At 43.5% G+C, this 57,671-nt stretch carries 54 protein-coding genes (2 of these 54 running past the window's edge); 21 read left to right on the plus strand and 33 right to left on the minus strand.

The features are described 5' to 3' along the window. The 10 genes from JJ941_RS03120 to JJ941_RS03165 form a co-directional block, all read left to right on the plus strand. A protein-coding gene (locus tag JJ941_RS03120) for a TDP-N-acetylfucosamine:lipid II N-acetylfucosaminyltransferase (protein WP_290962229.1) crosses the window boundary here: on the plus strand, positions 1-1,249 show its 3' portion. Its footprint begins 443 nt before the window's first position; 1,249 of the gene's 1,692 nt are visible here — the last part of the coding sequence; its start codon lies beyond the left edge, outside the window; it ends in the stop codon at positions 1,247-1,249. 1 nt (position 1,250) lies between these two features. Next, entirely contained in the window at positions 1,251-2,066 is an 816-nt protein-coding gene (locus JJ941_RS03125) for a hypothetical protein (RefSeq protein WP_290962230.1), read from the plus strand. Then, on the plus strand, positions 2,059-3,336 hold the full coding sequence (gene rffA, locus JJ941_RS03130) for a dTDP-4-amino-4,6-dideoxygalactose transaminase (protein WP_290962231.1): 1,278 nt from the start codon (positions 2,059-2,061) through the stop codon (positions 3,334-3,336). The genes JJ941_RS03125 and rffA overlap by 8 nt, the downstream gene beginning before the upstream one ends. A 2-nt stretch (positions 3,337-3,338) precedes the next feature. Then, positions 3,339-4,016 (plus strand): class I SAM-dependent methyltransferase, encoded by a 678-nt coding sequence (locus JJ941_RS03135; RefSeq protein WP_290962232.1) that lies wholly within the window; start codon positions 3,339-3,341, stop codon positions 4,014-4,016. 315 nt (positions 4,017-4,331) lie between these two features. Next, entirely contained in the window at positions 4,332-5,294 is a 963-nt protein-coding gene (locus JJ941_RS03140; protein ID WP_290962233.1) for a flagellin, read from the plus strand. A 134-nt stretch (positions 5,295-5,428) separates the two neighbouring features. After that, on the plus strand, positions 5,429-5,881 hold the full coding sequence (locus tag JJ941_RS03145; protein ID WP_255131937.1) for an Rrf2 family transcriptional regulator: 453 nt from the start codon (positions 5,429-5,431) through the stop codon (positions 5,879-5,881). A gap of 38 nt (positions 5,882-5,919) precedes the next feature. Beyond that, positions 5,920-6,624: an iron-sulfur cluster repair di-iron protein gene (gene ric, locus JJ941_RS03150; RefSeq protein WP_290962234.1), complete on the plus strand. Its 705-nt coding sequence runs from the start codon at positions 5,920-5,922 to the stop codon at positions 6,622-6,624. Between the two features lie 117 nt (positions 6,625-6,741). Then, the gene (locus JJ941_RS03155; RefSeq protein ID WP_290962235.1) at positions 6,742-8,562 is read left to right on the plus strand and encodes a hypothetical protein; all 1,821 of its coding nucleotides are present in this window, start codon (positions 6,742-6,744) and stop codon (positions 8,560-8,562) included. Between the two features lie 15 nt (positions 8,563-8,577). Continuing rightward, the gene (locus JJ941_RS03160; RefSeq protein WP_290962236.1) at positions 8,578-9,015 is read left to right on the plus strand and encodes a hypothetical protein; all 438 of its coding nucleotides are present in this window, start codon (positions 8,578-8,580) and stop codon (positions 9,013-9,015) included. A 1-nt stretch (position 9,016) separates the two neighbouring features. After that, complete coding sequence (locus JJ941_RS03165; protein WP_290962237.1) at positions 9,017-9,433, plus strand: cbb3-type cytochrome c oxidase subunit I; 417 nt, start codon at positions 9,017-9,019, stop codon at positions 9,431-9,433. On the opposite strand, the gene JJ941_RS03170 is transcribed toward JJ941_RS03165, so the two are convergent. The 6 genes from JJ941_RS03170 to JJ941_RS03195 form a co-directional block, all read right to left on the minus strand. Continuing rightward, positions 9,430-9,816, minus strand: coding sequence for a DUF302 domain-containing protein (locus JJ941_RS03170; RefSeq protein ID WP_290962238.1), 387 nt, complete (start codon positions 9,814-9,816; stop codon positions 9,430-9,432). The genes JJ941_RS03165 and JJ941_RS03170 overlap by 4 nt on opposite strands. Before the next feature lie 27 nt (positions 9,817-9,843). Further along, positions 9,844-10,293, minus strand: coding sequence for an OsmC family protein (locus JJ941_RS03175; protein WP_290962239.1), 450 nt, complete (start codon positions 10,291-10,293; stop codon positions 9,844-9,846). Further along, complete coding sequence (gene trxA / locus JJ941_RS03180; RefSeq protein WP_290962240.1) at positions 10,290-10,616, minus strand: thioredoxin; 327 nt, start codon at positions 10,614-10,616, stop codon at positions 10,290-10,292. Before trxA ends, JJ941_RS03175 begins: the two co-directional genes overlap by 4 nt. A 6-nt stretch (positions 10,617-10,622) precedes the next feature. Then, a complete protein-coding gene (locus tag JJ941_RS03185) occupies positions 10,623-10,874 on the minus strand; it encodes a hypothetical protein (protein WP_290962241.1) in 252 nt (83 codons plus the stop codon). 136 nt (positions 10,875-11,010) lie between these two features. Then, positions 11,011-11,490: a hypothetical protein gene (locus tag JJ941_RS03190; RefSeq protein WP_290962242.1), complete on the minus strand. Its 480-nt coding sequence runs from the start codon at positions 11,488-11,490 to the stop codon at positions 11,011-11,013. A gap of 48 nt (positions 11,491-11,538) precedes the next feature. Next, a complete protein-coding gene (locus JJ941_RS03195) occupies positions 11,539-11,724 on the minus strand; it encodes a DUF3565 domain-containing protein (protein ID WP_290962243.1) in 186 nt (61 codons plus the stop codon). 195 nt (positions 11,725-11,919) lie between these two features. On the opposite strand from JJ941_RS03195, the gene JJ941_RS03200 reads away from it, so the two are divergent. The 4 genes from JJ941_RS03200 to JJ941_RS03215 all read left to right on the plus strand — a co-directional run bounded on the left by JJ941_RS03200 (position 11,920) and on the right by JJ941_RS03215 (position 15,020). Beyond that, positions 11,920-13,047, plus strand: coding sequence for a multicopper oxidase domain-containing protein (locus JJ941_RS03200; protein ID WP_290962244.1), 1,128 nt, complete (start codon positions 11,920-11,922; stop codon positions 13,045-13,047). A 187-nt stretch (positions 13,048-13,234) separates the two neighbouring features. After that, positions 13,235-13,963, plus strand: coding sequence for a formylglycine-generating enzyme family protein (locus JJ941_RS03205; protein ID WP_290962245.1), 729 nt, complete (start codon positions 13,235-13,237; stop codon positions 13,961-13,963). Further along, positions 13,960-14,568: an SCO family protein gene (locus JJ941_RS03210; protein ID WP_290962246.1), complete on the plus strand. Its 609-nt coding sequence runs from the start codon at positions 13,960-13,962 to the stop codon at positions 14,566-14,568. Before JJ941_RS03205 ends, JJ941_RS03210 begins: the two co-directional genes overlap by 4 nt. Next, positions 14,565-15,020, plus strand: a complete 456-nt coding sequence (locus JJ941_RS03215) for a plastocyanin/azurin family copper-binding protein (protein WP_290962247.1) — start codon at positions 14,565-14,567, stop codon at positions 15,018-15,020. Before JJ941_RS03210 ends, JJ941_RS03215 begins: the two co-directional genes overlap by 4 nt. Positions 15,021-15,039: 19 nt before the next feature. Here the strand turns inward: JJ941_RS03215 and JJ941_RS03220 are convergent, their stop codons facing one another. The 5 genes from JJ941_RS03220 to JJ941_RS03240 all read right to left on the minus strand — a co-directional run bounded on the left by JJ941_RS03220 (position 15,040) and on the right by JJ941_RS03240 (position 19,654). Beyond that, positions 15,040-16,410, minus strand: a complete 1,371-nt coding sequence (locus tag JJ941_RS03220) for a hypothetical protein (RefSeq protein WP_290962248.1) — start codon at positions 16,408-16,410, stop codon at positions 15,040-15,042. 72 nt (positions 16,411-16,482) lie between these two features. Then, positions 16,483-17,841 carry a tRNA (N6-isopentenyl adenosine(37)-C2)-methylthiotransferase MiaB gene (gene miaB, locus JJ941_RS03225; protein ID WP_255131882.1) on the minus strand — a complete coding sequence of 453 codons (1,359 nt, stop codon included), beginning with the start codon at positions 17,839-17,841 and terminating at the stop codon, positions 16,483-16,485. Positions 17,842-17,875: 34 nt separating this feature from the next. Further along, on the minus strand, positions 17,876-18,532 hold the full coding sequence (pyrE, locus tag JJ941_RS03230; protein ID WP_255131880.1) for an orotate phosphoribosyltransferase: 657 nt from the start codon (positions 18,530-18,532) through the stop codon (positions 17,876-17,878). Between the two features lie 46 nt (positions 18,533-18,578). Then, entirely contained in the window at positions 18,579-19,064 is a 486-nt protein-coding gene (locus JJ941_RS03235) for a phosphatidylglycerophosphatase A (protein ID WP_290962249.1), read from the minus strand. Further along, the gene (locus tag JJ941_RS03240; protein WP_290962250.1) at positions 19,061-19,654 is read right to left on the minus strand and encodes a CDP-alcohol phosphatidyltransferase family protein; all 594 of its coding nucleotides are present in this window, start codon (positions 19,652-19,654) and stop codon (positions 19,061-19,063) included. Before JJ941_RS03240 ends, JJ941_RS03235 begins: the two co-directional genes overlap by 4 nt. 208 nt (positions 19,655-19,862) lie before the next feature. Here JJ941_RS03240 and JJ941_RS03245 point away from each other — a divergent pair, with 208 nt between their 5' ends. From JJ941_RS03245 to JJ941_RS03260, 4 genes are all read left to right on the plus strand, one after another. Continuing rightward, positions 19,863-21,149 carry a competence/damage-inducible protein A gene (locus tag JJ941_RS03245; RefSeq protein ID WP_290962251.1) on the plus strand — a complete coding sequence of 429 codons (1,287 nt, stop codon included), beginning with the start codon at positions 19,863-19,865 and terminating at the stop codon, positions 21,147-21,149. Further along, complete coding sequence (locus JJ941_RS03250; protein WP_290962252.1) at positions 21,146-23,119, plus strand: putative porin; 1,974 nt, start codon at positions 21,146-21,148, stop codon at positions 23,117-23,119. The genes JJ941_RS03245 and JJ941_RS03250 overlap by 4 nt, the downstream gene beginning before the upstream one ends. Position 23,120: 1 nt before the next feature. After that, a complete protein-coding gene (locus tag JJ941_RS03255; RefSeq protein WP_290962253.1) occupies positions 23,121-24,005 on the plus strand; it encodes a permease-like cell division protein FtsX in 885 nt (294 codons plus the stop codon). Positions 24,006-24,111: 106 nt separating this feature from the next. After that, complete coding sequence (locus JJ941_RS03260; protein ID WP_290962254.1) at positions 24,112-25,419, plus strand: D-alanyl-D-alanine carboxypeptidase; 1,308 nt, start codon at positions 24,112-24,114, stop codon at positions 25,417-25,419. Positions 25,420-25,432: 13 nt separating this feature from the next. On the opposite strand, the gene JJ941_RS03265 is transcribed toward JJ941_RS03260, so the two are convergent. Beyond that, a complete protein-coding gene (locus JJ941_RS03265) occupies positions 25,433-25,939 on the minus strand; it encodes a transcriptional repressor (RefSeq protein ID WP_255131867.1) in 507 nt (168 codons plus the stop codon). A gap of 119 nt (positions 25,940-26,058) precedes the next feature. Between JJ941_RS03265 and JJ941_RS03270 the strand changes: the two genes are divergently transcribed. Continuing rightward, on the plus strand, positions 26,059-27,936 hold the full coding sequence (locus JJ941_RS03270; protein WP_290962255.1) for an AMP-dependent synthetase/ligase: 1,878 nt from the start codon (positions 26,059-26,061) through the stop codon (positions 27,934-27,936). 80 nt (positions 27,937-28,016) lie between these two features. Here JJ941_RS03270 and JJ941_RS03275 read toward each other — a convergent pair whose 3' ends face one another. The 7 genes from JJ941_RS03275 to JJ941_RS03305 form a co-directional block, all read right to left on the minus strand. Next, complete coding sequence (locus JJ941_RS03275) at positions 28,017-29,912, minus strand: S41 family peptidase (protein WP_290962256.1); 1,896 nt, start codon at positions 29,910-29,912, stop codon at positions 28,017-28,019. A gap of 172 nt (positions 29,913-30,084) precedes the next feature. Then, positions 30,085-31,494, minus strand: a complete 1,410-nt coding sequence (hslU, locus tag JJ941_RS03280) for an ATP-dependent protease ATPase subunit HslU (RefSeq protein WP_290962257.1) — start codon at positions 31,492-31,494, stop codon at positions 30,085-30,087. Position 31,495: 1 nt separating this feature from the next. Continuing rightward, positions 31,496-32,044, minus strand: a complete 549-nt coding sequence (hslV, locus tag JJ941_RS03285; RefSeq protein ID WP_290962258.1) for an ATP-dependent protease subunit HslV — start codon at positions 32,042-32,044, stop codon at positions 31,496-31,498. A 55-nt stretch (positions 32,045-32,099) separates the two neighbouring features. Continuing rightward, a complete protein-coding gene (locus JJ941_RS03290) occupies positions 32,100-33,845 on the minus strand; it encodes an Rne/Rng family ribonuclease (protein WP_255131857.1) in 1,746 nt (581 codons plus the stop codon). Positions 33,846-34,428: 583 nt separating this feature from the next. Then, positions 34,429-35,697 carry a UDP-N-acetylglucosamine 1-carboxyvinyltransferase gene (gene murA / locus JJ941_RS03295; RefSeq protein ID WP_290962259.1) on the minus strand — a complete coding sequence of 423 codons (1,269 nt, stop codon included), beginning with the start codon at positions 35,695-35,697 and terminating at the stop codon, positions 34,429-34,431. After that, complete coding sequence (locus JJ941_RS03300) at positions 35,690-36,196, minus strand: acetyl-CoA carboxylase biotin carboxyl carrier protein subunit (protein WP_290962260.1); 507 nt, start codon at positions 36,194-36,196, stop codon at positions 35,690-35,692. The genes murA and JJ941_RS03300 overlap by 8 nt, the downstream gene beginning before the upstream one ends. Further along, complete coding sequence (locus JJ941_RS03305; protein ID WP_255131851.1) at positions 36,193-36,462, minus strand: hypothetical protein; 270 nt, start codon at positions 36,460-36,462, stop codon at positions 36,193-36,195. Before JJ941_RS03305 ends, JJ941_RS03300 begins: the two co-directional genes overlap by 4 nt. Positions 36,463-36,601: 139 nt before the next feature. Here JJ941_RS03305 and JJ941_RS03310 point away from each other — a divergent pair, with 139 nt between their 5' ends. Further along, positions 36,602-37,192 carry a DUF3109 family protein gene (locus JJ941_RS03310; RefSeq protein ID WP_290962261.1) on the plus strand — a complete coding sequence of 197 codons (591 nt, stop codon included), beginning with the start codon at positions 36,602-36,604 and terminating at the stop codon, positions 37,190-37,192. Continuing rightward, positions 37,182-38,690, plus strand: a complete 1,509-nt coding sequence (gene rpoN, locus JJ941_RS03315; protein WP_290962262.1) for an RNA polymerase factor sigma-54 — start codon at positions 37,182-37,184, stop codon at positions 38,688-38,690. The genes JJ941_RS03310 and rpoN overlap by 11 nt, the downstream gene beginning before the upstream one ends. Positions 38,691-38,988: 298 nt before the next feature. On the opposite strand, the gene JJ941_RS03320 is transcribed toward rpoN, so the two are convergent. From JJ941_RS03320 to JJ941_RS03385, 14 genes are all read right to left on the minus strand, one after another. Beyond that, positions 38,989-42,504: an SPOR domain-containing protein gene (locus JJ941_RS03320; RefSeq protein WP_290962263.1), complete on the minus strand. Its 3,516-nt coding sequence runs from the start codon at positions 42,502-42,504 to the stop codon at positions 38,989-38,991. Beyond that, positions 42,501-43,328 carry a hypothetical protein gene (locus JJ941_RS03325; protein ID WP_290962264.1) on the minus strand — a complete coding sequence of 276 codons (828 nt, stop codon included), beginning with the start codon at positions 43,326-43,328 and terminating at the stop codon, positions 42,501-42,503. The genes JJ941_RS03320 and JJ941_RS03325 overlap by 4 nt, the downstream gene beginning before the upstream one ends. A 152-nt stretch (positions 43,329-43,480) precedes the next feature. Continuing rightward, on the minus strand, positions 43,481-44,026 hold the full coding sequence (locus JJ941_RS03330; RefSeq protein ID WP_290962265.1) for a hypothetical protein: 546 nt from the start codon (positions 44,024-44,026) through the stop codon (positions 43,481-43,483). Between the two features lie 605 nt (positions 44,027-44,631). Then, on the minus strand, positions 44,632-45,153 hold the full coding sequence (locus tag JJ941_RS03335; protein ID WP_290962266.1) for a hypothetical protein: 522 nt from the start codon (positions 45,151-45,153) through the stop codon (positions 44,632-44,634). After that, positions 45,146-45,748 carry a hypothetical protein gene (locus JJ941_RS03340; protein WP_290962267.1) on the minus strand — a complete coding sequence of 201 codons (603 nt, stop codon included), beginning with the start codon at positions 45,746-45,748 and terminating at the stop codon, positions 45,146-45,148. The genes JJ941_RS03335 and JJ941_RS03340 overlap by 8 nt, the downstream gene beginning before the upstream one ends. Positions 45,749-45,813: 65 nt before the next feature. Further along, positions 45,814-46,323: a DUF4402 domain-containing protein gene (locus tag JJ941_RS03345; protein WP_290962268.1), complete on the minus strand. Its 510-nt coding sequence runs from the start codon at positions 46,321-46,323 to the stop codon at positions 45,814-45,816. A 317-nt stretch (positions 46,324-46,640) separates the two neighbouring features. Next, positions 46,641-47,027 (minus strand): hypothetical protein, encoded by a 387-nt coding sequence (locus tag JJ941_RS03350; RefSeq protein WP_290962269.1) that lies wholly within the window; start codon positions 47,025-47,027, stop codon positions 46,641-46,643. Between the two features lie 69 nt (positions 47,028-47,096). Continuing rightward, a complete protein-coding gene (locus JJ941_RS03355) occupies positions 47,097-48,401 on the minus strand; it encodes a hypothetical protein (RefSeq protein ID WP_290962270.1) in 1,305 nt (434 codons plus the stop codon). 24 nt (positions 48,402-48,425) lie between these two features. Beyond that, positions 48,426-49,049 (minus strand): hypothetical protein, encoded by a 624-nt coding sequence (locus JJ941_RS03360; RefSeq protein ID WP_290962271.1) that lies wholly within the window; start codon positions 49,047-49,049, stop codon positions 48,426-48,428. Positions 49,050-49,054: 5 nt separating this feature from the next. Next, positions 49,055-49,510 (minus strand): hypothetical protein, encoded by a 456-nt coding sequence (locus JJ941_RS03365; RefSeq protein WP_290962272.1) that lies wholly within the window; start codon positions 49,508-49,510, stop codon positions 49,055-49,057. 215 nt (positions 49,511-49,725) lie between these two features. Further along, positions 49,726-50,823: a hypothetical protein gene (locus JJ941_RS03370; RefSeq protein ID WP_290962273.1), complete on the minus strand. Its 1,098-nt coding sequence runs from the start codon at positions 50,821-50,823 to the stop codon at positions 49,726-49,728. A 25-nt stretch (positions 50,824-50,848) separates the two neighbouring features. Beyond that, entirely contained in the window at positions 50,849-51,451 is a 603-nt protein-coding gene (locus JJ941_RS03375; RefSeq protein WP_290962274.1) for a hypothetical protein, read from the minus strand. Positions 51,452-51,474: 23 nt separating this feature from the next. Beyond that, positions 51,475-52,017 (minus strand): hypothetical protein, encoded by a 543-nt coding sequence (locus tag JJ941_RS03380; protein ID WP_290962275.1) that lies wholly within the window; start codon positions 52,015-52,017, stop codon positions 51,475-51,477. Between the two features lie 130 nt (positions 52,018-52,147). Beyond that, a protein-coding gene (locus JJ941_RS03385) for a DUF2341 domain-containing protein (protein ID WP_290962276.1) crosses the window boundary here: on the minus strand, positions 52,148-57,671 show its 3' portion. 2,051 nt of this gene lie beyond the right edge of the window; only the last 5,524 of its 7,575 coding nucleotides appear in the window; its start codon lies beyond the right edge, outside the window; its stop codon occupies positions 52,148-52,150.

Raw genomic sequence — 57,671 nt, forward strand, 5'->3', positions numbered from 1 at the left:
TTATTCCGAAAAAGGGGACCTCAAGAAAGCAATGGAGCTGTACGATATTGCCCTACATATGCAGCCCAATTTCGAAGTAGCAAGAGCAGAGAAAGATAAGCTCTATACCTCTTTTGGAAGAAAGAGTAAGCCACGAGGCGGAAAATACATTCACCTATGCTTCAACCATTTGTATGCGAAGTCACTATCGGATATGCTGGCTTCTGTGAACGAGGAATATGATCAGCAGCATCTTCTATTTGTAGAATCACACTGGGCCATTGAAGAGTATAAACCTGATTTAAGCAGTAATGAACACGCTGCCTGGTTTAATCATGAGTACGATTTTCCAGCCATTATTAACCGATGCCTGGATTCAGATGTGGATGCAATATTTGTACACGGACTGTTTTTTAACTGGCAGAAAAAACTGATCAAAGAAATCGGTTCAAAAAAACATATTGGATGGATTATCTGGGGTGGTGATCTCTACAATCCCATCAAAATAAAAGAGCCGATAGTAGATATTGTTGAACATATCGACAGTATCCACTCATTGGTTGAAGGCGATGTTGAAGTGTTTAAAAAACATTACGGAGACTGCCCGACTTTCCGATTTGGTTATCCCTATCCGGGACTCTATGGAGATATTCCGGAGACTATCGAAAGTAACGATCGCCCAAGAATTATTGTAGGGAACTCAGGGGACTATTCAAATAATCATATCGAGATTTTGGAGGCACTAAGGACGAAGAAAGATGTAAGAAATTATGATATCCTGCTCCCGGTGTCCTACAACTTAATTCCGGAATATGAGAATGCGATCCTGAAATGGTTAAATGCAGCAGGGATGACGGATTGTGTAAAACTCATCAAAAATTTTATTGAACCGGATAAATACAGAGTTCTCGTGGACTCTTCAGATATGCTGATTACGGCTCATAATCGCCAACAAGCCATCGGGAATATGCTTTTGTCGTTATACAGCGGTAATGCTACTGTTCTAAAAAAGAAGATTACGGTGGGTGAAAAAGAGCAGATGAACCCAACCTGGAAAATGTTGAAAAAATACGGCTTGGATATATCGGGTTTTGAGGAGTTTAAAAAAGCACCATCTATACGATCTTTTCTGAGAAAGTCTCAACCTCAGAAAACCCGAAATCAACAAATTATCATCAATGAATTTGGTTTAGAAACCCGGGCAAAAGATCTGGTAACATCCTGCAGCACAATCAGAGAAAGGATAACTGAACACGCGCTGGTGAATTAAGATGGAATCAATAGTGCAAGCAACCGCAACTTACACGAATATAGATGCCGTTGAAATCGAAGTTGGAGAAGGTACGGTTATAGAAGAGTCGGCAGTGATTAGGGGATTGAACGGACCGGCCACAACCATCAAAATTGGAGATAATTGCTACATCGGCAAGAACGTGCAGATTATCTGTGATCACTTTGAGCTGGGGGATTACTCCAAAATTCATCACAACACTAATGTGCATGGCTACAAACCCTGTGTTATCGGGCATAACGCCTGGGTCGGGCAGTATTCGATCATCGACAGTATTGGTGGGACGACCATTGGTAATAATTGCGGGATAGGGGCACACTCTCAGCTATGGTCACACATCAAGTATGGAGATACCCTGGAAGGCTGCCGGTTTTTAAGTGAAAGCTCACTGGCTGTAGGTAACGATGTATGGTTTGTGGGCCACTGTATTGTTTCCCCCATCAAAGCCGAAGATAAATCGATGGCGATGGTTGGCTCGGTGGTGACTAAAAACATGGAGTACAACCAAATTTATGCGGGCTCTCCGGCTCGTTCTCTTTCAGAAAAAATTGGCCCTCAGTTTGAAGAGGTAAGTCTCGATGAAAAGATGGAGAAAATGAACATGTACATGAAAGAGGCAGGAATTTCAGAAGAGAAGGTTAAGGTGGTAAGCAACATTACGGAATTCAATTTCGATGACGAGGTCAGCTACTTCGATGTGGCTTCCAGAACCTATACCAAAAAGCGCTCCACGGACGAAGTACAATTCATGAAGTATCTGCTTCCTGAAAAAGGAAAATTTGTGCCCTATGAGTAAATACAAAATTCCTTTTAACAAACCATTCATAACCGGCAACGAACTTGAATACATTCAGGATGCGGTAGATTATGGGAAGATTTCCGGGAATGGAAAGTACACTCAGAAAATTCATCGGTTTTTTGAGCGGCAGTTTGGGTTTAAGAAATGCCTGCTTACTACATCCTGCACTGATGCTCTCGAAATGGCTGCTATCCTATTAGATGTGGAACCCGGTGATGAAATCATCATGCCGTCCTATACTTTTGTTTCCACAGCTAATGCTTTTGTTTTGCGTGGTGCGGTTATTCGTTTTGTGGATTCCAGAAAAGACCACCCCGGAATGGATGAGGATAAGATTGAAGAGCTGATCACCGAAAAAACAAAAGCTATTGTAGTAGTACACTATGCCGGAGTTGCTTGTGATATGGACAAAGTGATGGAAATAGCAGATCGATATAACTTGTTTGTTGTGGAAGATGCTGCCCAGGCCATTAACAGTTATTACGAACATGCGGATGGAGTTAGGAGTCCGCTGGGCTCCATAGGACATTTGGGGACATTCTCATTCCACGAAACCAAAAATATTATGGCCGGCGAAGGGGGGATGCTGATTGTAAATGATGATCGTTTTGCCGAGAGGGCCGAAATCATTTGGGAGAAGGGAACCAACCGAACGGCATTCTTCAGAGGTGAAGTGGATAAATACGGCTGGGTAGATATCGGTTCTTCGTTCTTGCCTTCAGAACTGAATGCTGCTTTTCTATATGCACAGTTGATGAACCTGATTCGGATTCAGCAAAAGAGAATGTGTATTTGGAACCGATATCATAGAGGTTTGGTTGAAGCCTGCCGGCGCTTGGGAATCCGCAGACCTGTCATCCCACAGTATGCTACCAATAATGGCCATATGTATTATGTGGTATGCCAAGGCACACAACAACGCGACGAGCTTATTACATATTTAAAGGAGAGAGACATATTGAGTGTATTTCATTATCAGTCGCTGCACTCTTCAAAATTCTTTATAGACAAACACGATGGAAGAGAACTTCCATATTCTGATTTGTATTCGAAAAACCTCGTTCGCTTTCCTCTTTACTACGAGCTTAATAAAGCTGAACAGAACTACATTATTCAACAAATAAATGAATTGAGTGTTAAGGGAACAGAAGACCAAATGAAGAAGGATAGTATAACAGAAACCGATAATCTGTTTTGCAACATCAGGTCGGGCAAGGTTTCTCTCAATCAATTAAAAACACCGCTAATACAGGACTACAAGATATAATTATGGAGAAATCGAAAAACTTTAAGCAGCAGGAAATTCAACTCATCATTAAGAGGGTTTCTCAATTTCTGCAGAATAACAGAGCAGAAAGGGAAGCTCAAATACCTAAAGTTGCTCTTAAAAACGAAAATGTAGCCAATTGCACGCTGCTTCTGAACCGGGAAATGCTGCTGGAGAAAATGAAAAAGAATTCAGTGGTTGCGGAAATTGGAGTAGATGAGGGGCATTTTAGTCGTCTCATCCGGAATGTAGTTCAACCCAAAAAATTTCATTTGGTAGATATATGGGGTACCGATCGTTTTCATGAAGGTAAATACCAGGATGTGAAAGCCTGTTTCCAGGATGAAATTGACGAAGGAAAAGTGCAAATACACCGAAAACTTTCAACGGAGGCGGCAGTTGACTTTGAAGATGGATATTTCGACTGGATATATATTGATACCGATCACTCATATGAAACTACCCGGGACGAACTTAACAAGTACGCTCCAAAAGTTAAAAAGGGCGGGATTATTGCTGGTCACGACTATGTTACAGGGAATTGGATTACTACCTACCGATACGGTGTGATTGAAGCCGTACACGAATTCTGTGTGAAAAACCATTGGGAACTACTGTATATAACGGTTGAGCCAACAGAAAATCAGAGTTTTGCTATTCGAAAAATTCAGGATTCTTAGAACCCCTCTTTATTAGCAAGTGTAACGCTCGGAATTAAAACCGGCTGTCATAATATGATAGCCGGTTTTTTTATGCTTTTAATTAGAGCTTATATAGAAATATCTGACGCACACAAGAACAGGTATTCATGAAAATTACATTTTAGGTTAATCCAACTTATTTTCAATTATCTGTCATAAAGGGCCTTTGAGGGCTCTTTTTTTGTTTAATGAAATTATTTAAGGAATAATTTAAGAACGCTATTTCACCTACGATAACTTGAGTAACCAAAGCAACTCATAAGAAACTTTAATTAATCAAAAAGGTGAAATATCATGGCAAGTTTTGGAGATTTAAACAGAGTAAATACTAACGTTCAATCGTTAGACTCACAGTTATCACTGAACCGAGTAAACCGTGACCTTGCTGACAGCCGTATGCGTATGTCAACCGGTCTTAAAATCAACAAAGCAGAAGACAACGCTGCCGGGTACTCGATTGCAACCAAATTGAAAAGTAGAACAGCCGGACTGGAGCAAGCCCTTCAGAACGTAGGCGATGCCAAGTCTGTACTCGATATTGCGGAGTCCAGCTTCGACACCATCATGGACAGCCTCGTTGAGATGAAAGGTCTGGCTACCCAGGCTGCCAACGATACATTAGGCGACACCGAGCGTGGCTACATCGGCGACCAGATCAAAGCCCTGGGCGACGACATTAACGAAATCGCTAACCAGACCGTATTCCAGGACTTCGATCTGCTGAACGGTGACGCTGCTGGCGACATGTCCGGATCACTTGACCTTACCTTCCAGGTAGGTGAGCGTGCTTCTGACACCATCAGCACTTCCATCGACGCTGTAAACGTTGGTGAGCTGTTTGCTGCTTCCGGAGATGCTTCTCTGGGTGCTACAACAACCGCCGGTGGTGGTGCTGCTGCAGGTGCTGCGATTTCAGCTACTGCGGCTACAACCAGTGGACAAGGTGCATTGACTTTCGCTGCTACAGCAACTTCTTCTGACTTCCGTAGCTTCCTGAGCTCTGTTGACAGTGCAATTGATGAAATGTCGAACCGAGTGAACGACATTGGTATTACTCAGTCTTCTCTATCTGTACGTGAAGAGACCTTGTCTGAGTCGATCAGCGCAAACGAATCTGCCAAGTCTCGTATCATGGATACCGACTTTGCGAAAGAACAAAGTAAATCTGTTAAGCTTCAGATTCTGCAGCAGACTGCAACATCATCTCTGGCGCAAGCTAACATGGGACCACAGTCTGTACTTGGATTCCTCGGATAATATTCAGAAATCCAGCGAACAACATAGTAAATCCATATCGCTTAAAAGGGCGGTATGGATTTTTTTATTGATAGAAGATGGAAGGCTCAGTTTTTTTACCTATATTTAAGACAATTAACTCTTAAATAGATTCTATGTTGTTATCAAAGTCTTGTGTGTATGGTTTGAGAGCCAGTTTATACCTTGCTTCGAGAGCTGAGCAGGAGTATACATCTATTCGAGAAATTAGCGAAGAGCTGGAGATTTCCTTCCATTTTCTTACGAAGATACTGCAACAGCTTACCGCAGATTCTTTAATGGAATCCTATAAAGGGCCAAATGGAGGAATCCGCCTATCGGAAAAAGGAAAGAAGGCAACTTTGTTAGACGTGGTTATTGCGATAGATGGACCGGGACTTTTCACACAATGCGCACTTGGCTTGCCGGGATGCGGATCATCGGCTCCATGCCCATTACACGATAGCTGGCTGACTGTTCGCGAATCGATTAAGGAAATGCTGGAACGTACCGACTTGAAGCATCTAGCCCGTGAAGGGAGAGCGAATAAGTTTCGCATCACTGCTGATGGGTCATTTGCCTGGCAGTAAAAAAATTAAAACTAATAAAAGATAAAATACTCTTAAATATGGTTAATTCAGAAACACTATCACAGAAAACAGTAGGGCAGATTGTTGCCGAAGATTACAGAGCAGCGCAGGTATTAAGATCTTACGGTCTTGATTTTTGCTGTGGCGGAAAAGTATCGCTTGAGAAAGCCTGTACTAAAAAGGGCTTGGATTTAAATAAAATTGAAACCGATCTGAATGCACTTGATTTAGATGCCGGTGAAAATCATAATTACAATGACTGGTCGCTGGACTTTCTGGTGGATTATATTGTTAACAATCACCATAGTTTTGTGCGGAAAATGCTGCCGGAAATTGATTTTTATGCTGAAAAAGTAGCAAGGGTACATGGCGAGAGAGATCCGGAACTGCTTGATATTCTTCAGAATGTACGGTTGCTGAGGAGTGAGATGCTCGGACACCTTCAAAAAGAAGAAGAGGAGTTGTTTCCCCGGATTAAAGAGCTGGTTCAGGATCAGAAAAAAGGATCGGTAAAAGAGGCTATCGTTGAAGCCCTGGAAGATGAGCATGATAAGGCCGGTGATTTAATGGCTAAGATCGAAGAACTAACCCAAGGCTTTAACCCGCCGGAAAATGCATGCGCTTCATACCGCGTTCTGTTCCAGAACCTTGAAGGCTTCCAGCAGGATTTACACAAGCATGTACACCTGGAGAATAACATTCTCTTTCCAAAAGCTTTGGAACTTGAGCAACGATTAAATTAAGAGTGAAAGGGTGATGGTATAGTCACCCTTTCCTTTACTTCATTTTAACTACACATAAGAGGTGTAATGTAAGTTGGGTCGTTTTGCGCTCCGCTAACAAACAACTAATAAATTGCTATGCAAAATTCTCTTCACTCTTTCTCTATTCCTGTAATGGGAACGGGGCATTCAATCGACTCACCGATTAGAGTAGCTCCATATGGAATCAACTCGGTAATTTCAATTGTTGATGATCTTCTGATTGAGCGCATCAGAAAGCATTATGCTACTCTTTTTGAGCTTCCCTATGAGAATATTCCAAGGAATGCAGAAGATGGACGGGCTCGACGGATAACCGCTTATCTCGATCTGGTACAGGAAATCGTGAATCAGAAATTTGAAGCGATCAAAAGTCAGCCTTTTTTCGAGAACAATGAGAAGTCGAAGTACTTTGAAATGCTTCCTAACGCTTCCGGTATCAAGAAAAAGTATCAGGATTTATTAAAGACGAGTCCGGGGCAGAATCGGGAAGAACTGGCTTCAAACCTAAACAACAAAATGCAGCACGGCTCTATCGACGTTAACATAATGTCAAAAGTAGATGGTTTCAGTTTTCCGAATAGCGGACAGCCCATGACAGCAGAATACAGCGATGGCAGTGCTGCACTACGGGGATATGCAAACAGCCAACTTTCTTCCAGTCTTATTCTCTCAGCCGGCTTCAATCCCCGTTTATATAATTACCTGGCAGAGTTCGAAGATTTCTATCGGGATGTAAAAGGTCAGATCAAAAAGAAAATTATTCTGAAGGTGAGTGATTTTCGGTCCGCATTGATACAGGGAAAATACCTGGCAAAAAAGGGGTTGGAAATATTTGAATATCGTATTGAGTCTGGCTTAAACTGTGGGGGACACGCATTCGCCTCCGATGGGTATTTATTGCCGTCCTTACTCAAAGAATTCCGTGAGAAGAAAGAGATGTTGAGTTCTTCCATTCAGCCGTTGATTGAAAAGTTTTATGAAGAGGAACTTGGCCGCGAGTTTAGCGGTGAATGGGCCGGTAATCACCCCAGAATTACCGTACAGGGTGGAATTGGTACCAGCGGTGAAGCAAGGCGTTTACTGGAAGATTTTGAAATGGATGCCACCGGATGGGGGAGTCCGTTTCTGATGGTTCCTGAAGCTACAACGGTTGACGAGCCAACTATGCAACTTCTGCAAGAGTCCAAAGAAGAGGACCTGTATCTGTCGGGAGTTTCACCTCTGGGTGTTCCTTTCAACAATGTGAAAAATACGGGTTCGGCAAAATGGCATCAAAAGCGAATAGAAAAAGGCAAACCCGGCTCGCAGTGCCCAAAAGGTTTTTTGGAGTCCAATACGGAATTTACGGAGAACCCGATTTGTACAGCCTCAACGCAATACCAATTGCTGAAGATTGACCAGATTAATCAGAGTGAAGTATCTGATGGTTTAAAAGCAAAGCAACGGGAGAAAGTGCTGGATAAAGCTTGTCTTTGTGATCACCTGGGAAATGGAGCTTTAATTACATTGGGAATTTTGAAGCCTAACCGAGCCCCGCAAGCGATTTGTCCCGGCCCGAACATTGCATGGTTTAATCGGCAATACAGCCTTCAGGAGATGGTTGCTCATATCTATGGCAAAATTGACTCGTTGGTGCCGGTAAAACGCCCGCACATGTTTGCTAAAGAATTGGTGATGTATGTGGATTATTTTGAGGAGTTGATCAACCAGAGTGAAAGTCCCGCTGATGATTTTAAAAAAATGACTCGCTTTAAGAAAAACCTGGAAGATGGAATGGCATACTGCCTTGAGATTTCAAAGGGGCAGGCTTATGAGTATGAGAATCTTGAATCGATTAGCAGGACAGTGGAAGAACAGAGTAAGCGGTTAGCTGAACTCTATGAGTCTTTTCAGTCTTCTGCGTTAGTTCTTGCTTAAAAAGAACATTCCCCTATGCCACTAATAACTCGTCTGTTTCTAAAAACCGGGCTGGTTTATTTTTTAGGAGCGTTGCTGGTTGGGATACTTCTTCAGGTTGATGCTCTTGGGATTCCTAACCTGGTTCCCATGTTCTGGCACATGTTAATGGTAGGGTGGATAACCCAAATTATTATGGGCGTTTCGTTGTGGATGTTTCCGGGCAGAATCAAAGAAGAGAGCTTTCAAAATCAAAAATGGGCGTGGCTTGCCTATGGATTTCTGAACCTGGGATTGATCCTGCGGTTCGCCTCTGAACCAATGATAGTTCTTTCAGAAGGATATCATTGGAAGATTCTGCTCGTTATTTCAGCTATTCTTCAATTTGTGGCTGTACTTTGTTACGTAATTGAAATCTGGCCCCGGGTACTTTCAAAAGCGCAGCGGCGTAAAAAGAATAAAAGCTCACGCTGATATGACACTCCCATCTCGCTTGCTGATTAAGAGTTCACTCATTTGCCTGTTAGTTGGAGTATTGCTTGGTGCGCTGATCTTAATCAATAAAGCGTTGAATATTGACCCTGAAATTTGGGGGCTTCTGCCGGTTCACATCGAGCTGATGATATTCGGCTGGATCATCCAGTTTACCCTGGGCGTGGCTTACTGGATTTTGCCCCGATATCTTAAGGGTGAAGCGAGAGGTAATCGCCTTCCTGCTTACCTCATGGTCTTACTCTTTAACCTCGGAATTTGGTTAATGGTTTTTGCTGAATTAACCGAGGCGGGTGATTATATACACCTTGTTGCACGAGGGCTTGAGTTCTCAGCCGTAGTACTATTTATAAGCCTGCATTGGAAAAGAATTGTAAGCTTTAACAAAAATAGGCATTAAAGCTTGTCAATAACACGCTTCAGCATATTCTGTACATCCTTAGCAACATCACCTAATTCTGCGTTTTCAATAGCCTGCATGGAGGCAATAGGGTCAACGGCAGATACTTCTACTTCACCGGAATCATGCTCCTGAACAATTACATTGCATGGAAGCATTAATCCGATATGACCTTCAGCTTGTAGCGCTTTATGTGCATTGGGCGGATTGCAGGCTCCTAAGATTCGGTATTTCCGAAAATCTACGTCCAGTTTCTTTTTGAGTGTTTCCTTAATGTCGATTTCAGTGAGCACACCAAAGCCTTCTTCTTTTAAAACGGCTGTGGTTTTCTCAATTGCATCGTCAAAAGAGAGATCGATTTTCTTGCTGAAATGATAAGACATTGTATCTAAGATTTGTGTTCGGATTTATTAATTCAACACGGCTATTGTCACCTTTGGTTCCAGTATGATTTCGGTTTTTAAAGACCTGGAAATAAGACACGCTTCTTCGGCTTTTTCCAGAATCCGGTAAGCTTTGTCTTTGGCTTTTTCATCGGTAATTACAAGCCTGGGCTTCAAATAAACCTCTTTGATTGCATATTTGCCCTCTACCTTTGCAAGCACACCGGTTGATGGTACATCCAGAGATTCATAGTCGAGTTTAGAATATTCTGCGATCGCAGCAAAAGTAGTCATAAAACAACTGCTTATAGAGGCGACGAAAAGATGCTCCGGTGACCAGATCCCTTCAATCCCTCCGGGGAAATCGGGTGGAGTGGCCACTTCAATTTGGTCATCGAGTTTATCAGAACTCAACGTTCCAATGCGGTCGTGTTCCCATTTAAGATCCACATCATACAGGTGCTTGTCAGCCATCATGATTGCTCCAGTTTTTGTTCAATAATTTGCTTTAGCTGCGGCATTTGTACAACGCCCGCTTGTTGCCAAAGCACTTCTCCTTTTCGGAAAAGAATAAGATTTGGGATGCCTCTAACCTGATATCGAATAGCTACGTCAGGATTCCGTTCAGTATCAATTTTGATAATGTTTAACCGATCTCCCATTTCAGATTTCAGTTGTTTTAAAATAGGGGGCATCATTTTACAGGGAGCACACCAATCGGCATAAAAATCAACCAAAACGGGTGTTTCACCTTTTATGAGTTCGGAGAATGATTTCTTTTTCGTGTCGTTGCTTTCCATAATTATTTATTTAATCTCGGTAAAATCCGGTTCTTCATATTCTTTAAAGGATGTTTGGTGTTCATCTACAGGGACTCCACAAGATGGTGAAACCATACAGCCCTTATTGGTAACAGCTTGAAAGAGAAAGAAAGCGGCTAACATCCCGGTTATAATTTCCCTGTCAATAATGGCCAGGGTGGTAAAGAACACAGCAATACCCAAAGCCACCCACCGCATGGTATGCCAGTTCGTGAATAAAGAAATTTTACTGTTCATAATTATAGATAGTCTTTTAATGTGAAGACTATGTTAACCTGATTTCGGGAGGAGGGAGCAGTTGTTATAACAAGTCATCTGAAATTTAAATCAGACATTATGAGCGACTTCAAATAATTGTTTTCATTAAGAAGAATTACTTGTCGGTACGGTCAATTTTTGCTGTCTTTAGGCAAAGGGTAAGGGTGAGACCATAGGCAAGATGCATAAACAAGCCGGCCAGAATCATGAGGCCGGGAAACCAGGTGTTGGTATAAAAGATCCCGAAGTTTTCACCCGCCGCCAGCGACACAAAGGGTGAAATGATGACCCCTGCTACAACGGAAATAATCAGGCCATAAATCAACCCTTGGGTAATCCACCTTCCCGGAATCCTATGCTGTAGAAAGGCTACCCAAATCAGCGCCAGCAGAATTCCGCCGATGTTGTAAGCCAGGTTTCCGAAAACTATATGGTAAGGGTCGCCGGGGAGGGAGTGATTGAAGCTTTCGGTTAATATGTACCCGATGTCTAAAGCGGGAAAGCCCATCCCCCCCAAAAGAAAGGCTACCATGGCCATAACAAAGGTGGCAATAAAACCGGAAATAACGGTGCGAAAAAAGACTGAAGAAGACATGACATTCTGATTAATTGAATAAAGCCAACGGGGGATTATACTAAAGTTTTACTTTTCACACTTCTTACAATTTAACAGGCTCCCCAATCTTGATTTCCGTCCTTCTTTGGAAACCACCCATGGGCGGAGTTGCCAGGGTGGGTTGTGCCGCACATGCTGGGTATGCCCGCATTTCAATTCCGCAACCCAGTCGCCTTGCTCATCTTTGTGAAATCCTGTGATGGGTTGTTTCATACTTCAGGTCTTCGGGTTGTTATTTCGTGATTGAACATGGGAAATACTGATTTAGGGATCTACATAGAGTTTATAGAATATATTAAAGACATCTTCATCTTAAATTCACAATACTCGCTTATCATCTGCTAAAGAACATTCAAAACAAATAAAAGACAAAATACTCTTAAAACTTTAACTCAAAATTACACAACTATGAGACTCTCAAAATTAACTCTTTCCATGTTGTTTGGCTTATTATTTACAAGTTTGGCGTTTGCTCAAACAGCCGAATATACCCTGGATGGTATGACATTCGGTATGCCGGAAGCGGAAGTATTCACTGAAGATTATGACGGACCTCCCGTTGTAGGAGAATACGTTACCCTGCTGCCTAATCTTAAACCCTTAGACTACGAGGGCAATAAGCATCACGAGGTACGAATAGATATACTGGTTCAGGAAATCGAAGTGGCCGAAGGTGTTCGATACCGTGCGTGGACATTTGGCGGAACGGTTCCGGGCCCCGTACTTCATGTTAAGGAAGGAGACCGGATTACATTCACCATGAAAAACCGGTCTGATGAAGAAGTGACAATTACAGAACCTTCAAAAGGCGGTTCACCATTCATGCAACAAGTGGCTGAAAATACTTATCAAAAAAATAAGTCGGCCATTATGCCTATGCCACACTCTATGGATTTCCACGCCGGAACCGTAGCTAAAGATGACAAGTGGAGAACCATAGGGCCGGGTGAATCCATTAAATTTGACTGGATTGCAAACTACGCAGGTTCTTACATCTATCACTGCGGAACTCCAAGTGTTCTTATGCACACCGCAATGGGGCAACATGGTGTAGTTGTAGTTTCGCCTAAAGACGGTTACCCAACCGATTATGAAGTTGACCGTGAATATGTAGTGGTTCAATCCGAGTACTACCTGGAAAAAGGTTCCGGCGAATTGTATCAGTACGACTTTGAAGGCGCTTCAAATCGTCAGCCTTCCCACGTTGTATTTAACGGCCACCAAACCATTATGCACGACCAGCCACTGAAAGCCAATGCCGGCGAACGAGTACGTTTCCACTTCTCCAATAACGGACCAAGCGGAACCTCCAGCTTCCACGTAATTGGCGGCATCTTTGACCGGGTATGGCTTGAAGGTCACCCATTCAATGAAATGCGCGGAATGCAGACTGTACTTGTAGGAGCTTCCGGCTCAGCAACTTTAGACATGATTGTACCTGAAGAAGGCAAGTACATCCTGATTGACCACGAGTTTGCCGATGCAGAATTAGGCGCAACCGGTACACTGAAAGCAGGCCCAAGACAGGAAAAGTAAACCGGTGAAGCTGAAAAGCTCACTGATTTAAAAATTTGAATAGTAGATACTGTAAGGGCGAATTGAATTCGCCCTTACAATTTTTCAAAAAATAGATACGATGAGATCCCAAAGGAACATATACGGCTTAAAAAGTTGGGCCCTGACCGGTATAGTTGGTTTATTGGTTAGTTTGTTGAATCCGGTGATGGCACAACAAGAGCGGGTATTGATTCCGGCGGGATCTTTTCATTCTATCCTGCCCGAAGTTAAAGGTGAGCCCATTTCAGTGGACTCTTTTTATATAGATAAAACAGCAGTTACCAACGAAGATTTTCTCCAATTTCTTCAGGAAAATGATAGCTGGCAAAAAGACGAAATACCGTCCATTTTTGCAGCTCAGAATTACCTGAACCATTGGGAGGAGGCAAGCACTCCCGGTCTTGAAGCAATTGGAGAAAATCGTCCGGTTACACACGTTTCATGGTTTGCGGCTAATGCCTATTGCTCCGATAAAGGAGGAAGATTACCTAGCCTGAATGAGTGGGAATATTCGGCCCAGCTAATGGATTTTGATTCCATGCAAGAAATGAACCGGTTCAGTACCGAATTAATTGGTTGGTATTCAAGTGTGGATGCCAAAAACACCAAAGCTGTTGGTTCAACAGGAATACAAAACCGGCATGGGGTTCAGGATCAATTTGGTTTAATTATGGAATGGGTGGAAGACTATAAGCCCATTATAGCCGATGAACTTTCGCTGGACTGTGGCACAGTTGGCAGGCTTCAGCAACTTGGAAATACATATAGTTATGCCGCTTCCATTCGGTATATCACACGGATGAGCTTTAATCCAAAAACAACAACGGGTATGGTGGGCTTCAGATGTGCTTACAATATCGAAGATCAGGAATCAGCTAAAAATTCAGAACTATGAGAACATTATTCATTTTATCCGCTTTTCTATTGAGTTCAATGTCCGCAGCAGCTCAACATCATCACGGCGATTCGTCAATGCTGAAGGCAGAGAAGGTATCTGATCATTCACTGTATCACCTAAAAGCTGAGTGGATCACCCACCGAAATGAATCGGTAACGTTAAGTCAGTTTAAGGGGGAACCGGTGATTGTAGTGATGTTTTACGGGAATTGTACTCAGGTTTGCCCAATCCTGATCAGAGATACGTGGCGTTTGTACAATTCGATAGATGAATCTTTAAGAAGTTCTGTGAATGTGCTGGCCGTTTCATTCGACCGGGAAAATGATTCACCCGAAGTACTGAAAAAATATGCCGAATACGAGCAATTGAATATTGAAGGTTGGCATTTCGTAACGGCAAAAGAAGCTGATATCCGAAGTCTGGCTATGATGCTGGGCGTTCAGTATGCAAAGAAAAGCGATGGTGAATTTGCACACTCTAACCTGGTCAGTGTATTGGATACGGAAGGAAAAGTGGCGGTTCGTGTAGAAGGACTAAATCAACCCATGACATCAGCTGCCCGAAAAGTTGAGAACATGCTGAAGCACCATACCATGCAATGAAAACGATGTACTCCATAGCCTTTCTTTTGCTCTTGGTCGGTACGGAACCGGTACAGGCTTTTCAGTCGCTCTCTGCTGACACGCTCACTGTAGAAGTACGGGGAACCGGTGCCGATGCCCGATTTGTACCGGCACTTATACAGGTAAGTAAGGGTGATGTAATCAGGTTTAAAGTTCTGGAAGGGATGCATACCGTCACGGCTTATCATCCGGACAACCGCCGGCCATCAAGAATACCTGAGTCAATCTCTTCATTTGATTCGGGAATGCTGAGTGAAGGGGATGTCTGGTTTTTGGAGATTACCGAAGAAGGCATCTATGATTACTTTTGCCTACCGCACGAACGGCTGGGACATGTAGGGCGTATTGTAGCAGGAGATAATGCAGAAGCAGGCCAGTATGATAATTCTCTGATTCCCGAAGAAGCGGCCCGAACTTTCCAATCTTTATAGTACTTAAATTGTGAGGGAATCAAAGGGAGAGAGCAAGCTCAAAAACCTGCAAAATGGAATCGTTTGTAAAGAAAAGAACCAGTAAGCCGATTGAGAACAGGGTGTGCAGCCCTACTGTTAGAAACAGGTAAATAGCTGTTCCCGGCCCGGAGCTACGTGAGATATCAAAAGCGGAGATATTAAAAGCCCCGTACCAAATCAGTACGAACAAAGCGCCAAAGATCAGAATGGCAGTGGGTCCAAAACCGGTAACGTACAGCGTAACCAAAATGGTCACAATCAGAAAATCGAGAAAGAAGGTGCCTGAATACAGGTTCACTGTCTGACTGAAATGTTCCAGGTTCTTTGCCGGAAGATAAAGCCATAGCAAGGCCACGGTCTGTATAAGCAGGGTTATAATAACTCCGATTCCGAAGAAAGAGGCATAATTGGTTCCAAAAATTGCCAGGGTTGGCAGGTGATGGAAAAAGGCATTAAGCCCGGTTAAACTGATCGAAGTTTGTGCCAAAATATAAAACATCATTCCGGAAAATAGTGCATGCATTGCCAACAAGGCTATCCCTCCGGTTAATGCGCGTTCGCGGTAGTGCAGTATGTCATCCACAAAAAACCGGTGTGCAAGAAAGTAGCGCAGCAGCATAGGCCGCAAGTAGGGTAGTAGTTTGAATAACACGGCTAAGCCAAGCCACAGAACAACCAACGAGAGTACCATCCAGCTTTGTGAACTACGTGATTCATCGGCTGCAGGTAATGGTATTTTCCATTCCTGACTTTGCTCATACTGCATGAGACTTTCAGAGAATTCGGGATATGCAGAAATGGCTTCATCGAACCATTCAGCGCGCAGAAAGAAAATAAGACTCGAATTTTGATCGACTTCCCACCCGAATTGCTCATCAAAAGCGGCGATATCGGTTCTTTGGAAAACCGAGTCCGCAAAAAGGACAGCAAATGGTTTATCGGGAGTGTCGAAATAAGACCATTTATCAGAGGCGTAGAAGTAAAAGTCTTTATTTGATCGGGCCGACAAGGAATCCAGAATGGGAGAAAACATATCGTCAAACTCCGGGTGAGAGGTCTGGCTATTGCTCAACAAACCAATGGCAGCAAAATTCAAATAGGAACGATAGAGATCGGTAGCCTCTCCGAATTGCTGCAGGAGATTACTTTGACGAGAGCGAATCTCACTGAGCGTAAGATAGGTCTTATCCAGTTGTATGAGAATGGTAAAAGGGGCCTCTCTCAGTAAAGCCAGCAGATCAGGACTTACCGGGTGATCAAGCTGGAGGTAATCAATGCCATGCTGGGCAAAAGTATCCAACTGATTTTTAGCTTCTGAAGTATCGGTGGGATGATCCCAGACAATACCCAAAGAAGGCTGCTGAGCCATACTTTTGGCCGTAGTTCCCAGAAACAGGCAGAAAAAGCTTAAGGCGAAAAGATATGTGGCCTTGGCTTTCACTCAGGCTACAACTTCAGCTCCGTAATATTCAGTCAGCGTCGTTTTCTTGATAGGGCGTGCAATCAAGGTGGCTGAAGTGGCATCGGTTACTTCCACTTCTACATAATCGCCCTTCTCAAAATCTTTGCGGTCAAAAACACACATTTTGTTAGTATCGGTACGTCCGCTCATCTGCTCTTCAGAACGCTTACTGGTTCCTTCTACCAGAACTACGTGACGACGCCCGATTTCATCCTGATTTCTTCTTTCCTGAATATCCATCTGTTGGTTGATGATTTCAGTCAACCGGCGCTTCTTAACCTTCTCCGGTACGTTGTCTTCGTATTTCCGGTGAGCCAGTGTACGTTCCCGTTCCGAATAGGCAAACATATAGGCCAGATCATATTCCACCTCAGCCATCAAGGTAAGGGTTTGCTCATGTTCTTCTTCTGTTTCATCGCAAAACCCTGCAATGATATCCGTAGAAAGAGAAACGCCCGGAATTATGGACTTCATATTTTGAATAAGCTCCAAATACTCTTCTCTCGTGTAGGGGCGACGCATACGCTCCAGCATGGTGTCGCTGCCGGCCTGGGCCGGAATATGGATGTAATTACACAGATTAGGACGTTCAGCAATCAGGTGCAGAAGGTCGTTAGGGAAGTCTTTGGGGTGAGGAGAGGAAAAACGAAAACGCATTTCAGGATCTACTTTACTGGCCTCATCCATCAGACGTGTGAAGGTGTTCTCCCCATCCAGGTATGAATTAACATTTTGTCCCAGCAGCGTAACTTCTTTATATCCTTCATCGCTCAGCTGTTTAATTTCTCTGAGGATAGATTCCATCGGTCGGCTGCGTTCACGTCCCCGTGTAAAAGGAACTACACAGAACGAACACATATTATCACACCCGCGCATAATGGATACAAACGCATTTACACCGTTGCCGGTGGTTCTGACGGGGGCAATGTCGGCATAGGTTTCCTCCAATGAGAGAAGCACATTCACGGCTTTTCGTCCGTCTTCAACTTCCTGCAGTAAACGAGGGATATCACGGTATGCATCAGGGCCGACTACAATATCTACAAGGTGTTCCTGTTCAATAATCCGGTCTTTGATGCGCTCAGCCATACAGCCCAGCACGCCAACGGTAAGGTCTCCGTTTTCTTTTTTTATGGATCGAAGCTCTTTGAGACGATTCCAAACTTTGGTTTCCGCGTTTTCACGAATGGAGCAGGTGTTTACAAGAACAACATCCGCGCTTTCTGCTTCATGAACCGGCCTCATGCCTTCTTCAAGCAGGATGGAATTCACGATCTCAGAATCCGCAAAGTTCATCTGACAACCGTAGGTCTCGATATAGAATTTCTTTTCTTTCACTGCACTATATTTTTATGAATTCGAAATATACAAATTATTCATCCGAAGGACTATCAGGCCACACTTCCGGGTGATCTCTCCAGCTGGAAAGTAAGTCAAGGTCATCGCCGTCGATTACCCCTTTTTCAATAGCTACGTTCACCAGTGTTTTATAGTCGGTAAGGGTATAAACCGGTACTTCTGTATCTGAAAATCGTTTAGAAGCTTTATCAAAATCGTAGGTAAAGATGGATAACACAGCGTCAACTTTTGCCCCCACAAATTTCAGGGCCTCAACCACAGAAATGGCTGATCCGCCGGTAGAAATCAGGTCTTCGATAACAACGGTAGATTCTCCTTTCTTGACACCACCTTCAATCTGATTACCCATTCCATGAGCCTTCGCTTTTGCACGCACATAGGCCATAGGTTTGTTCAGGTTTGCAGCTACCCATGCTGCATGGGGGATTCCGGCCGTAGCTGTGCCTGTCACCACATCTACATCCGGGTACTTTTCCTGGATGATAGCGGTGAATTCATTTTCAATTTTATTCCGTATTTCAGGAAACCGCAAAGTGAGCCTGTTATCGCAGTAGATAGGCGAGTTCCAGCCTGAAGTCCACGTAAATGGGTCGTTCGGTCTGAGAACTACAGCATTAATATCAAGCAAATGAGCAGCCAGCTCACGAGCAAATGAGTTATTGAGTATCATAAGTCTTTTAAATTCTGTTATTGGTACCGCTGCGATGAGTGAATTATTATACCATCCCAAAGATATTTGGCCAGACAAAAATAAGGGTTTTTAAGCACAGAAGCGCATACAATCCTGCCAATAAATCATCCGCAAAAATTCCCCATCCACCCGGCAGATTTTGCACTTTTTTTATCCCTAATGGCTTTAATACGTCAAAAAAGCGAAAGAGCACAAATCCCGTTAATAAAATGATAACATGGTGTTCGGTGCTACCGGCCAGGCAAACGGTAAAAAACGTGAGCGATTGACCGGCCCATTCATCCATTACCAACTGGCCCGGGTCTTTGCCGAATGCTTCCTCAAAATATCCGAATACCCAAAAGCATGTCAGGGAGCATGCAAATGTAATAAGTAAAATCAGCCACGTGGCGTTAAACTGAAGAATGAAATAGAGAGGGAGCAGCATTATCAAACTTCCGGCGGTTCCGGGTGCTTTTGGAAAAAGACCGGAGTAGCATCCGCTTCCTACAAATAATTTCAGGCCGTTCACGAGGACTGGTTTTGAGTTTTGAAAAGTTGGCTGTTGCCCCAAATGTACTCAGCACCGGAGTACACGGTAAGTGCCGTTACAAACATCATGACGTAGTACAGCACACCCGAGTTAAAGAATTGTGCAGCAGCATCAGCAAATTCTATATCGGCTTGTTTAAATACCCCGAGCAGCAAAACTGTATAGAGAAACAGCATTTGGACCATGGTTTTAGCCTTTGCTGTAAACCGTGTTTTCAGGGGGATTTTTTTACGATTTGCGTACAGCCTGAGCGCAGTAATGAACACATCCCGAATCACTATCAGGATAACGGCCCACCATGGAAATTGGGATACATCCAGAAAAGGAAGACAAAAGAAGCCGGCGAAGGTCAGGAATTTATCGGCAAGGGGATCAATGAAAACCCCGAAATCACTTTCCAGTTGATAGTATCGGGCTATCTTACCGTCAAAGTAATCGGTAACAGCCGCTGTAGCAAAAACTGCGATGCTGAGCGAGCGCCAGATAAGTTCGTCTTGTATATACATGAACAGGAATATGGGAGCCAGCACCATCCGTATGGTACTCAGTATGTTGGGGATGTTCTTCATCGATAACTATTCAGCCTTCTTGTGACCGCCAAACTTACTAAGTAATTCAGACCATAACATGATAGATTTTTTGGTAATAGGTGTTAGATACAAGGTGTTAGGTTTTAGTGAATAAAGTATGTACAAAAACCTAACACCTAAAACCTTGCGCCTAACACCTGTTAAATAGCTGTGGAAATTGGGCTGGCTAATACGGAATTTAGACCTCATGAAAGTACAGATCATCTCCATCGGCAACGAACTTCTTATTGGCGATACCGTTAACACCAACGCATCCTGGCTGGGTGAATTTCTTACAGGTTTGGGCTTCACGGTGACACAGGTTCACACTATCTCAGACGAACTTGATCTCATAAAGAAGACCATTAAAACGGCCATGCAGGAATCAGAGGTGGTGATTTGCACGGGCGGACTTGGCCCCACTCACGATGATTTGACCAAAAAAGCAGTAGCTGAACTGTTTGATGTGGGATACAAGCTTCATCAAGAGTCGCTTGATTACATTAAATCGCTGTTTGAGAAACGAAATATTCCTTTCTCAGAGTCGAATTACAGTCAGGCTGAAGTACCGGAAAATGCAGAAGTATTATTCAATAAAGCCGGAACGGCTCCGGGAATGTGGTTCGAGGCCGGCAGTTACCTTGCTGTGTTGCCGGGCGTTCCTTATGAAATGAAATACCTGATGAAAAAGCGCGTAGCCCCAAAACTCAGAGAAGCTTTCGGTGATATTGGCTATTTATACTCTCACTACATTAAAACGGCCGGAATTGGAGAAAGTACACTGAGCGATCAGGTTTTGGGAGATTTGTCGGATTATTTTGAGAACGGAGTAAGCCTCGCTTTTTTACCCTCGCCCGGTGGAGTAACCCTTCGGCTGAATGGTAAGGGAAGGACTAAGGAAGAAGCAAAAGACAATATCCAAAAACTGACCGATGTTATTTACCAAAAAGCGGGTAAGTATATCTACGGAGAGGGAAAAGACTTTTCCATCAGTGAAGCCGTTGGGGAATTATTGAAGGAAAAAGGACTGAAAATAGCAGTTGCTGAAAGCTGCACAGGCGGACTTATCGCCAACACATTTACAGACGTGGCCGGAAGCAGTGATTACTTTGATGGCGGAATTGTGTCATATGCGAACCATGTGAAAGTGAAGCAACTTGGTGTTTCTCAGGATGATTTGGACTCTGTGGGAGCCGTGAGTAAAGAAGTGGCATTGCAAATGGCCAAAGGTGTAGCCGAAAAACTGGACACCGAAATCGGAATTTCCACAACGGGAATTGCCGGGCCCGGCGGCGGTACCGAAGAAAAACCGGTTGGAACGGTTTGGATGGGGTATTATCAAAAGGATGGAGCACATTTTGCGATTAAAGCGATGTTTACCAAAGACCGGCACATGAATAAAGAACGGACAAAAATGGTGCTGCTCGAAATAATCCGCCGTACCTTAAAGGGAATTGATACGATGCCCTATGATCTTAAAAAGCAACTTCCTTGAAGAAACTGACCGCTTTCCATATCGTTTTGCTGCTCCTTTGGATCCCTGCACTCGGGCAGGTCGCTGATTCAGCGGCGGTTGACTCCACCCAATCTCAACTAACCGCATCTGATTCTCTTTCCACTTCACCCCGGGATACCACCCTTCAGAAAAAAGAAGAAAAACCGGAACCCGGACAGGTTACCCCGTGGAGAGAACTCGCGCCAACCGGTTCAACCCGGATTACTAATGACAGTCTTATGAGGTGGCAAGTCTGGCCAAACTGGGGAGATTTTCAGGCATACCGGCGTGATGTGATTTCATTCAGGCAAGGTACTAATGGGCGGGTAGATGCCTTTCATATAAATGGATATCAGCCTTTGGAACAGCAGCTGGAAATGGAAGGACTTTCACTGAATAATCCGGTTACCGGGCTGCCAAATTACAACCTGGTTCCGCATCGCAAAATTGGGTTAGCTTCAGAGTCGTGGGAGGGAAATTATTATTCTGATATCAGGCTGCGGGATTATTACATCATTAAGCCCATCAGTTACCTCAATTATGATGAGGCCACCGGGAGCTACCGAAATCTGGAATTTATGGTTGCCCAAAACTTTTCTGAGCGGACCAATGTGGAGATTTCTTATTGGGACCGAAGAGGCGGAGGTTATTACCCAAACAGTGAAATAAGCGGAAGTCAGGTGGTTGGGAGAGTGTATCATCACCTGAATGACCGATATTTGATCAGGGGAATGTATTTACGAAATCAGTTGAGTAACGATGAACCGTTTGGCTACAACGTGGGAGACCCGGCTACTTTTCCTTTCGATGAATTCACCTCGGTTCCAAACAGCACGTCCGGAAAATCTGAGTTTACGAGATGGGATTTAATCGGAGGCATTTATCATCGCAAAGATACATCCTCGGCTGAAGACGGTGGGCTTGAAATCTCCATGACCAAAAACAAAAAATCACTGCGATTTACCGGAGATACTTTAAGATGGGATCTCAGAACGATAGGTGGAAGGTTATTCAAAGAATTTAAATGGAGCGACCTGAGTGTACGGGGTGAAGTCAATGCCCAAAACTATACGGCAGAAGATGATTTTGTGTTATCGGAAAACAGCTGGACGGAAATAAAAGGAGAAGGCACTATAGGTTATGAGATTTTAGAGGGTTCAGAACTGTATGGAAAAGCCAGAGTCACAAACCGCACTGAAGGATCTTTTGGGCAGGATTTCACGGTTGGAATAAATTCGCTGATTTCAAGAAAACACCGAGTGAATGTCAGTGCCTCAAGGTACAGCCGTATGCCCACAATGCAAGCATTGTACTGGCAGTCTAAGAATTATGCAGGGAACCCCGATCTTGAGAATGAAGAAGGTATTTCTGCAGCTGCAAGCTTGGATGTGAGTTTGTTCCCAACACTTACAGTGGGCGTTTCCGGAAGGGTGAAATCTGCCGAGAATGCCACTTTTTTGAGCCCTGACAGTACATTTTCAAACAGCGGAAGTTTCACCCAGCTGAGTGGAACGGCGTATGCCCGGTTCGAAAACCACCGGTTTGAAATAGAGAGTTCGGCATCGGCCCAGCAGTTTGATTACGATAATACGGGAAGTAATGTCGCTGCCCTCAATCACCGGGATCAGATTATTTGGCTAAGAAACTCAGCTTTCGTAAAAGGCTATATATTTGATCGGGCCGCCTATCTAAAAATTGGTGTAAAAACCTTATTATCTCCTACCTTTTACTCGGCTCGTACCTATAACACCGGGTTAAGCTACTGGCAGGGAAACAGTTCCTATCAGCAGCTTCCTCCGTTCTTTCGCTTGGATGGGGAACTTTCGGCGCGGGTACGGGGAATAATGGTAGTAATGAGGTGGGAAAATGCGCTTGACGGATTAGGACAGGCGGGCTACTTTGAGGCGGCCGGATTTCCGATGCCTCCACGACGGTTAATTGTAGGAATAAGAGCACAATTCAGAAATTAATATGAGTCTAAAATATATAGTAAAGGAAGGATTTACAGGAATCAAAAGGGCCAAACTCGCGGCTACTACATCCATACTTTCCCTGTTTATCGCGGTGCTTTTATTGGGTGTTCTTACCCGGATTGGTTTCAATATCTACAGTCAGGCCATGTCTATCAAAGATCTGATTGAAGTGGAAGTCTTTTTGTTTGATGTGGATGAACGCACAACCAATCAGATCCGGCAGGAACTGGAGCAAGAAGAGCTGGTTCAGGAAGTAACTTATATTTCCAAAGACAGTGCTTCCGCTATTATGCGAAAAGAATTTGGAGCTGGGGTCGAAGAATTAGCGGAGCTGAATTTTTTACCGGCTTCATTCCGGTTGAGCGTGGATACCGACGCCGGCGCGGATAAAATCGAGACGATGGTTTCTCAGCTCAGAAATTTACGCGGAGTTGATGAAATTGAATACAATGCGGCTTTACTGCGGGTGATGGAATCGAACCTGAATACGTTCACCTTTATTGGTGGAGGGATAGCTTTACTAATCCTGCTGGCAGCTTTAATCCTGGTATATAATACCATTCGCCTTACCATTTATGCCAAGCGTGATTTAATCCGTGCTATGAAGCTGGTAGGGGCCACCAACAAGTTTATTCGAAGTCCTTTTATCGTAGAGGGAATCCTCCAGGGATTGATAGCCGGGGGACTGGCCGTGATTTGTGTCTTCTTTATTTTCGAATTTGCCATTCCTTTTTACCTGGCTGATCTGGGCACGCTCAGCTGGCCTTTTGGAAGATGGTACTTCCTGGTGGGAGCCATGCTGGTTCTGTCTCTGCTGATGGGCTGGTGGGGAAGTCGCTGGGCCGCCCGTCGCTTTATTCAGGAAACCTATATCTCCGGCTGATCAGGATTAACTTAGATAACCATTTTTTATGCTTTTTTTGAAACGTACGCCTTTATTTTTTCTACTGCCTTTGTTGTTGTTAACGGGCTGCAAAAGTACAGAACCAATGGGTGAGGAATTGCGCCCTGTACAGGAAGAGCGTTCCCCATTAGCATTAATATTTGATTCCTCAACTATCTTTTCTGATAATTTTACCGGATTTGTTCTACATGATCCAGAGAATGACACAACGCTCTTCCAAAGATATGCCGATAAGTATTTTACACCGGCATCCAATACCAAACTTTTCACTTTCTATGCGGCTCTTAAACAATTGCCCGACTCTCTGCCGGCTCTTGAATATATCATTAACGGGGATTCGCTCATTTTTTGGGGAACCGGTGACCCTACATTCCTGCACCCGGATTTCAGTGATACAACGGCATATTCTTTTTTAAAAAAAACTCCGTATGAGCTGTATTATTCTGATAATCATTACGAAGATGAGCTGTTAGGTCCTGGCTGGGCCTGGGGAGATTATCAATACTACTATTCGACAGAAAAAAGCCCGTTTCCGATGTATGGAAACGTAGCCGAGATAGAGATTCAGGAAATCAGCCAGACCAAGATCGCTGAAAATGAAGAAGGCTATATCATTAAGCCGGAGTACTTCAGATCCAGTATCGAGATGGCCGAACAGCGACCGGGAAAGGAATCTCCGTTCTTGTACCGGGATTTCAACTATAATACCATTGAGTACAGCCCGAAGGCAGACACTATTCAATACACCAGCTATCGACCATTCCACTACACGCCGGAGCTTATAACAAGTTTGCTTAGTGATACACTGAACAAGAAGGTAAACTATGTAGATCGGGTTAGGCCGGAAAATGTGAATCGATTATATGGAAATGAAAAAGACACAGTGCTTACCCGTATGCTGCAGCCCAGTGATAACTTTTTGGCCGAACAGTTACTGTTGAATATCGCCGCTGAACAGAATCTTCCTATGAATTCCGGAGCTGTAATTGCAAACACATCGGCAGAGTTTTTTAATGATTTCAGTAAAGAGCCGGTTTGGAGAGACGGTTCCGGGCTATCCCGTTATAATATGTTCACTCCAACAAATATGGTGGAGTTACTAAAGCTTATCGACCGGGAGTTTGAAAAGGACTCATTGCTGTTTCGCCATCTTCCGGCTGGAGGGGAATCAGGAACCATCAGAAGTTGGTATGCGCACAGGGAAGGAGGGGAGCCGTATGTTTTTGCGAAGACGGGAACTCTGAGTAATAATCACTGCCTTAGCGGCTACTTAATTACGAGAACCGGGCGAAAGCTGATCTTCTCATTTATGAACAACCACTATGTTACTTCCTCGGGTGTGGTGAAAGAAGAGATGGAAAAAGTGCTTTGGTTTATTCACCAAAACTATTGAATTGATCAGTAAATCAGGATTCTTTCAGGTCGGCTAACTTGCTTCCTTTTTCCTGCCTTTTTTTGCAAGCTTCTTTATCGCTGCAGGTACCAAAGAAGTGGAGGGAATGTCCGTCAATATCCATATCGTGAATTTCTGAGAGCATACGCTGTATTTCTCCAATACGGGGATCGCAGAATTCAAGCACATGTCCACAGTCGCGGCAAATGATATGATCGTGTTGTTGATAGGCATAGGCACGCTCATAATAGTACTGGCTCTTCCCGAATTGCTGACGCTGAACCAAACCACATTCCACCAAAAGATCAAGGGTGTTATACACCGTTGCACGAGACACCCGGGTGCCGGCTTCCTTCATTCTGAAAAAGATATCATCGGCGTCAAAGTGCCCGTCGGCAGTGTAAATCTCTTCCAGAACCATGAAACGTTCTGGAGTCTGCCGTTGATTCCTTTCTTTAAGGTAGGAGCGAAAAATCTCCTTTACTAAATTTACAGTATCTTCGTGTGCTGGATGTGCCATAACTTCAATTAATTTACGCTGTAATATACGATATGTAAACTTGCTTTTGAAACCCGTGCTTTTGATTTCAAGAGTATTATATTTCGGGCGCAGTTATCTATGGAATAAATTTAATCAATATGCCTACAATAGTCCCTTTTGAAACACTGACTGAATTATTCTTGAATCTATCCCGCAAATACGACGGAGCTGAGAAAGCTCAGTTTTATTTCAAGCCCAACCCGGATTCTGAATACCAACCTATTTACTGGGAACAGGTTACTGATGATGTCTATTCTATAGCCGCTTACCTGATTGAGCAGGGTGTAGAAAAAGGAGACCGTGTCGGGATTTTAAGCGAGAACCGCTACGAATGGGCCGCTATCGATCTTGCCATTCAGCTGGTGGGTGGCATAAATGTTTCGTTATATACAACGCTTCCGCCGGCGCAGTGCGAGTACATTTTGCAGGATTCCGGAGCAAAAATATTCTTTGTATCAACCGGACTTCAGCTCAAAAAGGCGGTCGAAATTTTCGATAACTGCGACGATCTGAAAGAAGTAATTGCCTTCGATGTTCCAAAACTCGAGCATTTGATGGAAGAAAGTTATGTGAAGATGTTCGACGATATGCTGATTGAAGGCGGTAAGCATCTTGAAGAACACAGGGACACCATCAAGAAGAGAACGATGGAAGTAGAGCCGGAAGATGTAGCTACTTTAATTTATACGTCCGGCACCACGGGTAAGCCAAAGGGTGCTATGCTTACCCATCATAATATTGTTAGTAATGTAAAGGCAGCTACTCAGCACATTTACTGGGATGATAATGACAGACTGCTTTCCTTTTTACCACTGTGCCATTCATTTGAACGCACGGCCGGCTATTATGCCATGATTTCCTCCGGTGTTGAGGTTTACTATGCGGAAAGTGTGGATACCGTTTCCAAAAACATGCCCGAGGCCAAGCCCACTATTATGATTAGTGTGCCCCGCCTTTTTGAGAAGATGTACAACCTGATTGTGAAAAGTGTGGAAGAGGGCAGTGATACCAAAAAGAAAATATTTAACTGGGCTGTTGAAACCGGTCGCAAGTATTCTGAAGGAAAGCGCGGGCTGGTTACCCTTCAAAAGAAAATAGCTGACAAACTGGTTTTTGATAAGCTGAAAGAACGTACGGGAGGGCATGTTCGCCTGTTTGTTTCAGGTGGTGCTGCACTACCTCCTGAGATTGATACGTTTTTCCAGTGTGCGGGGATGAATATCCTTCAGGGATATGGATTAACAGAAACATCACCCGTAATGGCTGCCAATAAGCCCGGTCAGGAGAAAGTAGGTGCAGTTGGAACCATTATACCGGGCGTCACCGTGGGAATCCAAAGTCTTCAGGATGGTAAATTGCTGGCCCAGATTAGCGGAGAAGATTATCCAACCAATACCAGTTCTGAGGCCGGTGAAATTCTCTGTAAAGGACCGAACGTGATGAAAGGGTACTGGAACAATGAGGAAGCCACCAAGGAGATGATAGACGATGATGGGTGGCTTCATACCGGAGATGTCGGCAAGTTTGATGAAGGATTCCTGAAAATAACCGATCGCATCAAGCACATGATTGTAAATGCGGGTGGTAAGAACATCTATCCGGGACCTATTGAGGATCTTTTCAAAACCAGTAAGTGGATTGATCAGATTGTAGTTGTGGGAGAAGCACAGAATTTCATGGCCGCTATTATAGTACCTGACTTTGAAGTGGTCGGGAAGTTTGCTAAAGAGCAGGGACTCAAGTTCTCAAACAACGAAGAGCTTATTGAGCTGGACGAAGTGAAGGATATCTACAAGAAAGAGATTCGCTCGTTTTCCAAGGAACTGGCCTCCCATGAAAAAATCCGCGACTTCCGCCTGGTACCCAACGAATTCACCGTAGAAACAGGGGAAATTACTCCAACCCTGAAAGTAAAACGACGGGTGATTTCTGATAAGTACGGTCATCTGATTGAGGATATTTTTAAGGATGACTAAACCAGGTAACCCTAATCCATTGCAATAAAAAAGGCCTCATTTGAGGCCTTTTTAGTTTAAATAAATTTCAGAATGAACGGTTAATTCTGGTTTTGCAGGTTACCAATGTTGGCTTCTGCTTTCCCGCTGGCAAGGGCTTCCAGCCGGGCAACCGCATCCCAAAGAGTCATAGATTCCTTCAGGGTTTTATCAAAAATATCGTTGGCAATAGGGTAGAAGTACTGCATGCCCCAAATCTGACGAGCCAGTTCAGCTTTCATCCTGCCCTCAACCAGGTAAGAGATTTCTTCAAAGTGACCGTTAGGCACAAACAGAGAATCATTCTGGAATTTTGGAGAGCTTACAGTATCTGTAATTACCATGCCTCGTTCCATGAGCAATGACTTAACCCCGTTAACATGCTTCTGTTCCCATTCAAAGGTATTTCGGAATCCTTCAAAATTATTTTCCCACTCGTTGCGGAATGCATCTCCCTGCTCATCAAGGAAAGAGCGTACATAATCAAAGGAAGCCCGCTCACGGATAGAAAAGTTGAATACATAGGCAGAGGTGGTAGTATCTGAAGGGACAATATAATCGGGTACAATACCACCGCCGCCATAAACGGTTCGTCCGGCATCAGTAGAATATTTCAATGAATCCGGTACGTGATCAATGAATTCGGAGGCATCATTCATTGCATTATCGCGACGGTAGATTTCATATGCGTATTGCTCACCACCTTCTACAAATGGTTTTTGAATTAGACGCCCGGAAGGAGTGTAATATCTTGAAATGGTAACCCGGACGCTGCTTTTGTCAACCAGTTCATATTGCTGCTGAACCAAGCCTTTCCCAAATGTTCTTTTCCCGACAATAAGTCCGCGATCATGATCCTGTATGGCTCCACTAACAATTTCACTGGCAGATGCAGCACCTTCGTCCACTAAAATGATAACGGGCTCTTCTTTGAGCTCCCCATCTTTACGGGAGAAGTATTCGCCATTAAAGCGGCTGTTCTTGCTCTTGGTTGAAACCAGCTCGGTTCCTCTCGGAAAAAATTCTTCCGCAATGGCAATAGCCTGACTCAGGTACCCGCCCGGATTTCCACGCAGGTCGAGAACAATTCTTTCCATGCCTTCTTTCTCAAGCTCTTCAACGGCCTGCATAAATTCATCGTGAGTGGTGGCCGCAAACCGATTAATCTTGATATATCCGGTTTTCTCATCCAGCATATAGGAGGTATCCACGGTATAAAGCGGGATATCATCCCGGGTAATAACAAAATTGATGGGCTGTTTTACATTCGGTCGCTTAACGGTAACCTTCACTTTTGAGCCTTTCTCACCGCGAAGCCGGTTTACAACCATTTCATTCGTGAAACCGATAGCGGAGGAATCTTCGATGGCGATAATACGGTCTCCGGAGCGGATGCCAAGTTGATCACTGGGACCTCCCGAAATAGCAGTAACAACGGTTATGGTGTCCTTAATAACCTGGAACTGAACGCCAATCCCCTGAAACTTACCGGCAAATTCAGCTTGAATCTGCTCATTGTCTTCCGGTTCGATATACATCGAGTGGGGGTCAAGAGTGGAAAACATGCCTTTAATGGCTTCTTCAGTGAGCCGGGTCATGTTCTCTTCAGGGCTGTTATTGGAGATGTACAAATAAGCCTTCTCAAAATTCGAAAAAGAATCCCTGATGCTATTTATCTGAACTCCCTGGAAAGTGGTATCAATCGGGGTGCCGTCAACCAGTAGGGTAGAATCCTTGATAGCCTTAACCATCCGCTTGATACTGGTTTTGTACATGTTATTTAAGTCCGGCTCCCGAAAATAATTAGCGACAATACTACGCTGTGCCTGATGATATTTGGTTAAATTCTTGGTGTCATCCGTTTCGGTCTGAAGTACAGGATCGACACCTGTGAAGCGGAGAGCCGCAAGAATAAATAGTATGAGAAGGTTGGGGTACAGTATTTTTTTCAAGTGCATAAATATCATCTTACATCAGTGTATGGTAGTAAAAACCTAAAAAGTGGCAAATAATTTCATTCCAAACGATTGTACTAAATAATGTAGTATAGTACAATTACAAAGAAGGCGTTAAAACAAGTTAACGCCTTCTCTGATTTTAATACGAAATGAAAGACGACAATGGATTTCCTTACAGGATATAATGGCTTAAATCCTTGTCTTTCACTATGCCGGCCAATTGTTTGTCAACATAGCCTCGATCGATCGTGATCTTACCGGAATTGATGTCGTCGGGAACGGCAAAAAGCAGCTCATCAAACAGAGACGACATAATGGTATGTAACCTTCTGGCTCCGATATTTTCTACGGATGCATTCACTTCGGCAGCAATGCGGGCAATTTCCTGAATGGCCTCATCCTTAAATTCAATTTCCACGCCTTCAGTATCCAGCATGGCAATATACTGCTTGGTGAGGGCATTTTTGGGCTTGGACAGAATGTCAATAAAGTCGTTTTCCGTAAGGGAATTCAACTCAACGCGGATTGGGAAACGTCCCTGAAGTTCAGGAATCAAATCCGAAGGTTTTGAGACATGAAATGCTCCGGAACCGATGAATAAAATATGGTCGGTTTTTACGATGCCGTGCTTGGTGTTTACGGCGCTGCCTTCAACAATAGGGAGGAGGTCGCGCTGCACGCCCTGACGACTTACATCAGGTCCGCCTTTGCCGCCGCTTCCGGTTGAGGATTCGGCAATTTTATCAATCTCGTCTATAAATACGATCCCTTGTTTCTGCACTCGTTCCAGTGCTTCCTGAACGGCAGATTCATGGTCGATCAGTTTTTCGGCTTCTTCTTCAGTCAGAATTTCCCGGGCTTCTTTAATGGGAAGCTTACGCTTGGTCTTTTTATTTCCTTTGCCAAGGTTGCCGAGCATATCCTGCAGGTTAATGCCCATTTCTTCCATCCCCTGAGGGCCAAATACTTTCATCATTGGGTTTTTGGAAGAGTTTACTTCAATTTCAATTTCCCGGTCTTCCAGTTCTCCATCTCTGAGTTTTTTACGGAAACGGTCGCGGGTTCGTTCGTTCAGTTCGGAATCGCTCGCATTCTGCGGATCAAAATCTTCACTGCTTGAACTGCTGTTAAACCCAGCACCGGATTTTTTAACAGGGGGGATGAGGATATCAAGGATTCGCTCTTCCGCTTTGTGCTCTGCTTTCTCCTTAACCCGATCCTGCATTTCCTGCTTCACCATACTGATGGCAACATCAGTCAGGTCGCGGATCATGGATTCCACATCACGGCCAACATAACCAACCTCAGTAAATTTGGAGGCTTCCACTTTCATAAAGGGAGCGTGGGCCAGCTTAGCCAAGCGGCGGGCAATTTCAGTTTTACCGACACCGGTAGGACCAATCAGCAGAATGTTATTGGGTACAATTTCATCTCTGATTTCTTCATCAGAATTGAGCCGTCTCCAGCGGTTTCGAAGGGCAATGGAAACGGATCTTTTTGCTGATTTCTGCCCTACAATGTATTTGTCTAACTCAGCTACAATCTGCTGAGGTGTTAAATTCTTTTCCTGAATAGTTAGCATATCAATCTTCAATTTCTAAAATCGTAATGTTGTGATTGGTATAAATGTCGATGTCGGCTGCAATATGCAGTGACTCTTCAACGATTTCGGCGGCCGATAATTCTGAAGCGTGTTTTTTCATCGCTCTTGCTGCTGAAAGGGCATAGGATCCGCCGCTTCCAATGGCTGCTACTTCATCATCGGGCTCAATTACATCACCCTGGCCGGATATCAATAGTCCTTTCTCATTGTTCATTACCACCAATAAAGCCTGTAGCTTTTGCAGGAACTTGTCTTTTCGCCATTCTTTGGCAAGCTCAACGGCGGCTCGTTCCATGTTGCCGTTATACTCGTTCAGCTTTTCCTCGTATTTTTCAAAAAGGGTGAAGGCATCGGCGGTAGAACCGGCAAAACCGGCCAGTATTTTGCCTTCGTGCAGCTTGCGTACTTTCTTGACGGTGCTTTTCATCACGGTTTTATCCATGGTAGCCTGTCCGTCACTCCCGATGGCGGCTTTCCCATTATGGATAACACCGACTACCGTAGTTGCGTGTAGTTCAGATAAACTCATGTATTCAATTTTTTAATGATAGTTGAACCGATAAAAACAAAAACCAAGCCAAGCCTTAGTTAGAAGACTTATAGTACTTAGAATTGTCTCTTCCGTTCGAATTGTCATTACGGCCTGACGATCTGCTTGAGTTGCTTCTCTCTTTTTTAGAGATATCCAGGTTCTCTTTATCTCCTTTACCGCTCTCAAGCTCAATGAGTTCGCCTTCACGATCAAGCACTTCCTCAATCGATTCATCTCTCATTACAATATCAGTAATGTCAATATCTGAACCTACGAGTGTAGCACGAAATTCATTCATAGATACCGTTTCATCACCAATCAGGGAGATTTTAATGCGGAATTTAGCCATCCACTTCCAGTGCGTACTCATCAGACCTTTTGTCAGAACCGACTTCAGGAATGGGTTTACATACAGGTCAACTGCACGGTAGTTGGTGTTGTGTTTGAACTTGCTTAACCAGGTTTCCAGATCGGTAAGAATGGTATCCTGTGTAACTACATTTCCGGAGCCGCCACAAACCGGGCATACTTTGGAAACTGAGTTCACCACGCTTGGGCGAATACGTTGTCGTGTAATCTGAACCAAGCCAAAATCACTCATGCCAATTACATTGGTCTTGGCCGGATCTTTAACGAATTCTTTCTTGAGCTCGTCATAGATTTTCTTACGGTTCTTGTCATCCCGGAGATCAATGAAGTCAACAACGATAATACCACCGATATCTCGTAGCCTGAGCTGCTTAGCAACTTCTCTGGCGGCTTCAAGGTTGGTTTTAAGGGAATTGTCCTCTTGTTTCTTTTTAGCGGCGTATGGGCCGGAATTCACATCCACCACATACATGGCCTCGGTCTGCTCAAAGATCAGGTAACCGCCCGATTTCATACGTACACGAGGGCTGAAAATGGAATTCACATCGTGTGCAATCTTCATAAAGTCGAAGATGTGCTCTTTGCCTTTATACAATTCCACATTGGGGACCATTTGCGGAGCTATCTGCCCAACGTAGGATTTAATCTGACGATACATTTCAGGGTCATCAATCAAAACCCGGTCGTAGTTTTTGGCGAACAGATCACGGATCAGGCTCTCCGTCATATTCAGGTCACGATAGAGCAGGGAAGGGGGCTTGGCATCTTCCAATTTATCAACAATCTGCTCCCACTTCTTCAATACATTTCGAAGGTCATCTTCAAGGGCTTCTTTATCCTGTCCCTGGGCAACGGTTCTTACAATCACTCCAAAACCATCGGGGATCATATTATTCAGAATCCCTTTCAAACGGCGGCGTTCTTTGTAATGCCCGATTTTTTTGGAAACGGCGATGTAATCACCCATGGGTATAAGTACGAGGAAACGTCCGGCAATGGTAATATCGGTAGAAATGCGGGGGCCTTTGGAGCCAATCGGTTCCTTAACAATTTGAACCAGCAACTTCTGGCCGGTACGCAACATTTTGCCCGCTAAAATCTGTTTTTGAACATTCGAGAGGTTGTCCTTATTCTCGATGTCTTTTTTGGCATGGCCGGGAATAGCATTCGAACCGTTTAGCTTAGTGATGTATTCATCAAGGTGGTCGCCGGCATCGGAAAAGTGCAGAAAAGCATCTTTAGGAGTGCCCATATCAATAAATGCGGCGCGAATTCCGCTCAATACCTTATGAACACGGGCTACATAAATGTTACCAACGGTACGCTGGTTTTCTTCCGTTTCTATGAATAGCTGCGCTAACTCGTTGTTCTCTAAAAGCGCGATACGGGTCTGATTGCCCGAAGAGTGAATAATAATTTGATTCTTCATTAGTAAAATTCTTCCTTTCCCGGAAGCCGCTGAAACCCCTGCAAACGAACCATCGCATTAATTTACGGTGCAAATTGATTACGGTCTCATTAAAGAGATTGGGGTTGGAAGCAAACGTTCGAGCGGCTGCTTCGGGAGTAAATTCTGTTAAAATTGTTTTTTTTGGGGATTCCTTATCGGAATCAGAAAAGAGAGTCTGCGTTATGGCTGTAATTAGTAATCCGCAGAAAAAGAAAAAATCGATAGAGGCATCGTTCCAAGAGTGAGACAGTGATGCCACCAAAGTTTGTTTTTGGTATGTATTTTGTGCGTTATGCAATCGAAAATAAGTTTAAAAAAGCTTGTTCAGGTCGATTTTTCCTTCAATTAATATAACTCTGAAAGTGGATTAATGTAAACGGTTATTTTGAGATAGAATTATTCGGTTATTTTAACCTGCCTATCCAAATCAATCTTATTATAACCTTTCCAAAGTTGCACGGTTTTGAGGTATTAATACGGTATTAAAACCTTTCCAAAGTTTTACTGAACAGAAGTAATCAATCTGCACTTAGCAACTTTGGAAAGGTTAATAGTGGTTTTATTAATCCCCGTCCACTCTCTTAATCGAAGCTCCTACTGCACTCAGTTTATCTTCGAGGGACTCGTACCCACGGTCGAGGTGGTAGATGCGGAGTACTTCGGTGTGGTTCTCAGCAACCATAGCCGCCAGAACCAGGCTTACGCTGGCGCGCAAATCTGTACTCATGACCGATGCACCGGTAAGCGGAGTTTTGCCGGAAATGTGTACGGTGTTCTTTTCAACTTCCATGTCAGCACCGAGGCGGGTGAGTTCCGGAACATAGCTGAACCGATCAAAATAAACGGTATCTGTAACTTTGGAATCGCCCTCGGCCTGGGTCATCATAGTTGCCCATTGCGCCTGCAGGTCGGTTGGGAAGCCGGGGTAAATTTCTGTTTTAATGGAAACAGGTTTCAGTTTATCGGGTGCTTTTACGTGAATGGTTGTTCCATCTACTTCTACGGAAGTACCGGTTTTCCGGAGTTTGTCGGTGAATCCTCCAAGCTGATCCGGGTTGCAGCCCGTTAACGTAAGTTCTGAACCCGGGTACATTGCCCCTGCAATCATAAACGTTCCCAATTCAATTCGGTCAGGATCGTTGGACACGTCAATGCCTTCAAGTGAATCAACGGCTTTAACGGTCAGGGTATCCGTTCCAATGCCTTCAATGTCTGCGCCCATTTTAGTCAGGAAATTACAAAGCTGAACCACATCCGGTTCTTTGGCTGCATTTTCAATAGTAAATTTTTTGGCTTTTAACACGGCAGCAAGCAACAGGTTTACCGTAGCTCCGACAGAACTTGGTTCAAGCCGAAAAGTACCTCCTTCGATTTTGTCATCCGCTTTGGCGATTACGTATCCCTTTTCCAGCTCAATGTCGATTCCCATGGCTTCCATGCCTTTCAGGTGAAGATCCACAGGGCGGGGGCCCCAGGCGCATCCACCGGGCATCGATACTTTGGCGTAGCCGTGTTTTCCAACCAGGGCTCCCAGCATATAAAAAGAGGCCCGCATCTTACGCACCAAATCGTACGGGGCTTCCAGGTGATTTACATTGGAGGGATCAATAACGAGGGTGTTTTCATCTTCCTTAAAATCAACCTGCGCACCCACAACTCGGATTACGTTGTTGAAGGTATAAATGTCTTTAAGACGGGGCGTATTGCGAATGGTAGATGCTGAATTTCCAAGCAGGGAGGCGGCCATGAGTGGCAACGCGGCATTTTTTGATCCGCTTATGGGGATGGTTCCTTTTAGTGGGGTACCGCCTTCAATAATAAATTTATCCAATGGTTTCGATCTCCAGTATAGGTGAATTTTTCTCTAATGATTGTCCGACTTCTGCCGAAATACTTGCGACAGTTCCACTGATGGGGGCCTTAAGCTCATTCTCCATTTTCATAGCTTCCAGGATAACCAGAGGCTGATCTTTTTCAACCTCATCACCTTCAGCTACCATAATCTCGAGGATTTTTCCGGGCATTGGTGCATTCAGAATTCCTTCGCCGGCAGTCAAGGCTGTTTGAAAGCCAAGTCGGTCGAGTAACAGCTCCTGTTCATCCTTAACTTCCACGGAATGCCATATGCCGTTCATGGAAAATTCAATTGCAGAACCTTCATAACTTACATTATCGATTTTGTAGGTTTTTGTTCCCGTGCGCAAAATATATCGCCCGTTAACAAACTCGAAGGTGTAGTTTGCTTCAGTTTCACCAGCGGTGAATGTTTCGTCTTTGGGAGACAATTCAATATCGTGGCTGTTATCGTCTATAGTTGCCTGGAATTTCATTTCTGAACTTTTTTTATGTGATTAATGCCTGCGTTGGTAATCCGAAAGGTTGAATCCTGAACATTATCCGAATCGAAATAATAAGCTCCGTTTTGCTCAGGTTGATCGGGGTTTACCACTTGAATAAGCCGTGAATTCATAAGGTTGATTAAATCGTCACGGAGCTCTCCGTATTGAAGTTGGGTTTCTTCCTGAAGAACTTCAAAAGGTTCAGGAAAAATAAGACGATCTAAAATTTTGTATTCCGATGGGGTCAGTTTTCTCATATGCAGAGAAGATAGAGCCCGTTCAAAATTATCACAAATTATTAAAGGCCGAATTTAATGAATTCTACCGGAATGAATTGAATTATAAAAACAGACCGTTGATTTTCGAAAAGTGTCCGACTGATTCTTATCTTGGGTTATGTTCAAAGTAAAAAATACTATTCTATCAGACGACATTGCTACAGCGCAATTTGCTTGTGACTTACCTCGATGCAAAGGGGCTTGTTGCGTGGTTGGTGATGCCGGAGCTCCCGTTGCTAAGGAAGAAATTCCGGCTTTAAACAAAGCGTACCACTTGCTGAAGAGCGAACTACAGAAAGAAGCGGTTGAAATAGCAGAAAAAGACGGCGTGGTGATTGGGACACAGGACAGCGGGTATGAGATTTCAACTGTGGAGAGTGATGATTGTATTTTTGTGAAGTATGATAAAAATGATGTCGCATACTGTGCTATACAACAGGCTTATTTCGATGGGAGATTGAAATGGGAGAAACCCATCAGTTGTCATTTATTCCCGGTTCGGCTTAAGAAAATAGCGGACTTTGATTACGCCAATTTCGAATACGTACCGAAGCTATGTTCGGCGGCATGCGAACGGGGAGAGAACGAAAATATATATTTGGCAGAATTCCTTGAAAAACCGTTAGTTCGACGGTATGGAGAAAAGTGGTTCGCAAGTTTTATAGAAGCTTGTAAAGAGATTCGTGAAAAGGAAAAGCATGCTACGTAATCAACAGAATTTAGGTCAAAAGCAGCAGCAGAGCTTACAGCAAAAGCTTTCCCCCCAACAGTTGCAGTATATTAAACTGCTGCAATTGCCTACCATTGCCCTGGAGCAACGCATCAAAGAGGAAATGGAAGCCAATCCTGTGCTGGAAGAGGTTAACCCCGGAGAAGCAGAAACTGTTAGCTTATCGGAAGCGGAAGAATCTCCCAAAGAAGAGAAAGAAGAAGCTCTTGAAAGTCTGGAAGAGCATGAAGTGGACTGGGATGAGTATGACTCCAACACCGAATACGATGGCGAAAATTACAGCACCTCGTATAACCCGGATATTGAGGAATGGAAAGAACTTCCTAATCCATATAACGCCTCGTTTTTAGAGCAGCTCGAAGAGCAGGTGGTTTTTCTGAATCTCTCGGAAGAAGAAGAATTGATTGCCGATCAAATTCTGGGCTCGCTGGATGAAGACGGCTATTTTCGGCGGGAACCGGAAGCGGTAGTGGATAATATTGCTTTCAACCAGGGAGTATTGGTGGATGAAGACATGGTGGAGAGTGTTCGTAAAAAAATCCAGCAGCTTGACCCCATTGGTATAGCATCCAGAGATTTACAGGATTGTTTGTTGGTGCAGCTGAGGGACTCCCAAAAGAATTTGCCCGGTCTAAATCTTGCTATCAGAATAGTGGAAAAGGCCTGGAAATCGTTTGAGAAGAAGCACTTCTCCAAATTGCTGCAGAAGTTCAATATTGAGCGGGAGGAATTGCAGGCTGCTTTCGAAGCCATCCGCCAGATGGATCCACGTCCCGGTGCGGTGGCCAGTGATATGGAAGAAACTCAGAACTACATTGAGCCGGATTTTGAGGTGTACTGGAAGGGCATGAAAGATGGGGAAACTGAGCGGGGTGAATTTGTGATTAACCTGAATCAGCGAAATGCTCCTTCACTCAGAATTTCCCCGGAGTACAAACAGATGTGGGAGGAAATTAAAGCCAAAAAGAAAAAGAATACCGATGCAGAGGCTCATTCCTTCATGAAGAGTAAAATTGATTCCGCTCAGTGGTTTATTGAGTCGATTCGTCAGCGGCAGAACACCCTCATGAATATCATGAAGACGATAGTGGCTCTGCAGGAAGACTTCTTCAAGTTCGGGGAAGGACTGAAACCCATGATCCTGAAAGATGTGGCCGAACGAATTGGAATGGATATTTCGACGGTATCCCGTGTGGTGAATGGAAAATATGTTCAAACTTATTTCGGGGTGTACGAACTAAAGTATTTCTTCAATGAAGGGTTGGAAACGGAAAGCGGGGAAGAGGTTTCTAACCGCGAAGTCAAGAATATTCTGGAGAAGCTTATTGATGAAGAAAATAAGCAGAAACCGTACAGCGATCAGGAACTTACCAATATGCTGAACGAGAAAGGTTACAAAGTGGCCCGAAGAACGGTAAGTAAATACCGGGAGCAGCTCAACCAGCCCGTAGCAAGGATGCGTAAACAGGTGATATGATTTTTTTGCCTGAATAACCCTTCCAGGGTTACTGCAATTATCCTGAATCAAACAAAGCGGGTTTAACCCTGGAAGGGTTAAGGTATATAAGATTGAGTAGGTGGGGTTATGGGGTATTCTATAGTCGTGGTCATGCTGAACTTGATTCAGCATCTGAAATGGATGAGTTCGGTAAGAGACTTGACGTTTTTTAGTTGCCTAAATAACCCTTCCAGGGTTATGGCAATTATCCTGACTCAAACAAAGGGGATTTAACCCTGGAAGGGTTAAGATAACTTTTTAGGAACAGGCTAATTTATCACCAACTGAAATTAACCTGGTCGTTAATTTTCTGCTCCATCAGGTGAATAACCGGAGTTCTGAACGTGTTGTTATTATCGATCTGCTTTCGAATGGACAGGACTTCCTCCCAATCGGAGTACACCTCCTCAAGAACCAGCACAATGTTCTCCCGCTCATCGATCAGTATTTTTGAATCGAACCCGAATTCTTCCTCAACCCGGATGGCGTAAAGCACAGCCTGTCGTTCAGTTTCAAATTCTCCCAGCTGCAAGATAAATTCAAAATCAACATTGATCATAGAGGCAGGAAGTTCCTGTTTTGCGATAAAAACATCAGAGATGGCTGTGGAACTCAAAACCTTATTTCTTTCCTGTTTTGCCAATCGTTCAGAACTGAATGGACCCAGCCTGACTTTATACATCAGGGTATTGGGATCCTGATAACGATGCAGAGTGAAATTATACCTGGATTCCAGGTCAGTCATATAAGAATCTGCCCGATGTGGATTCGTGAAGGCAGCAAATTGAAGATCGTACCGAAAGCCACCCGGCTCGTAATTGGTTGCTACCGTTTCGTAACATTGATTCAGTACCGCCACATCTGGGTAATTTGAAGACAAATTCTGCGTGAATTGAGATGCACGGCTCAGCTCTTGGAAAAGACCGGTTCTGACCGCATACAACTCCCGTGGTTCGTTATATACAATGTAGGAGTCGGAATCGCGGCTGTAGTTTTTAACAATCCTTGTGGCAGCTTCAAACGATGAAAAAGCAGCCAGCTGAACACCATATCGGCATTTGTTCAGCGTAAGCCTGTCTACTGAAATATTGTATTCCAGTGAAATACCTCCGCCACTGTTGGCAGTTTGAGCGATGTTGGTTCCGGCCGTAATGGGTTCTTCATTTACCTGATAATCTTTAGGAACCAGCAGAATTTGCAGTCCTTCCACAAAATCACCTTCAGGAATGGCCTCCACTTCAAACTCTATTTTCTCGGGGATGGATTTCACATTTAAGATGTCCAGTTGGGAGGGATCTACCCGGAGTATATATTGGCCGGGAGGGAGTTCATAATCGTAAAAACTACCATCCGAGAATGTTCTCAATTCTTTGCTGAAATCCCCGTTTTGTTGATCTAAAAGTAGTTTGAGTCCCCCAATTCCTGAACTTTTTGCATTTGCGATTTGTCTTTTTACGGATCCTTCCATAACTCCGGACATATAGAAGGGTATTTCCACCTTTTTGAATCGATTGGGGTCAGTTATAAGCCCAAATTTGTCAAATTCAGGCACAAGCATAGGATTGTCTAGCCCCCCCTCATTCATTTCCATATTGTAGTAGAAGTAGGGCTGCATTTGTGTGAAATAAAGAATCCCATTTTTTTGAATACTGCTCGCACCCGAGCGTCTTAATCTAACGGCATTTCCACTTATTGGCTGATCCTCATCTTCCTCAAAAGATCTGTTTCCGTTATTATCTACAAATAGTTGAATAGCTGTACCGGATCGGCCGACCTGATCTCTGCTGGTAAATAAAAAGTTATTGTAGTTGGTGTCGTATCCTATCGACCCGCGTACGTTCTGTGTGAAACTGCTGTTGTTTCTTATGTTATTGTAAGTAGTATTGGTACGGATTTTATTGAGGTCGATAACAAGGCTGAATCTAATCGTGTTGTACTCTGCAATGAAATTTCGACCTACAGAGAGCTGGAATCGTCCCTGATTAAAAACATTTCTCGAAATTAAAGCCTCAGCTGATTCGAACTGGTTTAAGGTGGGCTGATATCGCATCTGTGCACGCAGAAAAACGCCACGCATATATGGAGGCAGATTTCTGTTGCGGGATACATTATAGGTAGCGGAGGTCTCAACATATGAAGTTGTTGTTGGGTTGAAGAGATCCACTTTACCGGCGAACCGGTCACTGTAACCAACCCTTAGATTCATTTTACCAATTCGTGAATTGGCATCCAGCCGCAGAGTAGTGGCATTTGTGGTTTCTCTGATCCTGGAAAAAGCAGAAGCCCTGACATTGAAAGGGGTGCCAAACAAATTAAAGGGATAAAAAGCGGAAGCTACCAGTCTTTTATCATCATTGGAAGGGTTGTAGATGCTAAAGCCTCCTGTGTACTCCGTGAAGTCAAAATTCAGACTTGCTGAGTTAGGAAATATTGTATTAAAAACACCACGATAATAGGCCTGAGAAGCAGCCTCAAATGTTAATATATAACTCGAGAGGATTCTTGAGGAAACGGAAGAGGTGAAAGTAGGAAGTCCGTCATTTAACCCTTCATAATACTCAACGCCGGCTTTGGCTGTTAGCCAATCGGTGATTCCATAAGAACCTGAACCTTGGGCCGTCAGGTTCTGATTGGTATTACCAACCACCGGGTTATCAAGCTGCCCAAGGTTTACAGAATAGTTAAATACTCCGTTTGGCTGAAAGGTAAAAGGTACTTGTATACGTTCAGAGCGTTCGATAATCTGGCCGGTTGGGCCATAAATTTTTAAATCAAGTTGGGAAGATCCGTACGTGATGGGAGTTAAAAACCGGTAATCACCCATTTCATTTGCTTGTTGGAAGTCGATAAGGGCATTGTTCATATATAATTCAACTTCCGACTGGGGTATAGTGCTGCCCTGAACTACATACTCATCAAACAGTCGACGGGGCTCTATAGGTTCGTTAGTAAGCCTGATCCCGGTATAGCTATTTCTGGCGACACCATCCGAATTTGTTTGGCCAATAGTGATTTTTGAAAGCCACTGTTGGTCACGATACATGTAACGCCAGCGAAGGTTATCGGTAGAGATATTGGAAAAGTTGCTGGAATAACTTCCAAAGATACTTCCTTGCAAATCGCCACCGTACAACTGAATTCCTAAATTTGTATTAGCATTGTATACATTATTTCCGGAATTCAGGTTGGCTGATAGATTATAGTCCACAAAGCCACCATCAATAAAAGGCCGTTCCCTGCCATACCGCAGGTCATATCTGACATCCTGATACCTATTATCATCAGCAAGTCGCCTTCTTTGAGCACGGATAGCTTTGGCTATTGCCGGAAGCTCTTTTTCAGTTTCTAAATTCAGCGTTAGATTATTGAAATCGATGGTGAAATCAAGTCCAAATGCCTCATAGAAAATATCGGCCCGCAGATAAGAATCAATTTCTTGGATCAGGTAATCATCAGCTGTGAGTTGAATGGTCCTATCTCCGAATACTATCTGATTTGATTGCAAATTTATCTGATAAGGAGTTTGCTTAAGGCCAAATTTACCGTTTACAGATAAACCATTCACGGTATGGTCAATATCAAAGAGGGAGAAAAGTTCGCTGATGGGAAGGTAAAATTGGTCATTTTTATAATAGGAAATAACAACCGAACCTATAATGCCACGATGACGAAATTCAAGATATACCTCAATTTCGTCATTGTTGTTGCCTTGAGCTTGAGAATTATCGGGTTGGAGGAATAAGCATAAGGCAACAATATTGAAGGTTAGTATAAATTTTAACCAATGATTCACCTAAGCGTGTATTTGGTTGTACTTGAAACAGGCTGCATTTGAACGATATCGTCATCGGAAACATCATTTCGTTGAGTAATGAACTCGACCCGTAATGTATATTCTCCAGGCGGAGTATCACCAATTAAGAGATCTTGTTTATGCGTTCCACTAAAATAGAGAGTAGTAGAGTTTCTGGCTTGCTGTATAACATTTCCTTGCGAATTTATAAGAGAAGTTATAACAGATCCAAGAAATGGGGAATTACCGGTACGCTCAAAATCAGTAAAAACCTCTAATACACCATCATCTGATAAACGAGGGGTTATTTCATTGATTGCGATACCAGTATTCACAGTCCCTACTTTATAGTAAAGGCCGGTTATCTGCTCAACAATAAGCCCTAAACTCGCGGTAACAGTTTCTGTTTGTTCAATCTCAACTGGTGGTGCTTCCGGTGTTGCACTGGTTTTAATTCTTGCCCAGTAGGTGCCGTCTTCCAAATCATTTGGAGCAGCAATCCTAAGCCGAACTATTTGTCGCTGGCCCGGATTTAATACAAAATTCTGTGGAAAAGCACGCACGTTTTCTGCGATAGAGTGTTTTTCAGCACTTATAGAGTCATCTTCAACTATTCGACGTTGCCCATCATCATTCAAGGCACTATAACTGAATACAAAATCAACAGAAATTTCCTGATTTTCATTGGAATTGTTGATCACCATGTAGGTTCCAAATCTGGAGTTGTCCTCTACAAATAAATTTGTTGGGGCAATAGTAACTTGAGATAACCCGGCAGATAAAGTACATAAGCCAAGAAGTACTGTAAGTAATAGCTTTTTCATAACTCTATAGATTAGTGAATTCCCGATGCAGGTAATAGTAATGATTGTTTCTAACTTTTACCATCACTTATTAATACTCCTTGATTGCTTTATTCTGCTTAAAAAAAAAGCCCTGCCGATAGTGGCAAGGCTTTAAATCTAAATAATCAATCTTAGTCGTAATACACTGAAAGTGTAACGTCACCGGAGTATTGACCTTGGTAATTACCAGCAGTAGCAAGGGTATTAAGAGTACCACCTACATATACATAAGCAGTGGTAGCTCCAGTTGTAACGCTTGCAGTTCCTCCTGAGAAATCAGTTCCACCATCAACATCGCCATCAGTTTCAGTATAGGTAGCTGTAGCAGAAAATGGGATATCGTCTTGTGCAGTACCACCGGAAAGGTTAGGAGTACCTTCTGGTGTTAAATTAGCAGGAGCGCTAAGTGAAAGGACAATAGCTTGTCCATTAGCCAAACTAGTCATCTGGAATTTACCGAGATTAGCTTCATTTGCAGTACTCAGAGCTTCAGTCACACCAGCATCAACATCGCCATCAAGTAGAGTTCCAAAATCAAGGCCTCTAACACCAGTCAATGTTACATCAGTTACAACATTAGCAGAAGCTGTAATACTTGCTTGTCCTTGAGCCATGGCAGAAGTTGCAGTTAAAGCAACCAATGCGAGTGCAGATAAAAGAGTTTTGAGAGTTTTCATAATCGTGAGATTTTATTGTTTGTTTAATTTCTGAAAGAAAATTATTGATCTTCTGAAAGCCTTCCTAGTTAGATACTCTTAATTAAAACGTCCTAACTTTTTGAGCTGAAACCATGTAATCAATGTCCTAGATGATAATTTATGCGTCTAAAATACCCATGTGGCTTCAGACTTATATTTAGATTTCTTTAATGTTTGGGATTCCACTTTGATAATACGAAGGAATTTGAAGGTTGGATTTAATCATTAACCATTTTCTATCTTTTCCCTTCAACAATGGAATAGTGACCTTTTTTGTGGTTAAAGCTTGTATGGGGTAGGGCAACATCCGGGTTTTTGAACCATGATTTACTTGATTAGAGGATTGGAAGGATGGAGTTGAGTAATCAGGGAAATCCGGCAATCCTATCCATCAAGGTTCAAATAGGAGCATGCATTAGTTACTTTGAAGCAGCTCTCAGAATAATTTTAGCATCATCGTCAGCTAATGATGAGGTTTGTTAAAGTAAACAAGCGATTTAATGGCAGGTGTATAGGAGAAGGGAATGTTCCTTCAAGCTGACAAAGTAGTACCATATATTATGCAAGGGGTGCCTCGAAAAGTATTAATCGTAATCAACGCTCAATACAACTTCACCGGTATAAACACCGTTTGGGATATTACCGACCTCAATCGAGCCATAAACATAGATAAAGAGTTGTTTCCAGATCTCATTGGAATTCGTGAGATTTGTATTATCATGAATAGATACCATTCCTCCGCTGGAAGGGATTGGAGAAGACGAAGAGATGGAATTGGTTCCACTATTATTGTACGACATACTAAGAGAGAGCGGAATTTCCTGATTGTTACCGGTTTGACCATTAACCAAAACTTCCGGGTATTCAAGATTGATATAGACATTTTGAGTATAAAAGGCTCTGATGCTGAAGACACCCATGTTTACATCACCCAATTGTATCTCGGTTATCCCAGTATTGGAAATTAAAGTTCCAAAATCCAGATTCTGCTCAACGGTTGCACTGAGCTCGGGTTCTATTTTAAGCTGCAGATTTATGAACTGAGCTTTAGCATTGATGCTCAGAAGAAAAGAAATGGTAATTATGCTGAATATTTTCTTAATCATAATAAATGGTTACCTGAATATCAGCGGAGTAGGATCCCGAAATTTGGCCACTGGCATTAATCGAACCATAAATGAATAGGTAAGCACTTTCTTTTTGAGCTTCCAAATTATACCCTTTATAAACTGGATTTGGAGGTGGCCCGGGAGGACCGGAGGTTCGGCTTAATATCGGGAACTGAGTACTTATAACCCCGGTTTGCTGGCTGAAGTCTATGGTTGTTTCACCGATATACCTGGTGTTATTAAGCGCTGAAACTTCACTGTCTTCTCCAAAGTTTGAGTAGGCTCCTTTCAATGTAAATGGCAAGGTGCAGTTTGCGTTAGAGCACCCGTCAGTATCAAATGGAGCAAGCAGTTCTATATCTATCAGCACATCGAGATACTTTATACCTTCCAGCTCTATGACAGCTGCCTCATTAATATCAATTTCTTTTACACCCTGATTTTGGGCGATAGTGCCAAAGTCTAAGTTGGGTTGGATTAGAACCGGACTGATGGTTGTATATCTACTGCTGAAGTCGCCGAAGTCAATTTCCTGAGCTACGATGGTGTTGATTGAAGATCCCGACAACAACAAAAAAAATGCTAAATACATAGAACGCGTAAAGCCCTTCAATTTGAAAGGCTCCAAAAGCGCTATAATTCTATGTGAGTTGAAGATCATATGTAATCAATTTCAATGGTGAAGTCTCCTTCATAATTACCGGGAGCTGCATTTTCAATATTCACGCGACCACCTACCCAAATGTAATATCGTCCCTCTTCGTTAAATTCAATATTTCTGTTATCCAGCTCTAATAGCTCAGAAGTAGATTGGTTTTCTTCACTGTTACCGGATAATTCATAAGTAAAAGTCAGAGTAGAATTTCCATCAACTTGGGTTAGTTCTCTTTCAGGTAAATAATTTAGTCGAAATTCAGTGTTGGGCATACCTACTGCAATCATAAAACCGGCATTTAAGCTGTTCACCGGATTTACATAAATTTCTCTTTGTCCGGGCTGAAGGTTTGGGAAGGTCATAGAATTAACGGTAATCAATTCTATAGAAGGAATTACAAGGGCACTAACATTAATACTTGCAGATACAACAGGTTCACCTCGTTGATCCTGAGCCTGAAGGGGCTGAGCTGTGTACAAAATTAATATGATTGCTAAGAAGAAATATCTCATAAAAAAGTAATTGCCTGAAACCTTAAAGTTCGAGAGTAAATTTCTCGGTTAAATGAGAGTAAAGCCAGTTAATATATTTTAATTAGAGCATCGTAACCGGCCCGTTACTCTACGTTTTTTCAGCGGTAAAGAACTGCTTCATCTTCAATATATACGAAAAGAATGAGTAGCCGGATTTAGTACAGTAACCGGTCAGTGTGCAATGGCCTCGGAAGCGTTGCGAGAATATGGTTGGTTAGATATAAGCAGACTTAATTGACCACCGAAAGCTCCAAGGTCTTGTGGGGGCTTGAGGTTCTGTTTTTCTAACAAATAGACTACCAGGCAAAGGCGTTGAAATAGAGAGGGGGGAGTTCAAGTTCCCGATTGGTAAGGCGTACTTTCCGGGGAAGCTGCTCCGTCTTTTTCTTTCCTTCGGGATGTACAATTTCAAAATTATACTCAAGCTCACTGTTAGAATACCGTGATGAAAAACGAACCTCTGCAGTATAAACACTGTCCACGGGATTGGTATCGTATAAGCGGACGGGGCGGGTGCTGATTGGGCTTATGTTGCCGGTTACCTGTACGTAATCCCGGCCGGGTACAAAAGTACTATCCTTCAGCATCGGGGTTAGGTTAACATTGAAGGTAACTTTGCTTTGGGCTTGTGCAACCAAAGAAAACGTGAGCAGCAGAATGGGAATAAATAATAATCTTTTCATCGGTGGTATAATCGTATGTATAGTTATTGAATAGTTGTTTTGAAAATGGAATGTAAGAATCTTTTCGGGTTATGAGTTCACTTTCACAACGGGTTTATCGCGCCAGTAAACCAGCGAGAAAACACTTTCCCGGGGAAAGGAAGGAGGGATGGTTTGTTGCAGTCGGGTATCGTACACGTAATCTTTAGTATAGCCACTGGCTACACTTCCTCCGCTAAAAGTACCCACCGGACCCCTGTTTTTCTGGACTATTCCGCCCAAAAGGTCTAACGTACCTCTTGGACTTCCGCTGCTATAATCTTCTACTTCAAAAGAAGTTCCAAGTGCCATAATGGATGCGTGGATGGTTAAATCAGAGCTACCATTATAAGAATGTGCCCATCGGTCAACTTCTACATCTTCTTCGCTTACCAATCCGAGAAGATCGGTGGAAGTTGAATCAACTCTTGGGTCTGTATCATATACAATATCCCCCATAATATTTATATCGTTTGCAGCGTGCAGCGTTACACTTCCCTTCACTTCACCAACCACATTAACCTCTCCGTTAACACTGATTACAACTCCACCTTCAGCATTTTGGTAACTTGATAGCTTATAATGGGTAAAACAAACCAAAGGATCAGTACATCCTACATCTTTGACCTTTACATAGCCTTCACCCAATACATCTTCATAAAATTCGACATCTTTGTTCGAGCTAAAGGATAATGTAGCCTGACTTTTCAATAAGTTAATTTGCTCTGTACCCGGCAGGTCTTTGGTTTTGGTGAGGTTAAAATTAGTTCCCCCGTTGAAATTAGGTGAATCACTGCCATGACGAGTAGCCGGATCACTACTGGTTTCGTCGCCGGTGTATCCAACCCAGTCATTCGGGCTGGAAATAAATCCATTGAAGGTAGGCGAACCCGACATGCTAAAGGTTCCATTGGTATGAACCGGGCCGGTTACCTGGTCACCATTCCACCACCAGATTTTAACATGCGAGTATGGAGGTGCAAAGGTCTCCGCATCAGTGAAATAGGAATATCTGGAAAAGGAGTCACGTTGCATTAATACTTCAATTTCTGATTGATAACCACCATAGGTTCCATAGCTGGTTAATAAAACACGGTATTCATCATCGGGATCCGGTTGCGTCATATAAAGTGTTCCTGATGCTCCACTTGCCGTTGACATTGATATCTGGTCTGACCATTCCATATCTACCAGCAAGTTCTGAATAGCATTGTCAATGAGGCTGGCAGCTACGTTCTTAGCCTGCTGCTCGTTAAAGTGAGTGGCTGTTCGCTCCGGCAACATTTCGGTCCGGTTCATATTTGCCACCTGAATGATGCCTGATATAATGACTAAACCGCTAACAAGAAATAACATTGCTCGTCCCATAATACTCTCCTTTTAATTCCAGGGGTGGTTCATGATGTTGGGTAAAAACTCTCGGGTCCAGGCCGTACGGTGATATATATAATCACCTTGTGGGCTTATCCGAATGGGTTCTTCAGATTCAATCATTATCTCAACTCTTACTTTAATGCCTCTTTGTGAAGTGCCACTACCGGCCGGGTCAGATTGTTCTTCCCAGTTTCCGCTCGAAACATCTCTTTTATAGTACTTAAGCTTAAAATAGGTGACGAGGAACTGGGTTGTGCCATTTTTATCCTCGCGATACAGATAAAAGTCATTTGGATTAGTAGTTGAACTGACAAAGGCTGTAGAATCAGCATATAGGGTTACCAATTCGCCTGAAGTATTATCTCCGTTATCAACACAGGCCGGAGAAGTTCTGAATTCAATTTTATTCCTTTCACTGGTCTCGATCGGCTCATTGTTAAATACATCGTCTGAATATCCCAACCCGTTAAAATCACAGGAAAGTAACTCTACCAAATTATCTCTTTTTTCCTGGTTGATGGTAGAAATGGTGGTTTCCTGTCCGGAGGTATTTAAACTGATATTAAATGCCAGAATAGAAATCAGCATAAAGCCACCAATAACGTAACTTGTTACAATACCTATATTCATGGCAATTAGCTGGTAAAGGTTAAGGTTCTGATTAGTTTTTGGGTAACGGTAATGACAGGATCCAGTGAATTATTTTCTACCGTGATCGTTATTTCATAACAGCGCTGGCTGGTTGAGTCTAACAAATCACAATCGTTGCTGGGTACTGCTTCTCGATAAATGGTGAAGGTTTCTGAATATTCATTATTTGCCCCATAATCAAAAGTCCGCTCTACGGGATTATCCTCATATAAATAGTATGAGCTATTGCCCGAGTCGAATGGATCCTGACTCTTATAGCGTGCCTGAACCCAGCGGATAGCATCAATTTCTTCCTGTGCGGCTGAAATGGCACGGTACTCCAATTCTGACCTTATCATGGTATCCAGTGTTACCTGAAAACTTCTGGACGTGTTCATTGTAAGCAAGGAAAACACCACCATTGCGGCACCAAGGTAAATGATATCTGAAAAGTCAGTCATAATTCAGTGGCTAAAAGTTGCTCTCTTTATATAACAAGAGTTCAAGCTGAACTAATGTTACAAAAAGAGAATTGACCCTTTATCAATTAGCCTATAGAGATAGAACAGCTCGGTATGTACCCGTTAGACTAATACATCCTAAATGTTCATATAATTGAACAGGAAAGCGAGTTAGAATGTATTAACTAATTATTCTTAATAAGTCTTAGGTGAGCCTACTCAAAGGTGCTTAACCGTCTATATCGGTTTTGTTTCAACTTATTGGCAGAAGCAACCTGGGCATATTTTTCTGCCTCGCAGTCATATTGGATGGTGATATTACCATTCAGGTCAACATCCAGCTCGTTACCCGTGTCCTCATCTTTTTTGCCAACTAAGACGGATCCCTTAATGGTTGGAGTACCTCTGCCATCCATATTGTAAGCATCCTCAAAAATAACCAACCCGTTAAATTTGAAATTTCCGGCTATATCAAGTTCAACCCCGGCCGAATCATATTTTAGATAACCATTAGAACGTACTACCATAATCCCATAACCTTCAGAAATACCTCCGGTTAATTTTGCGTTCTCTTCCACGAAAAACACTCCGGGGTCATCAGCACTTCCCAAACTTCCTTTATAGTTCCCTGTAATTTTTTGCACATCAGACATTTGTGCTAACCTTGCTACTAACTGATCCACAGGTTTATAAGAAAGCTCTGAATCTATAGCCACGTCAACTGAATCGCTTTCAATATTCCCTGACCCGCCTGAAGAAGCTTCAAGATAAGAGAGGGTGCTTTGAACTGCGAGTGCGGGGCGATCTGCACATGTGCCACTGGCATCGTTACCGGAAACAAGCGAGCTTCCACCTGCGCTAAAGGTAAAGTCGTTTGTTGCGAAAGAAAGAGCCGATCTAAATTCGGGTACAAAATGCATCGCATTCTTCGTAAAAAGACTGATGATATTGGTTTCCTGTTTTGCACCGGTCAGAGGATCATTGTACCAGGAGGTGGCATACATTTTAACGGTATCACTTTCTAATACTCCAAAGGAGCCCGATGCACTTGAGGCTTCATATAATTCATAATATAAGCTGACGGAGTCGCCTTCGATCTCCTGGACCCATGGGCTATCTTCTTCGGGGTGCCAGCTGCCGTTAGAGTCATTTATTCTATCCATAGCAATCTGTACGGCCGTGTAGGCTTTGTTTCTTGCCTGTATATCATTGGCATAGGACGAAGAAACTTTTGTTATCTGGATTTTTCGGTCCTGCATTCCAATCTGCATGATTCCCATTGTAAATATGGCTCCACATGCTAAAATAATCATTGCTCGTCCCATAATATATTACCTCTCAATTATCTCTCAGGTTTACCGGTGAAAATCTCTTAATCCATGTTGATGTGACATACCTGCCATCCGGATTTGAGCTCGACTTTAGCGAAAAACCGGTTTGAACTGTTAGCTCAATTTCAATTTGTTTTATGCTCTGCAAGTTACCCGAACTAACCGGGGTTGACATTGGGGTATCTCCACCGTATTCATCGAAATAGTCAATGTTGAACCGGGTAATCCCAAAATCTATTTCCGTTTCGTCACCATTTATTTCTCTTACCAGAATATGGTCGTGCGGATTTTTAGACCCCGGAGCAGGGGTATTCGTGTATTTCCAGCGAATGGTTTCTACGCTTTCGTCAGCGCTGTTATCAATATTACTGTAAAAAACGATTTCATTACTGTCCGCTTTTACAAATGCCGGGTCAATTACATTTACCCGGTTAAATCCAATCTTGGGGAGATCGTGATTGATGACCTCCGTTATAGCTTTAGAATGATTCTTCTTCATCTGGGTGGCAGTCAGCTCAGAAGAACTGTAATTCAGGTTGGAGTTAGTTGCTAAAATTGCAATCAACAAAAATCCAGCTATAACGTAGCTTAGTATAATACCAAAATTCATAGGGCTTCCTGATGATTAATTTTTTAGTCAGCGTAATAACTTCGTACAAAATCAAAGCTGTACACTCGTTCTTCTCTTGAAGTGTATTCTGTAAGGTATTTGGTTTGAATATTAACGATCAATCTTTTCAAAGTGGATTTAGTGCCTGAACTCGTCTTTGAATAGGTCTTGTAATCACTTGTTTCCACGTATTCAACGATGGTTGAAACATTATAAGTAATATCATTGATCTCAACGGTAGCACTCCAGTTATGAAAGTCATCAAAATCGTCAAATTCATCTCTTGAGGTCTCACCGGTTTCAGTTCCCAGGGTAGAAAAACCTTCCGGGATATAAACCGGCACATCATTCTCACCATCTGAGTCAACGTCTGTAGTTTGCTCATCAAAGGAGAGAGCTCTTGATTCTTCAATGATATCCTGGGCATAAGCAACAATTTGCTCTTCAAGGTGTCCTTCAACTAATACAATATTATTAGTTTGAATCAGCCTGTTGGCGTTTAGGACCATGATCGAAACCAGTGTCATTGCCATCATTACCTGGAAAATCTCTGTGTATCCACTCATTTATTAGAGGATTTTAATATTAATTTATCGTAATAGTATAAATTGCAGGACCATAATTCAAATTAGAATTACAGTAGTTGCTCTATATCTACGCAATAGAAAGAGTAAGAGATTGGAGGGAAGTTACATTTTATTTGATCAGCACCATTTTATTGGTCATAACTTTTTGATTGGTTATGACACGGTATAGGTAAATACCGCTTGCCAAACTGCCAGCACGGAAGGGGATATTATAGGTTCCTGCCGGGAGTTTTCCAGAAACCAGGGTTTGAACTTTACGCCCCAGAATATCAAATACCTCAAGAGTTACTTCGGTTTCTTCTGTAAGTCCGAATGGAATGGTAGTAGTTGGGTTGAACGGGTTTGGGTAATTCTGATACAAGTACACTTCTTCCGGGATGTTGGCTTCAATTTCTTCGGTAGTTATTCTTAGAAGGAATCTTGACGAAGATTTATTCTTGTTTAAAGAAGGAGAACCATTGGTTGGCTGAGCCTGCTTCAATTTTTTCTTCGAGTTGTATGTGAATACGTACTTATCCTGGTCTCTAAGGTTGATTTCCTGCCCTGCCTCATAATCAATCAGAATCACCATCCATTCCTCCGGTACATTTCGGAGTCCGGGCCAGCTGAGTGAGTAGCTTCCGGCTGCAACCTGTCCGCCCATATAAGCTTCAAAGTGGAGTGGAATGTTCTGTCGGTGTATGAAATTCGCCGACCGGTTATTGATTACCAGCTCGGTACCATCATCTAAGGTAGAATAAAACTCTATGTGCGAATCCGAGAAGGGGAGTAATCGCAGAGCATCCTGCGGGTCTTTACCGGTGGCTCCGTTTTGGCTGAGCATTACATGTGTCACCTTAGCGAGTCCGTTTCCTTCTGCTTTTAGTTCTAATACAGGTGGTGTTCCCTCAAATTGCTGCTGGGCAGGAGCCGCCTCTTTACGAAGGAAATTACCCCCGGTGGTTTTAGCTGCTTTCTTAACTTTAAGAACCGGAGCCGGTGCGTTGGCTTTCACCCAAAATCCCTGGAAGGCCGGAATGATACCGCTTCCCAATGAACCGGTGGACCCATTCCAGGTGAGGAACTCCCCATTACCACTGTTAGCAGCCGGATCCCAGATATAGATGGTGGATTCAATATTGGTTTTCGTCCAGTTGGAGGCATTATTCCAGTTGATAGCAGCCCCAAATGGGTTCCCCACAAAGTTCCAGCCGGAGTCGGCTTCGGGGGTATAGGTAACTCCAAAATCGACTTCTGTTGAGCCTACTCCGAATTCCTGTCCTGCCACATCAAGGGTATCCGGAAGCGGATTATTATAAAGCGGGTCGGCGGCGATATCTCCAAAGAAGTACACCCAATATCCGCGTCCCGACACCAGGGAATTGGTTATGTTTGATGGCGCTCTCAGGCGGTCGTTATCGGTAGCCGGTAAACCTTCTTCGTTGATGTCATAATCTTCAAGATACCACATTACATTAGGCTGAAGGGTATCTCCCGGGTTAGATCCGGTACTGTACGTTGCACCGGTGTAGCCCTGGGTAAGGGTTCCGTCCAGGAAATCACCAATGGTAGAACTTACCGGTGAGGACAACATCCTCCAGCCACGGACGCCGGATATTTTTCTCTGGAATCGAAGCTCACCGGAACCGTATGATTGTGTATTGGCTATCAGGTTCTTGCCGCTTGGAATCAGTAACTCTCCATTGGTGAGGGTGAGGGTGCCGGTAACGGTAAAGTTATCGGTGATTTCAACCGTTCCGGGATTATCAATCTCAACGTTTACGAAAGTGTGTGGACTTTCAATAGTCTGATCGCTGCTGCCGTTGAATATGACATTACCGAGGGTGAACGTAGGAAGGTTCAGGTTGCCGCCAATGGTAAGCGAGTCGTTGTTACTTCCCAGCATATCTCCGCTACCGGTCACATCTCCGGAGACGATAAAATTAACACCACCTGATACATTCAGCTCGGCACTGGCTTCAATGGAAAGGGCTGCAATTTCAGTATCTGTAATGTTAACTACCGGGAATTCATTACCCACAGCCGGGCTGGCAGGGATCAATACTACAGAGGATGCATTTGGCACAGAATTCACATTCCAGTTGTCAGGATCATAATAATTAGAAGCCGCTGCTACAGATCCGAGCTGGCTTTCCCAGATATGGCTGAAAGAAGCAAATTCAACCTGAGCATCATCGCTGATGGTGTTTCCATTTAAAGTTCCCGAAACGATTGCCACAACGGTACTTGTGGAGGAAGTGAGGGTAGCCGTGTAGGTACCATCGGAATTATCCGTCACACCTCCGATTGAGCCTTCATCGGTGCTCAACACAACGGTAGCTCCCCCGGTGGTTACATTATTTCCATAAGCATCTTTAGCCTGTACGGTGATGGTAGAAGTACTGGCTCCGTCGTTAAGAATAACGGTAGGAGAGGCGGAAATTGTAGTCTCGGTCTCATTGGGTGCTCCCGCTGAGACAGCGAATGAGTTGCTGACCCCGGTTTCAGATCCGGCAGAGTTCGTGGCGGTGATGGTACAGTTGCCAACGCTTGTGATGCTTACTGTTAGTGATGACAATACCCCGGAACTAAATGCGGGAGTGGTACCCTGACCCGTTCCCATATCGCAGGAGGAGGTTACAACCGTTGTACCGCTAAAAGTGGTAACCGTAGTACCGGAACCGTCAATGGCCGTAATTTTTATGTTGAAATTTTGCCCGGCTACTTTTGGACTGATATTCCCGGAAGGCACTCGCTCTACTTTAAATCCAGTCAAAACCCCTGCATTCACAATATTGAAATTTGAACTTACCGCATCATCGAGACCGGAGCTGGAGGCCGTAATTTGTTTGGTACCTACGTCATCAATTTCAAGATTAGAAAAGTCAGCAATACCCAGAGAATTCGTGAGTTGGGTGGTAGTTCCTGATAAAGTACCCGTTCCGGAGGTAAGGGCCATATCTACTGATACGCCGGATTGTTTAACATTATTTCCAAACTGGTCGGTTAGCTGAACCCGGACCGCAGGAGAAATGGCGGTATTTACATTGGTGGAGGATGGCTGCTGTGTAATCACCAGGCTATCGAGTGCACCCGCTACCATTGAAAGCGACCCGTAGTTGGTTCCACCTCCAAGCCCCGTAGTACCGGAGTTTGTAATATTACCTGAATTTGGTAGCAGTCCGGTTGTTGGGCGGATCTGAAGTCCGCTAATATCAATTTCGCCCGGATTAGAGGTGGACGCCGTATTCACCGTAAATGTAACCTGGGTAGAAGTAATACTGTTGAAGGACACAGCAAGGGTGGTAGTTCCTCCATAAACAGCCGAAGTGGAAACGGATGGTGTTGCTCCGGTATTCCATTCAAATCCGGTAGGTGCATCAAGTACAAAGGTGCCTCCTGCTGATAGTTCACCGGCAAATCCTTCTTTAATGATTGGGCCTGTAAGGGATGTATAAGTAGAGTTAGCATCATCCGCAGAAATATTCTCCCCGTTTTCAGCTGCCGTAATTTTACGAATGGACAGGGTGTATTTATCAGACAGGTAGTCTTCTACATTCTCACGTTCTGCCTGTGAAAGAAGGCGGCTGTAATAAATGAATTCAGCGATTTCACCATCCCAGCTTTGGTTAGCGGTATTCGGGTCATCCTTACCCCCTTTTCCAACAATAGCTGTAGTTGCATTGGCCAAAGTGCCCGTTGGGGGAGGCCCTGCAGCGGATGGATTATTTAAAATTCCATCAATAAAAATATCATAGGTGTTTCCGCTCTGCCATTGGAAACTAAAAATCTGGCCTGCTGTGGCCTGAATATCAGAAAAACTCTCTAGTTGGTTGTCTGGATCGTTGGCAAGAATTCCTGTTTTTACAACATTGGTGAAGGCGCCGTTGTTGTTAGCACCGGCGGCATCATAGCGGAAGGTTAAAAACTCATCGGCATTATTTGGATTCTGAACATTAAAAAGACCCCGGTCGGTATTTGTCTGATCCGATTTATACACCATAAATATGGTAAACTCGGTGGATCCATTAATGTAATTTTCCCCGTCGCTATCTTCGAAAAAGTCTCCATCTCCGGCGAAGTTGATGGAGGGCTGATTATTCAGCGGGGTAGAACTGCTCACAAAAGTAGGCCTTGTTCCGGCATCAGCAGTACCTACAAAATCGTTACTATTTCCACTTTGATCTTGCCAGGTAACCACTTCGCTACCGCTGGTTACAACACCGGCATCCGCACGCAGCCAAACTTCCAGGCCGCTTATAGCTTCCACCGCATTCACTTCAATAATTCGGGCAACTGTGTCGCTGGCAAGGGCTCCGTCGTGAGCTACAAAACTCACTTCTCGTTCCGGGCCGGTAGGTATAGTGGCGAAATTCTTATATTCAACGGTTCTGAGGGCGGTTTCATAGTCACTTAGGGAATTGGTACCGGTTAGCTTAAGGCGACCGGTTTGGTCATCGAAATCACCGGTTATTCCAAAAATACCAGAAAATAGCAGGGAATCTTCCGCGGGTTTGAAATTATCGGTAATAATTACAAAAGCACTGTCTAACTGGGTGTTGTCCGGATCGGAAACCAATAGGGTAGAAGTAATTTCAATAGGGGCATTGTCATAATTCAGGTCCGAAGTTTCAATTCCAGAGAGAATGGGCGCGGAATTAACGGCAACAATGTCAAGATCCCGGGTTTCAGTGTTACTATTGGCATCACCATCATTCACTGTAAATGAGAAGGTGCGAGTAATCTCGACAGGGTCGGCACTCAGGTTTTCATAAGTGACGTTTTCCAAAGCGGTTTGATAATCGGCAAGGGATGCTGTACCGGTCAATGTTAAAATTCCTGTAGTAGAATTCCAGCTGCCGTTAATTCCAAACTGAGGAGTAAAGCCAAGTTCATCTTCTCCCAGTGTATAATTATTGGTAATGGCCACCGTGGCACTTTCCATATTGGTGTCATCATTGTCCGTAATCGTGGCGTTGTAGGCAGCGCCTCCGCTCACAGCCCCGGTGCCTTCAGTATAAGTAAGTGTTGGTCCACTGATGCCGGACAGGGAGGGGGTACTGTTAACAGAAATTACATTTACATTTCTGGACAAGGTGTTGCTAACATCATCCCAGTCGTACACTTCAAAGTCAACTGTACGTAGGGCTGTTGAAGGACTTACGGAATTGGTGTTTTCATAGGTAACCGAGCGTAAAACTGTTTGGTAATTGCCCGGAGAATCTTGCCCGGTAAGTAGCAGCACACCGGTTGTAGCATTAAAGCTGCCGGTAATACTTCCGGTTGGGGTGAAGTCGAGAACATCTTCTGAAGGGTCAAAATTTGAGGAAATTATGACCTGCGCGCTATCCAATACGGTATTATCACTATCAGAAACGGTAAGCGTAGAAGTAATAGATGTAGGTGCATCACCTTCGGTATAATCAATATCGGTTCCTTCGATTGCAGCAAGTACCGGAGGTTCATTACACCATTTATCACACAGAAAATCGTACACGCTGGCCATTTGCCCGCCATTTAGTGCGGTATTCCAGGAAACAAACTCACCGATGTACCCGGTAAAATTATTTGTGCCCGCCGGGTTGTTGCCCGTTGTTACCGGGTCGCGGGTGCCGTTTTCTTCACCAATAATAGCTCCCCCGGCATGTGATTGT

The sequence above is a fragment of the Gracilimonas sp. genome (assembly GCF_017641085.1).
Classification (GTDB): domain Bacteria; phylum Bacteroidota; class Rhodothermia; order Balneolales; family Balneolaceae; genus Gracilimonas.

Coding starts and splice junctions, on each gene's coding strand:
- JJ941_RS03125 (WP_290962230.1), top strand. CDS start 1,251: ATGGAATCAATAGTGCAAGCAACCGCAACTTACACGAATATAGATGCC.
- rffA (WP_290962231.1), top strand. CDS start 2,059: ATGAGTAAATACAAAATTCCTTTTAACAAACCATTCATAACCGGCAAC.
- JJ941_RS03135 (WP_290962232.1), top strand. CDS start 3,339: ATGGAGAAATCGAAAAACTTTAAGCAGCAGGAAATTCAACTCATCATT.
- JJ941_RS03140 (WP_290962233.1), top strand. CDS start 4,332: ATGGCAAGTTTTGGAGATTTAAACAGAGTAAATACTAACGTTCAATCG.
- JJ941_RS03145 (WP_255131937.1), top strand. CDS start 5,429: ATGTTGTTATCAAAGTCTTGTGTGTATGGTTTGAGAGCCAGTTTATAC.
- ric (WP_290962234.1), top strand. CDS start 5,920: ATGGTTAATTCAGAAACACTATCACAGAAAACAGTAGGGCAGATTGTT.
- JJ941_RS03155 (WP_290962235.1), top strand. CDS start 6,742: ATGCAAAATTCTCTTCACTCTTTCTCTATTCCTGTAATGGGAACGGGG.
- JJ941_RS03160 (WP_290962236.1), top strand. CDS start 8,578: ATGCCACTAATAACTCGTCTGTTTCTAAAAACCGGGCTGGTTTATTTT.
- JJ941_RS03165 (WP_290962237.1), top strand. CDS start 9,017: ATGACACTCCCATCTCGCTTGCTGATTAAGAGTTCACTCATTTGCCTG.
- JJ941_RS03170 (WP_290962238.1), bottom strand. CDS start 9,816: ATGTCTTATCATTTCAGCAAGAAAATCGATCTCTCTTTTGACGATGCA.
- JJ941_RS03175 (WP_290962239.1), bottom strand. CDS start 10,293: ATGATGGCTGACAAGCACCTGTATGATGTGGATCTTAAATGGGAACAC.
- trxA (WP_290962240.1), bottom strand. CDS start 10,616: ATGGAAAGCAACGACACGAAAAAGAAATCATTCTCCGAACTCATAAAA.
- JJ941_RS03185 (WP_290962241.1), bottom strand. CDS start 10,874: ATGAACAGTAAAATTTCTTTATTCACGAACTGGCATACCATGCGGTGG.
- JJ941_RS03190 (WP_290962242.1), bottom strand. CDS start 11,490: ATGTCTTCTTCAGTCTTTTTTCGCACCGTTATTTCCGGTTTTATTGCC.
- JJ941_RS03195 (WP_290962243.1), bottom strand. CDS start 11,724: ATGAAACAACCCATCACAGGATTTCACAAAGATGAGCAAGGCGACTGG.
- JJ941_RS03200 (WP_290962244.1), top strand. CDS start 11,920: ATGAGACTCTCAAAATTAACTCTTTCCATGTTGTTTGGCTTATTATTT.
- JJ941_RS03205 (WP_290962245.1), top strand. CDS start 13,235: ATGGCACAACAAGAGCGGGTATTGATTCCGGCGGGATCTTTTCATTCT.
- JJ941_RS03210 (WP_290962246.1), top strand. CDS start 13,960: ATGAGAACATTATTCATTTTATCCGCTTTTCTATTGAGTTCAATGTCC.
- JJ941_RS03215 (WP_290962247.1), top strand. CDS start 14,565: ATGAAAACGATGTACTCCATAGCCTTTCTTTTGCTCTTGGTCGGTACG.
- JJ941_RS03220 (WP_290962248.1), bottom strand. CDS start 16,410: ATGGCTCAGCAGCCTTCTTTGGGTATTGTCTGGGATCATCCCACCGAT.
- pyrE (WP_255131880.1), bottom strand. CDS start 18,532: ATGATACTCAATAACTCATTTGCTCGTGAGCTGGCTGCTCATTTGCTT.
- JJ941_RS03240 (WP_290962250.1), bottom strand. CDS start 19,654: ATGAAGAACATCCCCAACATACTGAGTACCATACGGATGGTGCTGGCT.
- JJ941_RS03245 (WP_290962251.1), top strand. CDS start 19,863: ATGAAAGTACAGATCATCTCCATCGGCAACGAACTTCTTATTGGCGAT.
- JJ941_RS03255 (WP_290962253.1), top strand. CDS start 23,121: ATGAGTCTAAAATATATAGTAAAGGAAGGATTTACAGGAATCAAAAGG.
- JJ941_RS03260 (WP_290962254.1), top strand. CDS start 24,112: ATGGGTGAGGAATTGCGCCCTGTACAGGAAGAGCGTTCCCCATTAGCA.
- JJ941_RS03265 (WP_255131867.1), bottom strand. CDS start 25,939: ATGGCACATCCAGCACACGAAGATACTGTAAATTTAGTAAAGGAGATT.
- JJ941_RS03270 (WP_290962255.1), top strand. CDS start 26,059: ATGCCTACAATAGTCCCTTTTGAAACACTGACTGAATTATTCTTGAAT.
- JJ941_RS03275 (WP_290962256.1), bottom strand. CDS start 29,912: ATGCACTTGAAAAAAATACTGTACCCCAACCTTCTCATACTATTTATT.
- hslU (WP_290962257.1), bottom strand. CDS start 31,494: ATGCTAACTATTCAGGAAAAGAATTTAACACCTCAGCAGATTGTAGCT.
- hslV (WP_290962258.1), bottom strand. CDS start 32,044: ATGAGTTTATCTGAACTACACGCAACTACGGTAGTCGGTGTTATCCAT.
- JJ941_RS03290 (WP_255131857.1), bottom strand. CDS start 33,845: ATGAAGAATCAAATTATTATTCACTCTTCGGGCAATCAGACCCGTATC.
- JJ941_RS03300 (WP_290962260.1), bottom strand. CDS start 36,196: ATGAAATTCCAGGCAACTATAGACGATAACAGCCACGATATTGAATTG.
- JJ941_RS03305 (WP_255131851.1), bottom strand. CDS start 36,462: ATGAGAAAACTGACCCCATCGGAATACAAAATTTTAGATCGTCTTATT.
- JJ941_RS03310 (WP_290962261.1), top strand. CDS start 36,602: ATGTTCAAAGTAAAAAATACTATTCTATCAGACGACATTGCTACAGCG.
- rpoN (WP_290962262.1), top strand. CDS start 37,182: ATGCTACGTAATCAACAGAATTTAGGTCAAAAGCAGCAGCAGAGCTTA.
- JJ941_RS03325 (WP_290962264.1), bottom strand. CDS start 43,328: ATGAAAAAGCTATTACTTACAGTACTTCTTGGCTTATGTACTTTATCT.
- JJ941_RS03330 (WP_290962265.1), bottom strand. CDS start 44,026: ATGAAAACTCTCAAAACTCTTTTATCTGCACTCGCATTGGTTGCTTTA.
- JJ941_RS03335 (WP_290962266.1), bottom strand. CDS start 45,153: ATGATTAAGAAAATATTCAGCATAATTACCATTTCTTTTCTTCTGAGC.
- JJ941_RS03340 (WP_290962267.1), bottom strand. CDS start 45,748: ATGTATTTAGCATTTTTTTTGTTGTTGTCGGGATCTTCAATCAACACC.
- JJ941_RS03345 (WP_290962268.1), bottom strand. CDS start 46,323: ATGAGATATTTCTTCTTAGCAATCATATTAATTTTGTACACAGCTCAG.
- JJ941_RS03350 (WP_290962269.1), bottom strand. CDS start 47,027: ATGAAAAGATTATTATTTATTCCCATTCTGCTGCTCACGTTTTCTTTG.
- JJ941_RS03355 (WP_290962270.1), bottom strand. CDS start 48,401: ATGTTATTTCTTGTTAGCGGTTTAGTCATTATATCAGGCATCATTCAG.
- JJ941_RS03360 (WP_290962271.1), bottom strand. CDS start 49,049: ATGAATATAGGTATTGTAACAAGTTACGTTATTGGTGGCTTTATGCTG.
- JJ941_RS03365 (WP_290962272.1), bottom strand. CDS start 49,510: ATGACTGACTTTTCAGATATCATTTACCTTGGTGCCGCAATGGTGGTG.
- JJ941_RS03370 (WP_290962273.1), bottom strand. CDS start 50,823: ATGATTATTTTAGCATGTGGAGCCATATTTACAATGGGAATCATGCAG.
- JJ941_RS03375 (WP_290962274.1), bottom strand. CDS start 51,451: ATGAATTTTGGTATTATACTAAGCTACGTTATAGCTGGATTTTTGTTG.
- JJ941_RS03380 (WP_290962275.1), bottom strand. CDS start 52,017: ATGAGTGGATACACAGAGATTTTCCAGGTAATGATGGCAATGACACTG.